Source organism: Legionella anisa, assembly GCF_001467525.1.
Classification (GTDB): domain Bacteria; phylum Pseudomonadota; class Gammaproteobacteria; order Legionellales; family Legionellaceae; genus Legionella; species Legionella anisa.
On sequence record NZ_LNXS01000054.1, the window covers coordinates 383,646 to 441,316 of the forward strand.

Here is a 57,671-nt window from a genome sequence, read left to right on the forward strand (position 1 = left end):
TATGGTCCTCATCACCCACTACAATGGATATTGCGTCCGTTGTCTTGGGGCTATTCCGCGATTGTTTCTGCCAGACGCTATTTTCTGCAACGTTTTAGTCAAATAAGTTGCCCGGTTCCTCTCATTGTTGTGGGTAATATAACAGTTGGGGGAGTGGGTAAAACCCCTTTGGTTATTGAATTGGCCAAGAGAATACAACAAAAAGGATTAAGGGTTGGCATTGTAAGTCGTGGTTATGGTGCAGCAATAAAGCAATTTCCCTATGAAGTTCGAGCCAATGATTCTGCTCTGAAAGTTGGAGATGAACCCTTACTATTAGCACAAAAAACCAAATGCCCCGTAGTGATTGCACCCAAGCGAACCCAGGCTGTACGCTATCTTTTAGAAAAGCATCAAAGCCAAATCATTATTAGCGATGATGGATTACAGCATTACCGTATGGGCCGAGCTATTGAAATTGCTGTTGTTGATGGGACCCGAGGATTAGGGAATGGTTTGTGTTTACCGGCAGGGCCACTAAGAGAGTCTGCTATGCGCCTGGAACAGGTTGATTTTATTGTGGTCAATGAAGGTAAGTGGAACAATGCATATCCTATGAAATTAAAACCTGGAAAAATTAAAAAATTAAGTACGGATGAGGAAATTGATACGCATGCATTGCCTGGAAAATGGGAAGCGATTGCCGCAATTGGTAATCCTCAACGTTTTTATTCCACTTTGTTGCAATTAGGGATAGAATTCGACAGCTGTTCTTATCCTGATCATTATCAGTTTAAGCCAGATGATTTGAATTATTCCAAATCACCAATTATTATGACGGAAAAAGATGCAGTGAAATGCCGATCATTTAGTTCGGATAGCATGCATTATTTACCTGTAGACGCTGTATTGGATGATGCATTTTGGGACGCATTGTGGTTACATCAACAGTTAAAAGGTTATTGCTGATTATGTTTGCTTGGATTCGCTGTTTTTTATTTTTAATAATATTCCACACAAGTACAGGATTGTTTGCATCTGAAGTAGAGCCCATGCCACAACCGGTACAATCCATCGAACCAACCATAGGAAGTTGGACTTTTTCCGGTATGGTGAAAAATGAGAGCGGGGATAAATACGGCTATTTTTTTGAAATGCAACGTCAAGGCTCCGATTTCCAAACTAAAGCCGCTTTAATTGATGGACAAACAAAGCAATTGGTATTTTTTTACGAAGGTAAAGAAAAAATAGAACAATCAACACCACTGGATTGGCATGTCGGTTATTCTTTTATTCGTTTCAATCCGATTAATGACAGCTGGATTTTTGGTGTTAAAGCAGCGGACAAAAAAGGATTTAATTTCAAGGTGGACATGTTGAAACAGGCAAACAAGGACAATGAAACTTTGGTTTTGCGTCCAGGAGTAAAATTTGCAGTATTACAGACAAGCCAGCTTAATGGACATTTACGTATCGATGATAAAGAGCAATTTGTTACAGGGAATAAAGCCTGGTTCGGCAAGTTGGTATTAAACAATGATCAGAAAGACGCGCATGAGATTAGCACAACTTTTTGTCGTTTAAATGATGATAATGGATTTTTCTCTGCAAATCTTAAAGAAAAGGATGCAACCAGCGCGGCTGTTGCAGGTTGGCGTGATCCTTTGGGTAATAAAGTCAAAATGTCTCAATTTGTTTCATTAAAGCCTTTAAAAGATGATCAGTGCATGCTGAGTATCGGCTTGCCTAAATTGCATTTAACATTGATTAATACTCTGAAAGTCAACGATCCGTCCTCACATACAGTTGCGGGATTCGCTAAAGACAGTCGTGGAGGGTTTTGTTATGTTACTCAGCAATCATTTTTGAAAAATACTGAATTAGCTGTAAATAATATCAAGTTAAACGCTTGATTTTATGGAAACCTATGGATTCGTAGCCTGGGTGTAGCGTAGCGTAACCCAGGTTTTATATTTCTTAATCCCGGGTTATGCTACGCTGCACCCAGGCTACGAGAATGGCGAGATGTTCATTTCATACTCAGGCAATATCCTAAGAAAGCACTATCGTTTGTTCTTGATTGCCAACAGTACCTACTTCTGGTTGAGATACTATTTCTTGATCCTTGCTCTTGCGGCTTGAAGCTTCAGCGCCGTTCATTACATTTAATTTTTTCGTTACTTCAGGAGGCAAAGCAAGCTCTGAAGGATCTGCTTTTTTACGAGGTTCTCCTCCTACATTTAATGTCCCCATCATTCTTTTATGCGAATTAGGCTGTTCCAGATGAGGGTCTAATTTTTCTTCTAACTGCCGAGCTAATTTAGGGTTAAAAACCCACATAGCATCGGCGAGAGCAGGAATACACATATTAGGCTCATCATTGACCCACCAACCTAAATCGGTCATCGCCTCACGTACCAGGTCTGCCTGCTTGTTATGTTTATCGAGTGCATAACACAATAGGGTAATAAGTGCTTTTTCTGGCACACTATAATCAATAGGAAGTTCTTTATTCCGACTCAAAAATTTAAACCAAGTGCCTTCCAATTTTTCATGATATTTTTGTTGAAATATATCACACAAATGTTTTGTGCTTTGCTCTTTTGGCGCTGATAGCTTATATTGACCCAGGGCTTCTTTACTTTTGTAAAATTCAGACATCAGCAAGGCATGCATGGTAGCAGTTGGATGAACATCATCCCAAAACATATGCTTCATGCCTGGAGATGTTCCATCAGGATTTATTTTATAATCTGGTGAGTCTTTATAAGCTTCTTTTAGTTTTGTGGCATCAAAGAACTTATTGTATTTTGATTGCTTACCATTCTTTTCAACATCAGTATAAATCCCACTAAAGACAGTATTGATATCAAAAAGATCAATGGAAAAATCAGAGTGCTCTTTTGATAAGTCATCCTTTAGGTCTTGGAGCTTGGTTTTTAATTGCTTATTATAATATTCTGCTATTTCGTGAGCTTGATTCTCTTTAGAGGTACCCTTAAACCGTGGGGTTAATGACAAATCAGGCAAATTACATAGAACAATATTTTTATAGCCTTGTTTAATTAATTTCTCAATATTCTCAAGATTACTTTTTATAGCAAGATCAGCAGCTTCTTTTGTTGGTCCTGCATTAACTGTAATTAAATCATTGGCTCCAGAAAATACGGTAATCAGGGTCTTTTCTTTTTCGTCGGAAATTTCTTGTTTCTCAACGTCCTCTAAGAATTGATTCACTTGCTTGGTCAAGTTGGATACCATTAAGCGAGTGAAAAAAAGCTTTATCGAAGTAAACGGAGAAAGAATGGAAAGAAAAAGACCACTCCAACTGTAATCGTGGGATGTTGCACCACCTTGGGCGTAATTTGCAAAGAAATTTTGTCCGTTGTATTGAGCAGTACGGCCATTATCGAGCGAATAATATTCCTCAATATCTTTTCTATAACGAGGATCTGTTATTACTTGGTCAGATATATCATCAGAAGATTCCCGTAGAGTAGGGGGTTCTGTTATTACCTGATCGGATATATCATCAGAGGATTGTCGCAGAGTAGGAGCTTTTAAAAGTCCTCTTTTTCTCTGAATAGTATCACGTTGAACATTCGTTTTATGTCGATGCGCAATTACAACATCGGCTATATCCGTATTATCTACTATGTGTCTGTGATTTATTGGATCCTCTGTTGTAAATAAATGTCCTTCTTCTCTAGCTTCTATTCGCCTTTTACGTTTTACCTCTCTTATTTCTGAGCTAATTTCATCCTCAGTATATCTATCTTTTTTTTGAGGTGGTTGATAAAGAACATCATCTCCTATATCCGCATTATTCAGGTTATATCTTCCAAAACGACGCGTAGAATCTTTTCTTATTTTATCATCATTAAGAAATTTGCTGATCAGAGTAGCTCTAAGCACATCTGCCCAGGTATAACCATTGGTGAAGCGATCTTTAGGAGACTTATCCAATCCTAATGTTTTTTGCCATAATCTGTTGATCCATGGGCCTAGAAATGAAAACTTCTCACCCATGTTGTCACCGTCGGAAAGGCTGTCGCCTAATACGACAAAGTGGGTTATTTCTTTTTTGGAAGGTTTTTTATGGATTATTTTGTCATTTGCCATATAAAATAATTGCATACTGATCAATAAATGTATATTTTATAGGTAAATTATTAAGGTTTTATTAATCAAAGTATAAGTACGGCGGGAAAGAAAAGTAAAAAAGAGAAAAGATAACTATTGGACGTACCTACATCTCTTTTTCCGGGAGAAATTGGGATAAAACGCTGGCGATTACTAATGCAGCTGGAATGATTAAAAGTGTAAGTTGATAATTTCCTAAGGTATAGCTATTTGTATTGCCTTTGGCGCAGTCAAGTAAATAACCTACAAGCGGCTGTAATAGTGGGGCAGTGGCCATAGCTAAGGTATTGGTGAAACCCGTACAGGCAGAGAGTGATTCGGGCGGCGCCAGTTCATTTGCGATAGTAAAGGCAAGCATATATGCGCCACAACACAGTCCAATTGCAAACAACATAATTCCAACAAGCAGCATGTTTTGTATTGGTAAGTAAAGAACAAGGATGAATAAAATGGCAGTTGATAAACATGAAATATGGATTAGCGGCTTGCGTCGAGGCAGTTTTATGGAGAGCCAACCATAAATGGGACAACTTAACCCAGCCCCCAACAAGATCATTGATGTAAGAATACTGGCACATTCTAGAGAGCACTCCAATTTTAACTGGAGAAAAGGTACAGCCCACATTGCAGCAAAAACAGTAATAACCGAAAACTCTAATCCGACAAATAACCCATTAAACCATACCAATTTATTCTTTAACATATGCACCAAATGCTTTTTATACTGCTGATAATCATTGATTACAGGTTTGTTACTGGGAATAAAAGCGGCACATAAAACAGCAATTAAAAGACCAACGGCTCCGGATCCTGCAAGAAAATAATGCCAGCTAATACGACTTATCTGGGATCCCATTCCAATCATGCTCACTACAGTAACAGTAAATCCTAAGGTTTCGGTGAGTCCGATCATAAAAGCATAGTGTTTTAGAGGGTAATGTTGGCGCAGTATTCGTGTCATACCCACAAACGCAAAAGCGGAACCGCCGCCGATAATCAGTCGACCAAGAAATAACACAAATAAGTTATTTCCTATAGAAAATAATAGGCAACCCAAAGCACACACGAATGCGTTTAAGGACATTAAGGTGCGTGTATTAAATCGATCAAAAAGAAGCCCTACAGGAATTTGCATTGTGGTGTAGACATAATAAAAGGCACTACTTAATAGGCCGGCAGTGAATGCAGTGAGTTGTTTCTCATGCATTATGGCGCCAATAACAATTCCGGAAGATAATTGCAAAAAAAATTGGAATAATAGAAAAAATACGCCGACTAACCATATGGTGGTTCTTGAGGATTTGCATGAATGGATTGAGGCTAATAAATTCATTAATTCTGTTTCGACAAAAAGGCGAAATATATAGCATCATGGAGAAAGTGTAAATTTATTTTAAAAAATGAGAGCACTCATTGTAGATTGTAGCCTGGGTGCAGCGCAGCGGAACCCGGGATCAAGACGTTTATACTCTCCCCAACCCCGGGTTCCGCTGCGCTGCACCCAGGCTACAAAGAAGGCTACAAATACAACCAGTCATTAATTTTATCTAATGGAAATGAATGATAGGCACACCAACGTTGAATAATACTTTGATCTAACGTTGAGGATATTCCGTGCACCCCAGGCGTCAGGTTTTCTTTCAGAAACGTTAATGCGACAAGGTTATGGATATAAAATTCAGGATCGATGTATTTCATTGGTGTGGGATCATCGAGTACAAAATTAACTGGCATTTTATGATTTAAGACTTCTTCATCACTAAAATGAGGGCCGAATTCATCATAGACCCCTAAATTCGCCAGAATTTTTCCACTAAACCAGGAGTGAGGGTAATCATTCATAATTGCTTTTTTTCCGGTTGCGGTAACAACCACGTTCGCTTCGATTAATGCACGCTCCAGTGCGCTGAAATCCTGAGGATCGATCGCTTTGATACCCAAATTTTGTGCTAAATTTCGTTGTTTTTCATTAGGATCGACAACAATAACAGGAACTTTATTTTGGTTGCAAAAATAGGCGAGTCCGCGTCCAATCTTTCCAAAACCAAATATAATCCATGATGTTTCTGTTGGATTGATTCCTGTCAATTGAGCCAGAGCCATATGACTGCTTTCAGCACATCCAAAAACTGTTTCGAGTTGTTTGGTCAATGTGCGATCCACACTAATTACAGGAAAGTTAAGCGTTTGTTGTCGATAAAATTGATCCCCAGAACCCGTTAGTTCAATTGCGCCAATTTTTGGTTTTCCCAAAAATTGATACAGCTGAGCGCCACAATCAAAATAAAGATCAAATGTTTCACCGACAAGTGAGTGTGGATCTTCTACATAACGAATTTTTGCTTCATTCAAGGAGGATACTGCGTGCGGGTGAGCATAACAAAAGTCTGTAGGATTTGTGACGGTAACTTCAGCACCTGCTTCAAGTAAGCATGCTATTTTTAATAAAGTATTTGTTACTACAGGAACATGATGGATCACGCGTAATCCAGTCAGGGGACGTGCAGCACTCCATTCGGCGAGTTGTTCATACATAAAAGGAGCTTCAGCCTGCGGGTATTTTTGAAAAAATTTTTTTAGTGCGTCCTGCATCTTGATATAACAAAGAGTAAAGAATCTCTCATGCTAGCATAATTTATTCATGCAGAATATTTCCCAAAAAAAATAAATATGAATCTGGGTAGCAACTCATTAATGCGATGCTTCCAAAATAATTTCATGTGCGGGGGAACGTAAATTGTAATGAGAGCTCATACAGTGTCCGTAGGCACCAGTATTAGCAATTAAAATGATATCTCCTTCATCTGTAGTAGGCAGTAAACGATCATATCCCAGAGTATCGCCTGATTCACAAATTGGACCTACCACATGTGAGAAACCAGATTTTTCTGAGTACAACCGACTTAAATTGACAATTTCGTGATAAGCACCATATAAAGAGGGCCTAATTAATGAATTCATCCCCGTCTCAATTCCTATAAATTTTACTTCGCCTTTTTCTTTACATTGTGTGACTTTTGCCAGGATGACACCGCTTTCGGCAACAAAAAAGCGACCAGGCTCCATCCAGAATTTTAAATGAGGGTAATGTGATTTTACTGCCAATAATCGGGCATCGAGTTTCTTGAGATCCAAGGGTTTTTGTCCTGGCTTTTCAACAATACCTAAGCCGCCGCCTAAGTTAATGAATTGTGTATTAGGGAATTGCTTAATGAGCGACGTGAGTATTAAAGCAGTTTGTTCCCAAAGTTCAGGGGTAAGAATCCCACTTCCTGAATGCGAGTGTAAACCGATGACACGGATATTATTTTCCTGGGTTAAAGTTTTAAGTTGTTCTATATTTTGTTGGTCAATGCCAAACTTTGATTCATTTCCCCCTGTCACGACGTGTTTGTGATGACCGGCACCTGCACCTGGGTCAATACGCACGATAATGTCGCGGTTTTGAAACAGCTCAGTCCAGTGTGTTAAAGGATACACATTATCTATTGTCACATAACAACCTAAATTCATTGCAAATTCATATTCTGTTTTGGGTGCAAAATTGGGGGTAAATAAAATTCTTTTTTTGTCTATATTTGGAAATAAGTCTGATATTCGTTTTAATTCCTGAAGCGAAACACATTCAAAACCAATACCTTCTTTTTCCAATGTTTTTAAAATGGAAGGATGGGAGTTGGCTTTAATTGCATAAAATAAAGTGTCGATTGATTCTAGGCTTAGTAATTGTTTTGCCTGAGCCATTTGTGTTGCAGAGTGATAGACATAACAGGGTGATTGTGTTTCTGCGATTGCAAGCAAGGCTTCTCGCTCAGTTTGCCACCAAGGGGTAGGGCGAGTTACTTTTTTTTCTGGCTTTTGGGGATGAAAAACTTTTTCCAATTGAATGATAAAATTATCCAGAATTGGATTATCTCCAAGTAGATAATCATCAGGTATGCTGCATAATTGTTCAAATGCTTCAAAAAATTGATCTGTTCTATTTTCCAAAGCATAGTGTTCATATAAGTCGGTCAATCCAGAATAAGCTATTGATTTATTTAATTTAACATCCTTATTGGACTTTTGGTAGAGGCATAAGGTGAGCGCATCAATAATTCGGCTATTTTGGGACATTATGAGCTCATGAGTTGGTTCCATCATATGAGAGTATAATTTACAAGTAGCTTAAATTCAATTCACACTGTGCTTGATTTAATATTGCTCATTATGATGTATTAAATTTATGCTTGCAATTTTATTGATGCTCACATAGTCTGATTATTCAAACTAATTATCACAAGGAATTGATATGGCTCAAGATAAAATCAATATTGATGATGCAGGTAAGACAGGTGCATTAGTGGCCCTTGGGAATACAGTTTTAGCTCCACTGTATTGGGTTGATGCTAAATTGGGTTTGACTACAGCAATTGTTGCGACCGGTGCATTTTTATATGGTGCGCATGAAATAGGTAAAAAAAGAAGAGCTGTTGGAAATGGAATAAATGGTATGAATTCTTTTTTTGGTGGTATAACTGGTGATAAAAGTACAGAAGTGCAAAATACTCTGGCAAATATCGCAGTTGGAGGTGCAGCGATATTTGACGAAATTATGCCTAGTGAAAGTAAGCGTCCATAATACGTATCTTGTTAAATAATCTATCAAGGAAGTAGTAGCATGCCTAGAGATCAAATAAATTCTGATAAAGCACTAAAGACTGGTGCATTAATCAGTTTTGGAAATTTATTTATGTCACCTTTTTATGGAAGATTAGGTCCTTTTGCCTCACTAACTCTTACTGCCGCAGCATTATTTGGATTGCATGAAGTAGGCAGAAGCAAACAATCAGGAAATGGTTTTTGGAGCTTTTTTTCAAATAAGACTAATCCTGGTACCTCCGATGTAAATACTGCAATGAACCATGTTGTGGAGGGAGGTGCAACGGTATTTGATCGGATTTTTCCTCCGAGCAAATAATAAAATGTAGCCTGGGTGCAGCGTAGCGTACCCGGGTTTTCTCATACATATTTCCCGGGTTCCGCTACGCTGCGCCCAGGCTACAACTATTTATCCCAGCTTGTAAATTTTAACCAACATGCCAATCTGAGCATTATCGAGATAATAAACTACATCATCTTTCAGGCGCTGTTTTTGTGATACAGTAAATGATGATTGTGGATTATTTGGCGGCGATACCTGTAACTCTGCATCAAAAGAATAATAATTAGTTTGCGTTACATTTAATGTACCCTGCATTTGCCAGCCATTATGCTCCACTACAGGCAGAGCGACACTGCTTTGATTATTGGCCGGTTGTCTCCAGGAATAATGACCTAAAACTTGATAATGCGATTTTCGACTCAGTAGGTAATATTCATCGCGCAGACTGGAGGCGGATGGAGATAACAAACGATAAGGTTTTCCTGATTTTTCTGTATCTGTTTTCAAAGAGATAGCATTTGCACTCATTGGAATAAGAGGTGCATCAACGGCCATTTCCGGGTTTTGATTTGGATGGGCAAATACAATTAAATCAACCTGATAAGAAGACTTGGCGAAAGTCAGGCAGGTGTATAGGATACTTATTGTTATTATTATTATTATTCGTTCCATGGCTGTATTTAATTATTTTATTTTAAGGTTCCAACCGTAATTACATTGTAGCCTGGGTTCCGCTTCGCTGCACCCAGGCTACAATGCAAAATTACGATTAAAGTATGGCTTATCTGATTATACCTGTCTTCAGAGATCACTCAACAACAATTTTTGGAAACTTGTCAGCATAATTAATGGGTTTTTTGGACAGCTCAATAGCACTCTTCATCGCTGTTTTAAGCAACGTATTTGTTAACTTATCGTGAGCTTGAGTCGCTGTAGGAGAACCCTCATCACAGTTTTGTCGTATGCGCCCATCTAATGGAAGTTGTCCGAGTAATGTGGTTTGGTGTGCAGCACAAAGTGCCTCTGCCCCACCTGCACCAAAAATTGCTTCTTGATGTCCGCATTGACTGCAAATATGAGTGGCCATATTTTCTATAATACCCAGCACATCAATTCCTGTTTTAGAAAACATGGTTAGTGCTTTTTGTGCATCAAGAGTTGCCACGTTTTGTGGGGTGGTCACTACTATAGCAGCAGTGAGAGGAATTTTTTGTACTAAAGTTAATTGAATATCCCCGGTTCCAGGCGGTAAATCGATAAACAAATAATCCAGATCATGCCAAAGGGTAATATCCAGCATTTGGATTAGTGATTTAGCAAGCATAGGACCTCGCCAGATCAGTGCTTGTTCACCATGTGTTAGATAGCCAATAGACATCGTTTGTATTCCATGCGCTTTCGCAGGAAGATAATGCTCACCGCTGATTTGTACCGGTTCCGTTTTGCCAAGCATTAAAGGTATGCTTGGCCCGTAGATGTCAGCATCTAAAATACCTACTTGTGCACCTAAGCGAGCTAGTGCAGTCGCTAAGTTAACGGTTACAGTAGATTTTCCCACTCCTCCTTTTCCTGAAGCTACAGCAATGGTGTTTTTAACGCCACGCAAACCTTTGCCAACGAGTTGTGTTCTGTGTGGTTTGATCCGTTGATTGATGTGAATTACTATGTGCTGATTTGGGAATGCTGATTGTAAGGCAGAAAGTAATAGAGGTTTATAATTTTCTTCAAGTAAGCGACAGGGAAATCCAGCAGTTAGGTTGATGAGCAACTGATTATTTGTCATTTCAAGACTGCACTGTAAATTCATTTCTTTGCCTGTAAGACCAAGAAACGGATCTTTTAGGGTACTCATCAAGTGGATTACAGTATTTTCAGTGGTCATGGATTGGCCCTTAAAACACAAAAGAGGAATGATAACGCAGAGCAGCGTCATTTCATAGAATTTGTTTGCAGCGATCAAACTGTAAGTTCAGAACGCTCATATTGCCAATTAACCCAATGATTGCTGGGAAGATAATAAATACCACAATAGACAGGAAGGGAGGTATGCTCTGAGAGATAAGAACCGTACTCATCTAATTGTTGTTGGTGTTTCATCAATGAAGCTTCATCTTCTTTTCCTGTTTTGAAATCAATAATCCAACGTTTGCCTTGATCCTCAAAAGTACGATCAATAATGCGAGTAATGGGCCTATTTTGCTGTTCCACCAATAATTCGTATTCGTTTTGTTCCTTGTCATGTTTGCTAATAATCCACAAGCCTGTTTGATCCTTAAACATTCGGGTAATGTGTTCCTGCATGCTAAATAGTGCTTCGTGTTGGGTTTTGTTATCGAAACCTAACTTGATTAATTCATAACGAGCGAGGCTCCAGGGAATTTCCGTTATAGTTCTTGGATGATTATCACAGATCCATTGCAATAATTGGTGCGTTACTATACCAATTAGTCTAGGAATACTCGTTGATAAAGGCGAAGTTGTTTTTATATTAAAATGAAGATTAGAAATTTCAGATTCTTTATTTTGGTAATAATCAAGCGGTAAGCTTAAGCGTTTAGGTATGGACGAGTTTCTTTCTTCGACAAGGAACGCGGGATCATTTTCTGTAAATTCTAAATGCTTGAGAAGCGTTTTAAATGAAGCCTTGGAGGATCTTTCTGAATGATCCATTAAATACAAACGTGATTTTGCTCGAGTCACGGCAACATACAGTAATCGTTGTACTTCGTAATGGCTTTTTACTTCATCTAATTGGCTTAAGTAATCATATAAAGCGCAATGTTCTTGATGTGCAGCTTGTACAGGCGACATCAGTAATAAATTTCCCTGTTTTTGAGTCGGTAAATTCAGCCAGCGTAACATGGGATTATCGCCACGATTAGGTTGTGTTCCTAAACCGGGTAAAAATACAGTATCAAATTCAAGTCCTTTGGACTTATGAATGGTCATCACGTGCAAGCGAGAAGGATTTGCTTGCTGTGAATAGAGTTTATTGAATTCTGAGAGAAATTCTTTCATATCTGGTAAACGACCGTCTTGTTCATAACGATCAAGCAAGGTCCAGAATTGTTCGAGATCATTGAGTTGATTGGTGTTTAGAATCGTGTCAATGTGTAATTCTTTTAAAGTTTGAATTACCCAGACTGAGAGTCTGTTTTCATATCTTTGAGTCAGTGCTTTGTGCATGATGTGCATAAAAAAATGAGCGCGAATTCTTCCTTCCTCACTTAGTCCCGGAATTTTGTTTAAATGCAATAAGGCAAAGTAAATCGACTTTTTCTTGTTAAACTGAGCAATGGCATGGATATCATTCAAAGCCAAACCACAATAAGGACTACGAAGTACAGCGAGCCAAGAGAGGCGGTTTGCTGGTGCAAGTAAGGCTTGGGTTAATGACCAAACATCACGCAGGTGGCTTAGATTGGCTAATAAAGTGATATCAGTACCCTGATAGGGAATTTGATGTTGGCGCAAGAGGCGAATGATTTCACCCAGTTGCGTTCTGGAGCGTACCAGAATAGCCATCGTTTGCTCAGGAGTGGTTTGCAATTCATATTGAATGAGTTCTATGATTTTTTTTGCTTCCTGTTCTCGATTTTTAAATTGAATGGTGTGAATGGCGCTGTATTGTTCATCCTGAATGACGTGTTTGCTGGGATGAAATGAAACCGCGCCAGACTCTATATCAACTTGCCTGGGGAATATAGTGGTGAATTGATTATTTACCCAATTTACAATCGTTTGTGTTGAACGGAAATTGCAGCACAACTGCAGCGAGCAGAGTTTAACGGGACCTATGCCTTGTTCTTTAGCGCGAAAGAATAATCCTACTTCTGCTTGTCTAAAACGGTAAATGGATTGCATTGGATCACCGACGATAAAAAGAGTTTTCCCATCACCTTCCTGCCATCCACTGACAAGCTTGGTTAACAATTCAAACTGGGTAATCGAAGTATCCTGAAATTCATCAACCAGAATGTGATGAAGCGTATGGTCTAAATATAATGCTAAATCCGTAGGATTTTCTACATCGCCTAATGCACTCAATGCTTGCTGGGATATTGCAGTGAAATCAACTTCATTTTGTTCGCTAAACAAAACGTGTAAATGACCTACAAGAAGGGGAAGTAACAAAAAGAGTGCTTGCAGGACTTCCCATTGCTCAGGATCATATTCTGGCTCAGGTAAATTACTGACTTGGATTAATGCTTCAAGGAAATCAGGATATTCATTGAGTTCGTTGAGCAATTCTTTGCTGGCATTTTTAAGTCTTTTATATTCATCCGGAGCACAGGAGGTACTGAGCAAACCCACGTGATGATCAAAACTTTTGCGAAAATTCGCATCTCCTGTAAGCAAGAGTTTACTTAAAGCGGTCGCAATCTCTTGATTGGTATGTTGAAAATCATACCAATCTTTTAACGGATAGCGTGGCGACTGAGGATTATTTTCTATGATTGCCAATTCACGAGCACATTGAGTCAACTCAAGAGCCAAATGTGTGGGTAAACTTTGCGTGAACCGCTTTAATTCATGCTGCTCTATAAGTCGCAGTGCGCGTTCAAAAGTTGATTTTTCTTGAGCGCGTGCTTGAAAGAGGGGAACTAACCATTGATCTCTTTGAGAAAGCAGTGCAGTAAATAATTCAAGTAATCGATCCTGACGATTATCGACATGCAACAAGAGTGTTTTTATCGCTTTTTGATATTCAGGGGTTGCTAGAGCAAACTGAATACAGCGTCGCCCCGCATTTAAATAATGACTGTTCGCTTTTTCGGTAATCTGTGAGTAAGCAATTTGTTTTTCCAAGAGAGGAATTGCTTGATTGATACTTTGACATAAAGAGTCAATTGTAATGATTTTTAATCGATTCGGTTGATGTAATAAATTCCATTGAAAGTGGCTATCATGCTGAAGGGCTGCACGAGCAAAATCGAGTGTCATTTGTTGATGGGGTGTATTGGCTTTTATATTATTTGCTGCGTTTTGCAATGCGAGTACAATACGTTCACGCATTTCACTTGCAGCTTTGCGGGTGAATGTTAATGCGACAATCTGTTCTGGGGCAGTTACGGTGCTTAACAATCGCAAATAACGCTGCGTAAGAATTTCAGTTTTTCCTGAGCCTGCTGGAGCTTGTACGATAAATGATGTGGAAGGATTTGTGGCTTGGCTTCGTTGATCACTGTCGTCTAGCATTGTTATTTTTATTCCTGTATGTTTTATTAAATGTTTTTGCCTCCGTCCCGCGGCTTGTCCGCGGGGCGGAGGGTAAGATTAAATTCCTTAATTTAATGACAGGCACCTTCTCTCCTCGGGAGAAGGAAACGTTCAATCGATAACAATTTCTTGTGCAGGTGGACGTAAATTGTAATGTGAACTCATGCAACGACCGTAGGCTCCAGCATTGGCAATTAATAACACATCACCTTCTTCGGTCACGGGTAATAATCGATCATAGCCTAAGGTGTCTCCTGATTCACAAATTGGACCAACTATATGAGAAAAACCAGCTTTCTCTTCATGCAATCGACTTAAGTTAACAATTTCATGGTAGGCACCATACAAGGAAGGTCGGATTAGCGAGTTCATACCTGTTTCAATGCCCACAAATTTTACCTTTCCTTTTTCTTTACATTGAGTGACTTTAGCAAGAATAACACCGCTTTCTGCTACAAAAAATCGCCCCGGCTCAAGCCAGATTTCAATTTGCGGATAACGTGATTTTACTGCCATTAACAAAGCATCCATATTTGCAAAATCTAATGGTTGTTGTCCGGGCTTTTCTACGATACCCAAGCCGCCGCCCAAATTAATGGATTTGGCATGTGGGAATTGCTCTGTTAGAGAGGCAAGCATTAAGGCAGTTTGCTGCCATAACTCCGGAGTAAGAATGCCGCTACCTGAATGTGCATGTAAACCAACAACTTGGATTTTATGCTTTTTGGTTAATGCCACAACCTGGTCAATGTCATTTTGCGTAATGCCAAATTTTGACTCATTTCCGCCGGTTGAAACATGTTTGTGATGGCCAGCACCAGTACCTGGATCAATACGAATAATGACTTCGCGATTTTTAAATAAATTAGGCCAATGCTCCAGAGGGTATAAGCTATCTATAGTGACATAACAACCAAGATTTAATGCATATTCGTATTCTGCTTTTGGTGCAAAATTAGGGGTAAACAAAATTCGTTTACGGTCTATGCTAGGAAAGAGTTCCAATACTCTGTCTAATTCTTGAATGGAAACACATTCAAAACCGATGCCTTCGTGTTCCATAGTTTTTAAAATCGATGGATGAGGATTGGCTTTAATTGCATAAAACAAAGTATCGATCGATTTTAAAGCCAACAGTTGTTTGGCTCGAGCAGCTTGAGTGGGGCTATGGTAGACATAACAAGGCGAATTAAGTGAGGCAATAGTTAATAAACGATCGCGCTCTTTTTCCCACCATGGAATATCGCGAACAGCAGGTTTGCCAAACTCTTCATGCCAGCTTTTTGAATAATAGAAAATTTGGGGATTATTTTCTATGAGTAAATGATGCAGCTTTTGGCATAATTGATTTGCCTGCGATTCATCAACAACAAAAGTTAGGTTTAAGTCATTGGATGCGAGTGACATTAAATAAACTTGTTTTGCTTCAAACACTTCTAAAGCTGGGCCAAGTTGTGGCAATACAGTTCTGATATGATGACCTACGAGGCTTACAGCGCTACAAGGCTCAATGAGCTTGGCACGGCCAAATTGATTCAATTCGTCGAGTAAGGCATTAATTGCTGGTCGGTCATGTATTTTGCTATTGATATCCAGGGACAGTGTTACGTTAAACTCAGAGGAAGAGAGTAAGTCTACCGAGAAACCATGATTTTTGAAGGCAGTAAATACATCAGATAAAAATCCAACTTGTTGCCACATGTGTAAGGTATCTATAGAAATCAATAAAATACTGTTTTTGATTTGAATGGATTTAATTAATGGTGCCGTTTCATCAATATCCTTAGTAATGAGTGTTCCCGAATGTTCTGGCATTTGCGTAAATTTGACTGACATTGGAATGTTGGCACGCCGAACAGGAGGAATACAATTGGGATGCAATACTTTCGCTCCCATTGTCGCAATTTCCTGGGCTTCATCATAATTTAATTTTTTCAATAAGCGTGCCTGTGGCAATTGATGTGGGTTCGCAGTATAAATTCCAGGGACATCAGTCCAGATTTCACAAGATGACGCTTGGAGTTTGCCAGCAAGTAAAGCTGCCGAAGTATCAGAGCCACCACGGCCTAACAAAACAGTCTCGCCTTGAGGATTTGCAGCAAAAAAACCTTGAGTAATAATGGCTTGAGCACCACTCGAGATAAATTGTTCCACTAACTTAGGATCATGTTCACTTTCACAACGGGCAGACAGATAATTTGCGGACACCCCATCAGGGAATGGCGTACTGGTTAAAAGTTCACGTGCATCATACCATTTACAACGAATTTCTTGTTTTTCGAGAAATGCATGACCTAGGCGAGTCATCATCAGTTCGCCCATACTTAAAATTTCTGCATGCGTTTTTGCAGGGGCTTGTTTTAGTAAGGCAATGCCAGTGAGCCACTGCTCTAATTGCAACAAATCTTTGGCAACTAATTCAGAGTCTACTTCCAGCTGTTCGGCAAGATGAATATGTCCATGACGAATATCAGCAAGAATGCTCTGATGTTCATTGATTAAAGCAGCTTCAATGGCTTTTTCAAGTTTGTTAGAAATTTGCGTTAGTGCGGAGCATACGATAATAGGCTGTGCCCCAGAACTCATATGTTTTTTAGTTATGGAAGCAATATTATTCCACGTGTTACGAGTTGAAACGCTGGTGCCTCCGAATTTAGTTATTATTTGTCGCATGATTCATTTCCGCACAAAATTAAAACACATTAGCATGGACGGGAGTAGGTGTACAAGTCTAAATATTTTGAATTAGGGATTTATTGAAGGATTTCCTATTAATTAACCATGATGACCTTAATTAAATCACTGTGGGCTAATATTAATTAGTTGTTGAATATAAAAAAGAAAAAAGTGTTTTTAAGGTGTTTTTAATGATTTCAAAACAGGGTACACTCGCTATTTAGTGGACGAATTTTATCAATTTTTTGAAGTATAGCGTTATCTACTAAGTTCTAGACAAAGCACAAGTAATGTGAGGTGAAAGGTGTACTCAAGTACATGACTGAGCCGAACGAGCTTGCAATGAGGTATCGAACTTAGTGGGTGGCGCTATAGATACTTGAGGAGTAAGGAGTGAAAAATATGCACAAACCTTTAAGGACACTAGTTAGCGCGGCTGTTATTAGTGTTCTGGCTACAGGTGGAGTTCATGCAGCAGGATTCTCTTTATACGGAGAGGGAGCTGGGTATACAGTTGGTAACTATGCTGCTGGTTCTGCAGCTGAAGCAGCTGACGCATCAACAGGTTGGTATAACCCTGCTGGCTTAGCCTTAATTCGTGAGCAGCAAGTAGTGTTTAGTGGTGTTGGCATATTTCCTACTATGAAATTGGATGGCACGAGTACGTTTACTACGCGTACTGGTCCTGCTTCTGTTCAATACATACAAGATTTCAACGGGGTAGATGGAAGCTACAATGGATTTGTTCCTTCATTCCATTATGCTCGTCCTTTAGGTGAACGTACTACCTTTGCTCTAAGTGTCACTTCTCCATTTGGGTTGTCTACTGATTGGGCTCCTGATTCTCCTGTACGCTATTCAGCGACATATACCGAAATTTTGACTATGAACGTTTCGCCGGAATTGGGTACTCGACTCACTGAACATTTTGCATTGGGAGCAGGCCTTGATATTCAATGGTCTCGTGCTAAATTTAATCAAATGATTGGCGCACCCACTTTGTTCCAAATTCTTGGAGATGATCCTGCGCTTGTTGACACTTTAAGTTACAATAAAGCAAAGTCTTATGGGGTTGGATTCCATGTTGGGGTGATGGGAATATTTAATGACAATCACACTCGCATAGGTCTTAATTATCAATCCAGAATAAGACATGTTTTCTACGGCCATAGCCGCTTGACTGGAATATTGGCTAATAATAATTTTAATCTGATTTTCCCAGTATTACCTCCTTCAACAACCCGTATAAATAATGAATTATTTAGTGATCCGCAAGAATTCCCAGATGTACTTACATTGAGTGCTTATCAGGATGTCAACGAGAAGTTAGCTTTATTAGGATCTGTTGTTTATACAGGTTGGGGTATTTTTAAAGTAATTCAATTAAATAATGTTGCGGTACCCAATATCGGTCCTCCATTACTTTTTAATGTGACTCAAGCCAATATTAATAGTGCTGTACCACAAAACTACCAGGATTCTTGGCGTGTTGCTCTTGGTGCAAATTATCGTGTGAATCCAAAGCTTATGCTTCGTATAGGTGGTGGTTACGATCAGACTCCAACAAATGATATAGATAGAAATGTTCGTTTACCTGATATTGATCGTTGGGCAATTGCTGTTGGTGCCCATTATCAATGGCGACCCACTATTGGTGTCGATGTAGGATATACTCACCTGTTTGCTGGAGGTAAGCCAGATGTTAATTCTGTCCAGCCTCTTTCACAAACCTCTACCTATAATGTGAGTGTTAACGACGGTCACTTTGCTGCTGATCTTGTGGGTGCTCAATTGACATGGGTTATGGATAAAGTTCCCGAAGTACCTACTAAATAATTATTTTAGAAATGAGTATAATAAAAAAGCCACTTTTAAGTGGCTTTTTTATTATAACAATTCTCTCCCATGGCAAATGAGTTCCGTTGCCGCACGCGTAGCCAGGTTTACAGTTGAATTTTCTACATATCGCTGAAAAACCAGTTCTACTCCGACTTTTCGCGCTTGTCAGTGATGTTGCAAATTGATACATGTAGCCTGGGTGCAGCGAAGCGGAACCTGGGTTACGGCTTCGCCTGCACCCAGGCTACATTACTACATAGTTATGACCATTTGCCATAGCCGTGAACGGTTATTTCTATTTTATTAATATTTAATATTTATTAACTTAGGAGTTATATGGAGGCGAATTCGCCCCCAACTAACTCTAACTGATATAAATGAAGATAATTAATTTTTGACAATGGTTGCTTCACCTAGGCCATTTACAAAAAAGGTATATCCGTTCTTTGAGAAATATTTTGGATTGATATCACCGGTATCAAGATCCATATGAACTTCTCCAACTTCTACGGGATTCGCTGTATTAGTAGCCATTTTAATTATTGCAGAACACTGTTTCCCAGTTGTATGACCGTAGCAGGCTAATTTTACGAGATTCCAATAGACCTTTTGTGTTGAATTGGCGGGAGTTGGATATGCAGAAGGGACGCCCGCAATGTATGCATTTGACTCTACAGGAGTATTGTTATGGGTGATTAAATAAACGGGACTTGCAAAAGCTGTTACAGCGCTTAAACTTAAGGCTACTGCTGAAAAACCTTTAAATATTAAATTCATTATATCTTTTTCTCCATTTAATTATAAGTGATTCGTTAGAAGTTAATATGTTCACTAAGGTAGCGAAAAAATAACTGTTCTTAACCAATCGGATTTTTTACATCTTTTAAACGCATCAAAGAGTATATCGCAAAATAACTTAGTGTCTATTACCCATTAGTTTTAAGCAATATTCTGGAGTGACAAAGCGTTTTTAGCTAAGGCGCGCTTATATGCCTATGACTTATTCTGACTCAATAAACGTGCGATATCTTTGGCAAAGTAAGAAATAATAAAATCTGCTCCAGCACGTTTTATCGCAACCAAACTCTCTATTATGGCTTGCTCTTCATTGATGAGCTTGTTTTGAGCAGCGATTTTAATCATCGAATATTCACCGCTTACCTGATAGGCACAAAGAGGTACCTCAGGGAAATGTTGTTTTAGCCTCGCTATAATATCCAGGTAAAATCCGGCAGGTTTTACCATGATCATATCGGCCCCTTCCTCAATGTCCAGAGCTGTTTCTCTTAAAGCTTCAGCACTATTTGCAGGATCCATTTGATAGGCCTTACGATCACCAAATTTTGGTGCGCCTTGAGCTGCTTCTCTAAAAGGTCCATATAGGCAGGAACAGTATTTGGCACTGTAACTTAAGATAGGGATATGCTGATATCCCTGTGCATCCAAAGCCTCACGAATGACCCGCACCATTCCATCAGTCATTCCACTCGGTGCGACCCAATCTGCACCAGCTTGTGCATGACTTACAGCTTGTTTTGCAAGAAAGGCCAAGGTCTTGTCGGTATCAATACATTCTCCTGCGAGTACACCACAATGCCCATGATCCGTGTATTCACAAAAACAAAGATCAGTAATAATTAGGATGTTCTTATTTACAGAACGAATTGCTTTTATCGCTTTTTGAATAATTCCTTCATGATTAAACGATTCACTACCATAAGCATCTTTACATTTGGGTATGCCAAACAAAAGCACTGCGGGAATACCTAAGGAGGTGAGTAATTCAATTTCATTCGGAATACAATCGAGACTTAATTGAAATTGACCGGGCATTGCACTTATTTCTTGTGGCTCATTAAGTAGCTCACTGATAAATAAAGGAGCTATGAATTGTTGCGGATGTAAGCGTGTTTCTTTAACTAAAGCACGAGACATTGCACTATTTCTTAAACGAGTTAACCTTAATGGTATGTTGTAATCGGTCATGAAATTAATCCTGTTATGTAGTTCACTTCGACATGGCCACGAGAATCGAAGATGTATTTTAACACAACTCCCATAACCTGCACTCAAATCGGACTTTTCCCCAAGAGCTTTAACTTGCGAATAAGAGTAGCGAAACCCGGGTTGCGGCTTCACCCAGGCTACAAGCATCCAAATTACCTCGAGTGTTTTCCTTTTTTAATTTTTTTATTTGAGGTATACAAAAAATCAATAGCGCTACTCGTATCACTGTTACTTACTTGAATACTAAAAAACTTGTTGAGTAAGTATCTTAGGGTCAACATATTTGTATCTGTTTGAGATAGGCCAATGTTGTAGCTCAAATAAAGACGTTTTGAAAGAGATTTTCCTACCATAAAAGAAGTATTATTACTCGTGGTATTGGTTAATTGATTGTAGTTCGTATTCGTTTGTATATTAAAATCAATACCTGCAGTTTGTTTGAGTTGTTCTAAAAGTTGGAGGCTCTTTGTGTCACTTCCTAGATTCATAGAAGATATAGCCGCGAGAAGCAATTGACCTCCTGCCTTGTCTGCTTGGTTCGCTGGGCGTCTAAGGACAAGCATGGAAAGAATATCTGCTTGAGAAAGAGTTGCAGGTTCGGAAAATAATTGAATTTTGGGACGAGTCAATCGACCGGTGACCTCTACACCTAAAATCATCGTTTCTCCGTAATTAATATTTTGTAGATTGGTACTATTAAAGTCCAAGAGCTGACTTGAGGTGGCAAAAGTTGTTGGCGAAGTTCTTATTTTTTTTGCTGCACGGATGTTAATCTCTGGATTATTCATGGGTCCACCAAAGATTAATTGCCCTTGTTGTATTGCTAAGTTCTGTCCATAGGCTTTATAAGTACCATCTCTAACTGATAAATCGCCATATGCATTGATTGAACTTTGTTGTTTGATATTCAATGTTCCATCTAAATGCCCACTTAATCCTTTTACATTGACTAAAACATCTTTCCCCATTATGAGTTCAATATCCATATTGTTAATCAAGGTAAATGAAGGAGATGTTTTCTCCTTATGCTTATAGACCACATCATCAGGTAAGGAAACGCTGTTGTTGAATGAGCGAGGTTTAATTTCAGCGTAAGGAACCAAAATAGTACCAGAAAGGGATTGTAGACTTGGTGTTAAATGTAGATTGAGTTTGGGTGAAATGTTGATCTTGTATTCACTGGTTTGAACCAATGGAAAATCATTGCCTTCAAGAGTGAAATCCCCTGTAAATTGAGCGCTTAAGCTTCCTCTTCCGGCAATTGATAAATGATGACCCGCTGATGTTGCTAGACCTGTTGCTTCCCAAGAACGTTCATTACCACGCACATTCATTTCGAGTGTATCGATATTAAGACCCAGTTTAGGTAAGGAAAGACTTGTTTTACTGAGTATTAAATGGCTTTCTATTTTTCTTTTATTCAAAGTACCATATACTTTTAATGAAGCAATCAACTGTCCTTTGAGCTTGTCAATTTCAGGGCTAATTTTTTGCAAAAAACTCAGTGAATTTAATTCCAATGATAATTCGCTGTTTATTGCTTGATCGTCCTTTAAGCCCGCATCAAGAGTAAATTTAGGCAGGTTAAATTGCAGTTTTAAATTTTTATTTTCATCAATTGCCAAAATACCTGATCCTTTAAGCTGTTTTGGTGAAAGAATGATCTTTAAAGACCCTCCTTTGAATTGAACAATTGGAAGGACGTCATTATTGGGGTCATGATAAAAGCCAGGACGTATGGTCAGCAATAAATTACCTTGATTTTTGGCGGTGATCTCGCCATAGGCAGATAAATCAGTATGCAAACGAGTATGCTGTACAGCGCTATTTTGAGGTTGGGTTAGATTGGCATTAAAAGTCCACTGCCAGGGCAAAGTTCCGCGGATTTTTGCATCCATTAGCCACTGATCTTTGGGGACAGTAGTTATTTTTGAGTGCATATTGATTTGCATATTTGGCAAAACACCGGTTGCAGTGATTGTTCCTTTTTCACTGTCTATGATTTTTTCTTTTGCTCTATTCCAGTGCAGACCTTTCCATCGAGCGGTCACTAATTGACTTTCTCGTAAAGAATGAGGCTGCCATTGTACCTCAAATTGTTCTATTTTTACGTTAAATGATTTATTTTGGTATTCAATTCCATTCAGAGTAAAGTGATTGAGTAGGCTGCCTTCAAGTTGCTGAATTTTAAGAGTGCCAGGAAGGTATAGACGACTGAATTGAATAAGAGTATGCAGTCCTGGTTTTGTATCCAATAAAAATAAGACTATTCCGGCAAGTAAAATAAGAAATAAAGAGCTTATATAAAGTGTTTTAACGAGCACTCTAATAATTTTTATCAGAATTCGTTTCATAAATCGGGTCCCATGCTGATCACCAAACGAGGGTTGTTCCCGTCACGTTGCCATCGATTATTAATTGTTTGAGCCAACCCTACTTTGATTGGGCCTATAGGTGAAACCCACATTAAACCACCACCTGCATCATAATAAGCTGTTAAAGGGGCTGGATTGTAAACAGCTCCTGCATCATAAAATCCAATCAGATACCAATTTTTCTTGGTTTCCTTTTGAATTTCAAAACCAGCATAACTAAGTATTCTGCCTGGACCTATTGAATTAAAGCCAAATGCTTTTAAATTATCCATTCCTCCCAAAAGTAATGCAAGTGATATAGGTTGCTGATTAATATTATTGATTGCAGTAAACCCTTGGATTGCATGCCCGTAAAGGCGTAAACGCAGAGGTTCTATTCGCATCGCAGCTTTTATATCCAATGAAGCCTGAGCAAAATTAATAGTAGAAAGAAGGGCTTTGCTTGCTGCAAGACCATTAACCGTAATGTTATATCCTGAAGGTGAAAAAAGCAGATCTTGGGTTTTGCTAAACGTTAAACTTGCTTTGGGATAAAGTAGAAATTGCTTCGTATTTTCTTGAAACGAATAATGAAATCCTTCATAAAGTGTATTTATAGAGAGTATACGTTGATAATTGGTTACCCGATGTTGTTGGGCCAAGGAGATAAGGTATGAATTACTGTACCCTGCAGTGTAATTTAAATTCGAAAAATTTCCTGTAAGAGTATATTGATCATTGACAGGATTTTTACCGGGAACAATATATTGAGCTTGTAATGCATTTTGAACAAAAGATCCTTGAGCCATGAGATTGAGTTTATGCCCTTGGCGATTGACTGGTACTACATGCCATGCAGCTCGGCCACGAATTCCCGTATCTGTTCCAAATCCTGCACCAAGAGTGTAAGAATATTTGGATGCAGGTTCAGTATCGATTTGCAGTGGAACGGTTGTGCTTTCAGTAATTTGTGGTTTAACCAGTACAGAACTAAAGTACCCACTACTTGATAAATCATTATTTAGCTGATGTATTTTATCCCCGGAATAGATTTGTCCTGGATGAAATGGAACAAAACGATGCAGTAACTTAGGATCAATATATGTAGGATTAAATTGTATTTGCCCAAAATAATAAAGAGGTCCAGTATCAAGAATGAGTATAATTTCTGCCGTGTAATTTTCTTCATCGATTAAAATTTGACTTTTTTTAAATCCAGCACGCATGTAGCCTTGATTTTCTGCTGTATCAAGAAGTTTTAATTTGGTTCGCTCATATTGTTCTGTGAAGAGAGGAGCGCCTTGCATTAATGGTACATTTTTTATTGCATCACGCAGGACAGGGTTGTTTGAACCTTCACCAGTAAGTTCTATTTTAAGTCGTGAAATTTTGATTTGTGGACCAGCATGGATTATGACAGTCAATTGCTGCGCATTAGGTCTTCGTACAGTAGCCTCTGCTTTAAAATAGCCAAAAGGTTGGATTGCCTGAATAACTTGCTCTTGCAACTCTTCTTGGCTGAATTGCGCAAGAGGTTTTAATTTCTGCAGTTCACTCAAACGTTTATCGACGTTTGCTTCGACTTTTCCGGAAACTCCGTAAATTGTAATGGATACTGGGTCATTATTTTGAGCAAATAATGCAAAACAGGTAATGAGAAGTATCAGATAGATTAGTTTTTTCACGATAGTCTCAGTACTTTTTTCACCAAAAATGTTCCTACCGGCATTAGAAAACATCTTGAGAATATACACTTAATCGAATAGAAGGGCTAGGGTAATCATATAAAAGGATATATAACTATCAGTATTTTCACTTTTAATTTAATGTGTATAATAAACTCGCAAGAAGTGTTCAAAAATGAGTTTGGAATTTTGAACTCTTTTATTGAAGATAATTGCAGTTCATTGGATAAAATTCGAGGGAATTAATTTATGGGTTTTCCTATTACACAAAGTGAATTTGAAAAAATCTTAGATGATATTTTACAATACAAAAAAGAGCTGCCTCCAAAATCCAAATTTCCTTTGGCTGCTTTTTTAAGAGGAAAAGGCTATCCACCCATTTTACAAAATCTCAATTTTGCAGTTCCGGGTAAAACAGTCAATATGATACAGATGCAACGGGCAGATGGTTCGTTGGTGAGCGCAACTAAGTTGCCTCGTAGAATGGATTTATTGAATAATATTGATTTCACCGGCTGTGAAATAAAAAACTGTCAGTTTGATGTGTGCGATTTATCAGGATCGATTTGGTATGACCTAAACATCCATAATTCTTCTTTTAATAATACTGTTATTAATCATGCATCATTTCATAAAGTTCGTTTTATCAATTGTCATTTTACACAGGCCACCTTCGATTACAGCAAACTCAATGATCTGCTTTTTGTAGAAAATAACTTTCTTCGTACGAGTTTTAATTATTTAAAGCAATTCCATAAGGTAATGTTTACGGATTGTTTTTTTCAGCAAGTTCCCATGCTAGGAGGTACTCATAGTGTTGAAGTGATCATTAATAACTCACCTGAAAAGAAATTATCTCAGGTAAGTGAGTTGTTAATTGATAAACAGATTGCTATGAAGCAGATTAAAAAAACAAATACTAAGCCTGCTATTTTAGTAGCTTGGAATAATGTGGCTCCTTTGATGACAGCTGTAGTGGCAGAGAAAATGATATTGGCACAAGGAATGTATCCTGTTCGCATGGATATAATGGCTGAAGTAGATGCAGCATTATTAGATGAAGAAATAAATAAGTTAAGTGGGTTAACCCAAAAAAGAGTGCAACAATTAAAAAGCGAGGCGATCGAAAAAGCCAAAAAGTTTGAGACCAAGCTTCCTCAAGAAAAAACAGATTTAAACCATGAGCATCACGCAGTGCACAGTGAAGATGTTCTTGCACACGAACACTCCGGTACAAATGAAAACATTCTCTCTGTTATTTCAACAGAAAGGAAAAAACAAAGTATTTGTTTCCCTTTATTGATGATTCAAATCATGCGTGAGGAAAACGCAAAAGACCCATCTGCATTTCCACAAATGGCGGCTCTTTATCGACATGCAAAAACAATATTTGATCAAGTGGATGGTGTCCTGTTAACTGGAGGCCAAGATATGGATCCTCGTTTTTATGGGGCAGAGCGTCATCCTAAAACGGGTTTACCAACTTATATTGATCGTCCAGAATTCAGTGATCCGCGCCGTGATATTCTTGAATTTAGTTTGGTTTATATGCAACAACGTGCTTCGGCCCCCAAACCGTTATGCGGTATTTGTCGTGGTTCACAAGTGATCGCGGCGGCATATGGAGCAACGATTTATCAGGAGCTGGATTCTCCAGAAAGACGTCAATATTTAGTTGAGGCAATAGAGCTTAAAAGTATAAAGGCGACGGCTCCTCTTTATTCAACCAGTAAAACCTTAAAGTCGGTAGCAGATAAGGAAGTACCTGATGTGATATTTATGCATCACCAAGGGTATAATTTAGAGACAGCTGATGGTATTGAGGCTACTGCTTCAAAGAAAACCTCTGGAGGTAAGGTAATTGATGTAGTTGGAGAAAACTTGTCGCAGAATATTACTTTGGTGCAGGCACATATTGAATATTACCTGGATCGGGAAAAGGAGGGGGCACATGGCTTTTCCACTCTAGTGAGTGCAAACACAGCAGAGAGTATCTTTAAGCAATTTCAAACTCGAGTTTTGGCATATTACCAGAACCAACGATTATTACGCTATTTAACTTCTGGTCTGTTTTTCACAAAAAGTGACGCTGTGTCAAGTGAACAGACGGAATGCACTGTTCCAACTCCCTCACCTAAGAGTTTCAATTGAAGCATGGTATTAATTTTTTACCATGTTTTTGAACCGATAAATTAAATCAAGTGCTTCTCGAGCAGTCAATCGATCAGGATCAAGCTGTGCCAGCTCATGTAAAATAGGTGATTGGCTGGGCACTTGAGTTTCTGAGTGTATTTGCGAAACTGAGGGCGTGGTTTGTATGTGATTTAAATGAGTATGAGCAATTTTTAAAACCTCAGCGGGGATACCCGCAAGCTCTGCTACTTCCAATCCATAACTTCGATTTGCATGTCCTGGTTCTACCCGATATAAAAAGATGATGCGACCTGAATCTAATGATGCGTGTAAATGAACATTACGAATACACGTCCATTGTTGAGGAAGCTGAGTTAATTCGAAATAGTGCGTAGAAAATAAAGTATACGCCTTAATAGTCGTTGCCAGATAAGTACAACTCGCATAGGCCAGAGCCATGCCATCATAAGTGCTGGTACCACGTCCGATTTCGTCAATCAAAACCAAACTTTCATGGGTTGCCTGCCTTAGAATTTGTGCTGTTTCGGTCATTTCTACCATAAAGGTTGAACGTCCAGAGGCCAGATCGTCACTCGCACCAATACGAGTAAAAATTCTATCAATAGGTCCTAAGGTTACCGATTTAGCGGGGACAAAGCTGCCAATATGAGCTAGAAGGACAATTAAAGCCGTTTGACGCATGTAAGTCGATTTACCGCCCATATTGGGACCCGTAATGAGTAATATATTTTGCGATGGTTTGAGCTGTAAGTCATTGGCGATAAAACGCTCCTGCAGCAAATGCTCAATTACTGGATGACGGCCTTCCTCAATGGAAATTTGTGATTCAGACACCAGATTGGGACAACACCAATTGAAACGTTGGGCTCGCTCTGCAAGAGTTGTTAACACATCCAATTTTGCTAATGCTTGTGCTAATTGGGTCAATTCATTTATATTTTGCTGAATCTCTATCAGTAAATTTTCATAAAGCCACTTTTCACGTGCCAAGGCTTTTACTTGTGCTGATAGTACTTTCTCTTCAAATTGTTTCAATTCTGGCGTGATATAACGTTCCACATTCTTTAAAGTTTGCTTTCTATGGTAATACGGAGGCGCTTTTTCTGCTTGAGTTTTAGAAAGTTCAATATAATAACCTTGTACATTATTGAAGCCGAATTTCAGAGTAGACAACCCGGTTTTTTGTTTTTCTTCTTGCTCTAAGTGCATGAGTTTATCATTGGCTCGCGTACTAAGCAGCCTTAATTCATCAAGCTCCTCATCAAAACCAGGAGCTATGACGCCACCATCACGAATCAATACGGGGGGATTTTCTATAATTGCCGATGCAAGCAACTGGTGCAAAGCAGGTAAAGGCTTCAGGTGATTTTTTAACTTCACTACGAGTTCACTTTTGTTGTGAGTCAGTAGTGCGTTCAGCTCAGGAAGTAAGGCTAACGTGTGACTTAAAGCAACTAAATCACGTGGGCGTGCTGATTTTAAAGCAATGCGCGACACAATTCGCTCTACATCACATATTTGTCTCAGTAGTTCATAGATGGATACATTGTGTTGGAGATGGATGATTTCCTTTATGGCATGTTGACGTGCTATGATCTGGTCATGTTGTTTGAGCGGTCTCCCTAACCACCGTTTAAGCAAACGACTGCCCATGGAACAGGCTGTTTTATCAAGCAGAGATAATAAGCTGTTTTCATGGTTGCCACTCATATTTTCAAATATTTCTAAGTGTTTTTGTGTTGAGGCATCCAGTTGCAAGTAGTCATGGGTATGTTCAAGAGTCATTGTGGTTAAATGAGGAAGAGCTTGTTTTTGTGTCGTCTGTAAGTAGCTCAATAAGGCACCTGCTGCAACCAGAGCAGTAGGATGATCGTGTTCACCAAAAGCAGAAAGATCGTTGACTGAAAATTGCTCACATAAGCGTTTTTTGGCATTGTCAAAACAAAATTCCCAGCCAGGTCTTAGTTTAATTGGAAAGTTCACGCAGTATTCTTCCAAAGAAGATTCTTCTTGCAAGAGTAATTCAGCAGGCTGCAGCCTCATAAGTTCCGCGCTTAACTGACTTGCTTCTGTTAATTCCAATAAATGAAAACGACCGCTGCTTAGTTCAACCCATGCAAGACCAATTTTTTGTTTTTGGCGGTGAATAGCCAGTAATAAATTATCTTTTTTTGCATCCAAAAGTGCCTCATCAGTCACTGTTCCTGGGGTAATAATACGAGTAACCTGACGCTCTACAGGTCCTTTGCTCGTTGCAGGGTCTCCTATTTGTTCACAAATGGCTACCGATTCGCCTTTTTTGATTAATCGAGCCAGATAATTTTCCACAGCATGATAAGGCACACCAGCCATGGGAATCGGTTTGTCAGCAGATTGGCCACGATGAGTCAAAGTAAGATCCAATAATTGGGCTGCATGTTTGGCATCATCAAAAAATAATTCGTAAAAATCACCCATACGATAGAGCAGAAGCATATCAGGGTATTCTGATTTAATGCGTAAATATTGTTGCATCATTGGTGTATGAGAAGAGGTCATGAATGTATTTTGCTTGAGTTGAAATTGCGGCAATTTTAGCAAAATCACATAAGGGAGAGTAGCTATTTATATTTATCAAATGAACTTGGATGCGTCGGTAAAAATTGAAGAGGGATGATCATGAAAAAACCTTAGCTTATAGACATAATCGTTATGCAATTAATTTTGAAGAATTGGTCTCTTCAACTTCCATAAATAACCCTGGATTCAAGAATAGAATCTGGATATTATCAATAGAATGAACTCATAACGAATAGGCAAAGGAAATGCTATGTTAACTCCAAAGGATGTTAAGACGGTTGAGGCAGCAAAGCAAATTATCGAAGAGCGTAATCTGACCCATATCAAGGTTGGTATATTTGATGTGGATGGAGTGATGCTTGGAAAATATATGAGCCGTAATAAATTCTTCTCGGCTTTAGAAGGTGGTTTTTCTTTTTGTGATGTGATCTTGGGATGGGACTCCAAAGATAAACTGTATGATAATGGGAAATATACAGGTTGGCATACAGGTTACCCTGATACTTTAGTGCGCGTTCTCCCAGAAACGTGCCGTGATCTTGTTTTCGAAGAAAATCAGTTGTTGTTTATGGCTGAATTTGCTGGAGAGGCCGAAGCCTTATGTCCTAGGGCATTACTTCGTCGAATTGTTCAAAAAGCCGACTCAATGGGATTTGATGTTTATGCCGCATTGGAATATGAGTTTTTTATGTTTGACGAGACTCCTGACAGTGTGCGCTCTAAAGGCTTTCGTGATTTAAAACCCATGACGCCTGATTTTTTTGGTTATTCAATGATTCGCAATACAGTTCATGCAGATTTATATCATCAGATCCTTAATATGAGTGAGATTATGGATTTTCCTATTGAAGGGTTGCATGCAGAAACTGGCCCAGGGGTGCTTGAAGCGGCAATCGCTGTAGATAAAGCTATAGAAGCGGGGGATAAGGCTGCACTATTTAAAACATTCATGAAAGTCTTAGCACAGCGCAACAACATGATGGCTACTTTTATGGCTAAATGGTCGCCGCATTTTCCTGGCCAAAGCGGACATATTCATCTTTCCTTACGTCACAAAAATGATATGAGGAGTGCTTTTTATGACCCCTCGATGCAACATAATATGAGTGAGCTTCAACGACATTTCGTGGCAGGTCAACAAAAGCTCATGCCTGAGTTTTTGGCGATGGTTTCACCTACAGTGAATAGTTTTTCCCGCTTGATTCCAGGATTCTGGGCTCCAACTCATGCGACGTGGGGGGTAGAAAATCGTACTACGGCGCTACGGGTTATACCAGGAACTGACAAATCGCAGCGCGTTGAGTATCGCTTAGGTTCTGCCGATTCAAATCCTTACTTGGCTTTGGCTGCGGCTTTAGGTTCGGGTCTTTATGGAATTGAACATGAACTGGAACCATACCCAGAAATCAAAGGCAATTCCTATGCACAACCTCATGAAGAAGAACTTGCATTGCCACGTACACTGTGGGAAGCAGCTACTCGTCTTAAGGAGTCAAATGCTGCTCGTTCTTTATTTGGTGATCCATTTGTTGAGCATTTTGCTGCTTCTCGTGAGTGGGAAGAACGAGAATTTCGTCGTCATATAACAGATTGGGAATTGGACCGTTATTTTGAAATTATTTAACTCGGATTTTCTAGATTATGAACGATACATTGAAGACTTATTCGCCTATAGATAATTCTCTTTATGTGGAGCGTGCTTTTGCCAATAACCATGAGATTCAAGCCGCATTCGATAGAGCAGTAGGTGCAAAAAAGCAGTGGGCTGCGACCACTATAACTGAGCGGGCGAATTATTGTACTGCTGCGGTAGATGCTCTGGTTGCTATTAAGGATGAGATTGCCAGCGAAATTTGCTGGCAGATGGGAAGACCAATTTGTTATGCCGCCGGAGAAATTAACGGCCTTGAAGAAAGGGCTCGTTATATGATTGCTGCCGCAAATGCTGCACTTGCTCCGATCAGATTACCTGAAAAACCAGGTTTTCTTCGGTACATCACACGTGAGCCATTAGGATTAACCTTCGTCATTGCTCCCTGGAATTATCCTTATCTTACTGCAGTCAATGCAATTATCCCATCCATTATGGCTGGCAATGTCGTGTTGCTGAAACATTCTGCACAAACACCACTTGTAGCAGAACGGTTCGCTCAGGCATTTAGGGAAGCAAATCTTCCACAAGGGGTTTTCCAGTATTTGCATCTAACGCATCCAGATACGGAACAAGTCTTACGTCATCCAGCCATAAATCATGTCGCTTTTACAGGTTCTGTTGCTGGTGGAGAGATGGTTGAGCGAGTAACGGCTGGGCGTTTTTTGAGTATAGGATTAGAACTTGGAGGAAAAGATCCTGCTTATGTTCGTTTTGATGCAGATATTGATAAAGCTGTAGATACGCTTATGGATGGAGCGTTTTTCAACTCAGGCCAATCCTGTTGCGGGATTGAGCGTATTTATGTGCATGAGAAGGTTTATGATCATTTTATTAACAAAGCAGTCGCATTGGTGAAACAATATAAGCTCGGACGTCCGGATGAACCGGAAACAACTTTAGGACCACTTGTTCGCCCATCTTCTGCGGAATTTGTTCGCGCACAGATTCAAGAAGCCCTGACCCAGGGTGCTGTAGCACATATCGACAGTCGAGATTTTGTTATGGATCAACCAGGATCTGCCTATATGGCTCCGCAGATTTTAACCGAAGTAAACCATAAAATGCGGGTGATGACAGAAGAAACGTTTGGACCAGTTGTCGGTATTATGTCCGTTGACAGCGATGACGAAGCCATTGCATTAATGAATGACAGTAACTATGGATTAACCGCGGCTGTGTTTACCCAAAATATAGACCAAGGAATCGCGATTGGTGAGCAACTTCACACGGGAACATTTTTTATTAATCGTTGTGATTATCTCGATCCTGCCTTGGCTTGGACTGGCATTAAAAACTCTGGGCGTGGATGTACACTCTCTTCTCTAGGATATGATGTACTGACCCGACCTAAATCTTTTCATGTAAAAATGATCGATTAGAAAGGAATTGATAGATGAGCACCTTATCATTAACGGCTAACTGGAACTATCCTACTTCGATAAAGGTTGGGGTAGGTCGTGTTCGTGAACTGGTTGATGCCTGTCATGCTTTGGGAATGAAATCCCCATTGTTAGTTACAGACAGTAACCTTGCAAAATTACCAATGATCGAATCCGTATTGAAGAATTGTCGTGATGCGGGTTTGCTTATTGCTTTATTCGCTGCTGTAAAAGCGAATCCTACAGGTGAAAATGTGATGGCTGGTGTAGATATTTACCGAAAAGGGCAACATGATGGGGTCATTGCCATAGGTGGCGGATCTGCTCTTGATGCAGGTAAAGCCATCGCATTGATGGTCGGACAAAATTGTTCCTTATGGGACTTTGAAGATATAGGAGATAATTGGCGACGGGTGAATGTTGCTGGTATGGCCCCTGTTATCGCGTTGCCGAGCACTGCGGGTACTGGTTCAGAGGTGGGGCGTGCTTCGGTTATTACCGACACGCAACAGCAGCGTAAAAAGATCATTTTTCACCCCAAAATGTTGCCTGCCCTAGTTATTTTAGATCCGGAATTGACAGTAGCTTTACCTCCGAGTATCACCGCAGCAACAGGTATGGATGCATTATCTCATTGCTTGGAAGCTTATTCTGCTCCTGGCTATCATCCATTAGCTGAGGGAATTGCTCTGGAGGGGATACGCCTAATAAAAGAACATTTACCACGTGTAATGCAAAATGGTAGGGATATTGACTCCAGAACACAGATGCTTGTCGCTTCTCTGATGGGAGCAACAGCTTTCCAACGTGGTTTGGGTGCTATGCATGCACTTGCTCATCCCTTAGGAGCGATTTACGATGCTCATCATGGTCGATTAAATGCCATTTTAATGCCCTATATATTGCAAGCCAATCGACCGGAGATTGAGCATAAAATCACGCGGTTGGCGGCTTATTTGGAGATTGACAATGGATTTGATGGATTTCTCAATTGGATACTGCAATTGCGTCGTGAATTAGGTATCGAGCATTGTCTGAGTGAAATTGGCATTGATGAGCAACATGCTACACGTATTGCAATAATGGCAACAGAAGATCCTTCAGCACAAAGCAACCCCATCCTTTTCGACCAGCAGCAATATAGTAATATTCTCATGGCCGCACTCCATGGGGATGATGCTTATCATTCTAAGATTGTAGGAATGAGATTGGCGGAAGCACCTTAAGGAATTCCATAGGGACACTATGAAAATCGGAATCTTGCAATGTGACCAAGTAGTGCCTGAATTAATTTCTTTACATGGCACTTATTCAGAAATGTATATCAAACTACTGCATCAAGCAGAGCCTAATTTGATATTTACAGTTTATGATGTCTGTCATGGTGAACTGCCAGCCCATATTGACGCCGAAGATGCTTATATTATTACTGGGAGTCGCTATGGTGTTAATGACGGTTTTTCATGGATTACTGCACTTGAAGAATTGGTCCGATGTCTTCATGCAGAAAGAAAAAAAGTCGTAGGGATTTGTTTTGGACATCAGCTTATTGCGAAAGCATTAGGAGGTAAGGTGATTCAATCTCCCAAGGGTTGGGGGATAGGAATGTCGGTAAATAAAATCACACAGCATAAATCTTGGATGGTTCCATCTCTTGGCGCGCTCAACCTACTCGTTAGTCACCAGGATCAAGTTGTAGTTCTACCGCCAGAAGCAGAAATTCTCGCTGCAAGTGATTTCTGTCCGTTTTACATGCTGCAAATTCGCGACAATCTATTTACTGTACAAGGTCATCCTGAATATAGTAAAAATTATATCCAGGCACTGATTGAAATCCGCAAGCACAAGCTGAGTAAAGAATTGGTCGATCAGTGCTTAAAATCATTACAGCAACATTGTGATGATAGAGCATTTTCTAGCTGGATTGTTAAATTTTTGAGTTTTTAAAATAAGAAAATAGCGTATGCCTCAACTTTTTTATTGAAATATCAATAGGTCATGGTTGAATTTAAATTTATTTGCTAGAATCTAAAGGGATTTAAAAAAAATATTAAACTTATAGGGAGAATAAAATGAAACGTTTCGCTTTAGTTGCAGCAACTGGTTTATTAGCGTTAACGCTAGCTGCATGTGGTGAGCAAAGTAACAAGCAACCTACTACAGGAACAACTGACACGACTACAACACCACAACCAGCACCAGCTCAACAACCTGCTGGCGGAAATCAAACCCAAACTCCAAATCAATAAAATCTTTTAACCTGGGTGAAGGCTTAAGCCGTAACCCAGGATAATCTCCACCTATTCATATATTCATGAACTCTTTTGATAAACTAATCAAAGAAATTTCCGCAATTCTTAAAAAAAAGAATTGGCAACTCGTCACGGCTGAATCATGTACCGGAGGACTCATTGCAGGTTATCTCACTGAAATTTCTGGAAGTTCAGTCTGGTTTGAACGGGGATTTGTGACGTACAGTAATCTCGCCAAAGAAGAGCTGCTGTCAGTGCCTAAACAATTAATTGAGGAATATGGTGCAGTCAGTGAACCTGTTGCACAGGCTATGGCGATTGGTGCGTTACAACATAGTGCAGGACATGTAGCTGTCTCAGTTACTGGTATTGCGGGTCCGGATGGAGGTAGCCTTGAGAAGCCAGTGGGGACTGTGTGTTTTGGTTGGGCTGCTCGAGACATGAATCCCAGGATATTAAGAAAACAGTTCACTGGAAACCGACACGACATACGCTTGGCTGCATGCCAAGAAGCTTTATCAGGCATTCTTTCTTACATCAAGTAGCATCACTTCCCTGTCCTCACATGATTTTGGTGATTTGATATGCTAACTGATAACTCATTTGTTTTAGAGAAAATTTCGAATGTATTTGAAATTTATGTTTTTGACAGGAGCACCACGTCTGAGTATGTAATCTATCTACTTTTGTAGCGTTATGCTGGTTAAATCATTAGCCACTGACAGCCCTTTCCGTTTCAATTCAATTTGAGCACGATCTGTAAAACTTATTCTTGATTCCTCGGGGGTAGGAAAAAAGAGATGCTTAGCGGCATTAGAAATATCAATTACTACTCGTTCTGCATATAATGAAGTAGCTATGACGTCAGAAATTGGTGATGGTTTTTCATTTTTACTTTGCATAAAATTCACTATATTAAAGAAAATGTATTAAAATTTTACCATATAGTTAAAAATATTATCAACACCTGGTTGTGAAAGAACAGTATTAGCGTTTTCGCTTTATTCCCCAACATGGATTTTTGACCCCATCATTCACTTTTCTTTTCTGAGTCATTAATTCTGTTTTTGCATTTACTTAGGCTTGAGCAAAAAAACTCTTTTAATCCGGTGAATCAATTTGCTGCTTGTTTCTATCTGTGTGATAATTTTACCCTTGCATAACTCTAACTACCTGGAAAATATTATGGAAGAAAATAAACAAAAAGCATTATCAGCTGCCCTCTCGCAAATTGAACGTCAATTTGGTAAAGGATCAGTGATGCGTATGGGAGACAGCAACGTATCCCGAGATATAGAAGCCATTTCAACAGGATCTTTAGGATTAGATATCGCATTGGGAATTGGTGGTTTGCCCAAAGGACGTGTTGTTGAAATTTATGGTCCCGAATCTTCTGGTAAAACCACCTTGACCTTACAAGTAATTGCAGAATGTCAAAAAATGGGAGGCACTGCCGCATTTATTGATGCAGAACATGCTTTAGACCCTAGCTATGCACAAAAACTGGGTGTTAATGTGGATGAGTTATTGGTTTCTCAGCCCGATACAGGGGAACAAGCTTTGGAGATTACCGATATGCTGGTGCGTTCAGCCGCGGTAGATGTAATTATTGTCGACTCTGTTGCGGCATTGACTCCTAAAGCAGAAATTGAAGGAGAAATGGGGGATTCACATGTTGGTTTACAAGCTCGACTCATGTCACAAGCTTTGCGTAAATTGACCGCTAATATTAAACGATCCAATACGTTAGTTATTTTCATTAACCAAATTCGTATGAAAATTGGTGTGATGTTTGGTAGCCCTGAAACAACCACTGGTGGTAATGCACTGAAGTTCTATGCTTCTGTCCGCTTGGATATTCGTCGGATTGGGTCAATTAAAAAAGGCGAAGAAGTTTTAGGTAGTGAAACTCGCGTTAAAGTAGTTAAGAATAAAGTTGCTCCACCATTCAAGATGACTGAATTTGATATTCTTTATAATGAAGGTATTTCTCGTGAAAGTGAAATTATCAACTTGGGTGTCCAACTCAATCTGATTGAGAAATCGGGTGCTTGGTACAGTTATAAAGGAGAGAAAATAGGCCAGGGTAAGGATAATGTTCGCTTGTACCTTAAGGAGAACTCTCAAGTTGCAGCAACTCTTGAACAGCAAATTCGTACTGAACTCCTAGAGAAAAAACTACCTATGCTTGCATCCGCTAGTGCCGATGAATTTGAGACAATTGATGACTAAAGCATTTGATAGTGCTGTGCGCCTGTTATCCAGGCGCGAGCACAGTAGGGTAGAACTTTATGATAAATTGAAACAAAAAGGATATAATCCAGTAGAAATAAAAAATGCGCTGGAGGAATGCGAACGCATGGATTTACAAAATGATTATCGTTTTGTAGAAATATACAGTCGGTCACGCATTCGTCAGGGTTATGGACCTTTAAAAATTAGTCAGGAATTAGGTAGTAAAGGAATTAATAAGGAATTAATTCATCAATTCTTACAGCAGGAGGATGATAATTGGTTGGCTTATGCTTTAGATGTCTGGCGAAAAAAAAGTAAAGGTCAATATGATTTATCTTTTGAGGAGCTCCAAAAACAGCAGCGGTTTTTGCTTTATCGTGGATTTGGTATGGATATCATTGCTCAAGTAAAAAAAGAATTGGAAAAATAAAGATGAAATCGTAGCCTTGAGAAGGGAACGTAATTCAGAATCGTAGCCTGGGTGCAGCGCAGCGGAACCCAGGTTTTCTGACTTGAATAAAACTTCTCAACCTGGTTCCGCTGCGCTGCGCCCAGGCTACGATTAAAAGATTAAAATTAACTCAAATTGGTGTTGATTATAAATGAAAAGTTCTGAAATTAGACAAGCATTCTTTGATTATTTCACACAACGCGGTCATCAATTGGTGGAATCCAGCTCTTTAGTTCCTGCGAATGATCCTACTTTATTATTTACTAATGCAGGGATGGTGCAATTTAAGGATTTATTTTTAGGACTTGAAACACGTTCTTATCAACGGGCAGTTACTGCACAACGTTGTGTACGCGCAGGCGGTAAACACAATGACTTGGAGAATGTGGGATATACAGCACGACACCATACATTTTTTGAAATGTTGGGTAACTTTAGTTTCGGAGATTATTTTAAGCGTGAAGCAATAAAATTTGCTTGGGAATTTTTAACTCAAGTTCTGCGTTTACCTGAAGAGCGCTTGTGGGTGACTGTTTATAAAGAAGATCAGGAAGCAGAAGATATCTGGCTCAAAGAAATGAAAGTTTCAGCCACACGATTCTCGCGTTGTGGGGAAAAGGATAATTTTTGGTCCATGGGTGATACTGGCCCTTGTGGTCCTTGCACTGAAATCTTTTATGATCATGGTCCTGAAATTCCAGGTGGTCCTCCTGGAAGCCCGGATGAAGATGGGGACCGATATATAGAAATTTGGAACCTGGTTTTCATGCAATTTAACCGGGATAAGGATGGGAATTTGCATCCTTTACCTAAACCTTCTGTAGATACAGGTATGGGACTTGAGCGACTCGCTGCGGTAGTTCAAGGCGTGCACAGCAACTATGAAATAGACAGTTTCCAGTATTTAATTCAATCCACGGCAAAACTTGGAAACATTACCAATTTAAACCATACCTCTTTAAAAGTAATTGCTGATCATATTCGCTCTTGTGCCTTTTTAATTGCTGATGGAGTGATTCCAGGCAATGAAGGGCGTGGATATGTATTAAGAAGAATTATAAGAAGAGCAGTACGACATGGTAATAAGTTGGGCTTGCCAACTCCATTTTTTTCGCGATTAGTAGAGCCCTTAATACAGGTAATGGGGGATGCATATCCTGAATTGATACAATTTAAAGCGCATATAGAAAAAATCCTTAATCAAGAAGAAAATCAATTTGCCCGTACGCTTGATCAGGGTTTACGTCTCTTGCAAGAACAAATGCATTCTCTTGGAGGCCACGAAATATCTGGAGAAATCGCATTTAAGTTGTATGACACTTATGGCTTTCCTGTTGATTTGACTGCTGATATTGCGAGAGAACAAGGGCTTTATGTGGAAATGGATGGTTTTAATCAATTGATGCAACAGCAAAAAGCGCAATCTCAGGCTGCTAGCCAGTTCAGCGCGGATTATAGTGCCAGTGCCCAATTGGACCACCAATCTGATTTTCATGGCTATGAGAAAGAGGAAACAGAAGCAAAAATTATTGCTTTGCTGTTCGAAGGAAGTGAAGTGGAAACCTTAAGTCAAGGTATGAAAGGCGCTTTAGTTTTGGATCACACGCCTTTTTACGCAGAAAGTGGGGGCCAAGTCGGGGATAAGGGAGTACTCACAAGCACAGGCTTTCGTTTCCGTGTTGATGACACGCAAAAAAATGGTCAAGCCATAGTGCATTATGGTGAAGTGGTGGAAGGTACTGCAACTCTAGATCAATTCGTTAAGGCACAAATAGACAATGAGCGTCGAGAAGCAATTCGTTTAAATCATACAGCCACTCATTTATTGCATGCTGCTTTAAAAACAGTGGTAGGACCACAAGTCCAGCAAAAAGGTTCATTGGTTGATGCAGAGCGTGCGCGTTTTGACTTTTCTCATTTTGAACCATTAACCGCAGAACAAATTAAAGAAATTGAATCGTTGGTTAATGATCAAATTCGTGCCAATCATGAAGTGGTCACTCGAATTATGGATATTGATTCTGCTAAAAAAAGTGGTGCAGTAGCTCTTTTTGGAGAGAAATATACTGATAAAGTGCGCGTATTATCCATGGGTGAATTCTCTAAAGAACTTTGTGGTGGAACGCATGCGCAACGGACAGGTGATATTGGTCTATTTAAAATTGTTGCTGAATACGGAATTGCCAGTGGCGTGAGGCGTATCGAGATGGTCACGGGACGTTATGCTTTAGCATGGGTTAGTGAACAACAGTTTATGCTGAACGAATTAGCTTCTTTGTTAAAAACCACAACAAATAGTTTACCGGATAAAGTAGGACAGCTACTTACTGAAAATAAAGGTTTAGAAAAAGAAATCGCCAAATTACAAAGTGAGAAAGCACAAAAATCAGGTGCTGATCTGGCAAATGAAGTGGAAAAAATTAATGGAATCAGTTTGCTTGTAAAACGATTGGAAGGTGTAGACAGCCAAACTATCCGTACTACTTTGGATCAACTAAAATCCAGACTCGATTCAGCGGTAATTGTTTTATTTACCATAGACCAAAACAAAATGAATGTGATTGCAGGAGTGAGTAAAAATATTTTAGGTAAAGCACCCACTGCAGCTGCTTTAGTAAGGCATCTATGTGGAAAAGGCGGTGGTCGTGATGATATGGCCCAGGGCGGAGGAGAAGTCCCAGCTGATTTAGAGAAAAAGATAGAGGAAATTAGAGAAATGGTGCGCCATTCGTGAAAAATGATGCCAAGTAGCCTGTTTTGTTTCTAGGCTACTTATCTGAAAACAACCATACATAAGGACATGACATGCGTTTTCTGCAAGAGTTTAAGCAGTTTGCCATCAAAGGAAATGTGATGGATCTTGCGGTTGCTGTGGTTATAGGCGCCGCATTTGGCAAAATTATTAGCTCTCTTGTCAGTGGTATTATCATGCCTTTAATTGGTTTGTTACTCGGTGGAATCAATGTCGCAAATAGGACGTTTACCGTAGGTGATGCGGTTGTAAAATGGGGAGAGTTTCTCCAGGCAGTGATCGATTTTACTATCATTTCGTTTTCAATTTTTTTAGCAATTAAAGCGATTTCCTTATTAAGAAAGGAAGAGGAACAGAAAGAAACCCCAACAAAGGAAGAAACTTTATTAACTGAAATTCGTGATTTGTTGAAGGAAAAAAAAGATAAATCCTAAGTATTTGCAAACCTGCTATAATTTTAAACAGGAACCCTCAATAATCATTAATAAGGATAATTAATTATGGCTGGGCTACTGAATTTAATCGCTGTAATTGTTATTTTCGGGGTGGTGTTGTGGTTAATCGATACTTTTATTCCTATGCCACCATCAATTAAAAGTCTGTTAAATGTGCTGGTACTTATCATTCTAGTGATCTATATTTTACAATTTTTTGGCTTGATAAAAACAATCTTGCCCATGATTAAGATCATAAAATAAATCAATCGAATACTGTAGGTTGGGTCATTTTGACCCAACAATTAAACTGCTCACAATGTCTAATATTACATGCAGTGAATTGGTGTAGAATAACGTCAATTTTGTCGGGCCAATGTGCGCGACTTACGTTTGTTAATTTTATACTCGAAATAACAAAGACTTAAAATCCTAAGCCCTCATAATCGTTCATATAAAAATAATTTGTTAATAAATTCTTAAGCAACAGTATTCCATAATGATAAATGTCAAAAGGGCCTTATATTGTCACTTGGTTAAGTAAATGATTATATTGTTATATAAAAATACAACAATAATGTATAATTAGCACGACATTTAATTAACAATGTTTATTCCATATTTACTGAAACAAGTAAATGGATGAGGTTTTAGGGCGCTATTCCGAGCAAAGAGGAGAAGATAAATGGCACAAGCTAAAAATGAACAAGCATTACGTTCTGTAAATGAACAGATTCAATCAGCAAAATCTGCTCTTGGCGAAATGAAATTTCCAAAGTCAAACGGTGTAGCTTTACGATTCTTAGAATTAGCTCAAGAATCACCCATGCAGGTTATAAGTAAAACTCTTCAATCTAAAAATGATTGGGGTAAAATGATTAAGGAATATGGGAGACTTCAAGAACAGTTCAACGCTATCCAGTCAAGATTTACGGATGCTGTGGAAAACGTAGTTGAAGATAAAAAGGAATTTGAAGAAGCAACGAAACAGTATTATGCAGCTTTACTCGTTATGACTGATTGTCAAGTGTATATGGCAAACGCATTGGGGAAACGACTGAAAAAAGACGATACCGAAGAGCGAATTAATCTTCTAAAAAATGAGAGCCAAACACTTTCTAAAAATATTGAAGCATTTAAAATGAATGTTAATAGAGCTGTCCAGAATATGGGGGAGCACCAGTTAACGAGTATCAAGAAAGGAGAGGATGTACGACTTAACGAGATCATTCCAAACATAAAATCAGCTTACGATCGTGCATATGATCAGCATAATCCGTTTTGGAAGTGGGTTAAACAGCTATTTCAAAAGAGTGATAGAGCGAAGGAAATTAATTTTTTAAATGCATTATCTGAGCATAAGGAGTGTTCTGAATTCGTTCGATTCCAAGCAATACGCTTAGTTCATGGAAAAATTCAAACGGAATGGTTTGGTGAAGGTAGTAAGCTGGGTAAAATGTTAGGAGGGCTTCTAGATAATGGAAAGTTTTTCGTTGATAAAAATAGTGACGAAACTTTAGTTAATTTTCTTGAGCAGCATGAAGAACTAAAAGAATTAATGCCTGATAGTTTAAAAGATTATCTAGCGGAACAAGATAAGGAATATAAGGACGTAGCTCGAAATGTATTTTCTAACAGAATACAATGATAGTTAACCAAATTAAGTTGTAGCTCTTTCAACATACAATAAGAGATGCATTAACAAAAAGTTATTAAAGAGTTCCACTTAAGTGGAACTCTTTTGCATCAAATTTTGCCCATTCTTTTATAAAGAAAAAAGGGCAATCGGGTAATTATCGCCATAATAATTTTCCAGAAATAAGGATAATAGAACATTCTTTTTCTACGCTTCAATGCGTTCCAACACGCTTTCGCACAAGCGTCTGGTGGGGCCGCATAAAAAATACCAGGTAAACCATAGGTTTGCTTGGTATCAATAAAACCCAAGCGGGCAACGGTAATGTGTTGATTTGGACTTGCAGCCTGTTGTAGACCCTGGAGGTAAATTTCAATGCTTGCTTTACTGGCTCCATAAAGACTGTTTTTGGAGCGTCCTCGACATGCAGCAACCGAACTTAGGAACAGCAAATTATATTCTTTTTGTTGACGATTTAAGTAAGTATGGATCAATAAAGTAGTAGTCAAAACATTCAGTTTGATAAGATGAGCGATTGTTTCACTATTTAAATGATCGTTATCAGTGAAGTCACTGTGTGCAATAAACAAATCAAGTTCGCCATCTTTTGCTTTAAGTGTTGAAACTAGAGCATCAATTTGTTCAATGAGATCCAAAATAAGTACATCACAACTGATCTGATACCTAAGTTTGATATCATTTGCGATTAGATTGAGTTGTGTTTGTTGGCGTCCTACTAAAAGTAATTGATGTCCTGACTGGGCAACAATATGCGCAAATTTTTCTGCAATGATGGAGGTTGCGCCGATTATGACCCATATTCTCTGTGTCATTTTTTTAGCCCTAAACGTTGTGCCAGATCAGAGTGCATGCTACATCCATAGTGCTCAAGGGTTTGAGAAAATTGTTCATGTTTCCCATACATCTGGTGAAATTGTTCTTCATTCAAAAGTAAATCCTTCGCCAAATAAACTCGACCCTTATGTTCAGTGATTAATTGATTCATGGCTGAGATTGCCTGCTTCGCTTGTAAATTATGAATAAAATCAATTGCTAAGGTAAATCCTGGTTTACAAAATGAGAGCAAACCTTCGCCTGATTGAGTGAATAACTTGAGTACAGCAAGAGTAGGTGTTGCTTTATGATCTCTAATCAACTGTACTAACTGTTCCAAGGTGTCAGAAGCATGGTTTTCACTGAATACCGCTTGGAATTGAATTAATCCTTTAGGGCCATAAAGCCTATTCCAATGCATGAGTTTATCAAGGGGATTATTGAATTGTTCAAGAGTGAGTTTTTCGTGTCCTTTTTTACTATTAAAGAAATACTGATTAAATAATTTGATATTCCATGATTTGATTAAAGAAAAGGGAAGACTAGGTATTGTATGGATTTTTATTCTTTTAGTGTCGAAAGGCTCACAGTGGTCCGCCACTGAAAGAACAGCACGCAAAGCAGGATTGAGTAGATCAAGCCAAGCTACTTGATAATCATGGTGAATACCCGTGGTTTTCATATATTCAGTGAGTATTTGAAACGATTCGAATTGCTGATGTTTTGCCTGCACAAAACGAGGCGCTTTTTTAAGACGGATCGCTGCACGAGTGATAATACCCGTAAGGCCTAAACCCGCAATTGTGGCATGAAATAGATCGCTGTTTTCATTAGGACTGCAATGAAACTTTTTACTTCCTATCAATAAATCAAATTCAATGAGATGGTGGCCAAAACTACCTGCTTGATGATTGTTTTTTCCATGCACATCGTGAGCAATTCCACCAGCAACTGTAATGTGGATCGTGCCTGGAATAACAGGAGGAATGAAATCAGGATGCACTAAAAATAAATCTTTAAGTGATACTCCTCCTTGACATTGTACAATACCGGTTTCGTGATCAAAATTGATAAAATGATTCAGACGTTCACTGTCGATAACAAAACCATCAGTATTAAAGCAACTGTCGTTGTAGCACAATCCTGAACCTCGCACGAGCATGTTTTGCTGAGGATTGTGCGCAAGATAATCCGTAAGTTGCTCTTCATTCTCTGGGCGTAGGCAGAAAGACTGGCTGGAGCGTGCACGGCTAAAATTAGTGAGCGTTCTTATTTTGCTGCGCATTTTGGCATCATTTAATTATTTTTGAATATTAAGACTATAATTCATTTAAGAGCATAATTAAAAGGAATTATGATGAAAACCTTTTTAATCTTTTGGGGCTTTCTTTTTTCATTTGTAGTGTTTGCAGCAGATATTCCTTCGGATGACTTGGGTGCCCAAAAATATGATAGAACGCAGTGTCTTTATAATACTACTCAAGATTGTATTAATTCACAATGCCTGACCTCAGAGGAAACTGATTGCCAGGATAATTGTCGAAAAATGGCACAAGCAAAATGTCAGCAAGAAATTAACGAATAAAATTGAGTAGATTTTTTTCATTAATTTGGATGCATTGTCAAATGATTGGCATATGTTTTTTGACTGTCAAACCAGCACGTCTTTTTTTCCAATTCATAATCAGAGGTGTATTGGAAATTAGGTAATGAGCGACGCTTTTTTATAAATGGCATATAGTTTGCATAAGCCTATTCAATAGAAAAATCATAATGCTTATTTGAATGTAATGAGTGAATTCAAGTTTAAAAATTAGTATGGATTGCTTATATGGCTGATAAAAACGTTTTATCACAAGAAGAAATAGATGCGCTGCTGAAAACGGTTGGTGAGTCTCAGGAAGAAGACCACCCAGCAGCAGAGGCTCAAACAGCTACCATAGAAAAATCGGACCATAAAAAAGCAAAAAGCGGTAAAAAGGAAGTATCTAATGCTGTATTTGAACCTGTTGAACTACAGCAAGAGGGTGATGTAAAAACACTTAACTTTACTGCTCAGGAACGTATTGTCAAAGGCAAGTTACCTGTACTAGACAGAATTTATGACCGCGCGGTGCGTTTATTTGCTTCAGATATTTATAATGTAACTGCCAAGGATTTTGAGATCAAACAAGATCCGTTGCTTATTATAAAGCATCGTGACTTTATGGAGGGCTTACCTAATCCAAGTTTAATGAGTATCTTTAAATTCAAACCATTACGAGGCAAAGGCATTATTCTTTTTGATAGTACTTTTGTCTATGATCTTGTTGACTATTATTTTGGTGGCAGCTCTCAATTCTTTGCTCAAAAAGATAGAACCGATTTTACTGCGACTGAGCTGCGTGTTATGGATGTGATCACGAAAAAACTTATTGCCAATCTTACTCAAGCGTGGAAGCCAATTACTCAGCTTGATATCAGCAAATTTAATGATGAAACGAACCCACAATTAGTCAACATAGCAGAACCTGGAGAAATGCTACTCGTTGCACGCTTTTCAATGGATTTTGGTAAAGAAATTGGTACTTTCTATTTTATCTTGCCTTACTCCATGGTTGAACCTATCAAAGAGCAACTGGAACTTGGCGCCTCTCGTCCAGATGATGAAATTGATCCGAACTGGGTTAAATCATTAAAAGAAGAGTTAATGGAAGTTGAATTAACTGTAAGTTCTGTAATGGCTGAAGCAAAAAGTACTTTGGGAGCTGTAATGTCGTGGCAAGTAGGTGATTTTATACCTATGGAAATGAAAGAAATAGTGACATTAGATGTTGAAGGAACGCCAGGTTTTACAGCAACTCAAGGGACCGCAAATGACAAGCGTGCTGTAAAAATAATTAAAAATATTAGTTACTAGGAGATGAGGAATGTCTCAAGAAGCAGTCGAACAACCTAAACCATCAAATACTCTTCCTCAGGAAGCAGACAGTGAAAAAATGGATTTGATTTTGGATATCCCTGTTTCGGTGACTGTAGAAATTGGCCGCACCAAAATGACCATCCGTAATTTACTCCAATTAAACCAAGGTGGAATTGTTGCCCTTGATTGTTTAGCAGGCGATCCGCTTGATGTTTTAGTCAATGGGACTTTAGTTGCACATGGGGAAGTCGTAGTAGTTAATGATAAGTTTGGTGTGCGATTGACGGATATTGTCAGCAAAGCAGAACGAATTAAGCGATTAAGATAATGCAAAGTGTACTCAATCATGGCGAGCTCTTGCGTATTGTCATGGGCTTATTGCTGGTTTTATTGCTCATCATTGCATTGTCTTGGGTAGTGAAACGATTACATGGAATACAAATGGGTTCAGCAAAAGGATTTCAATCCATAGCGAGTATGATTTTAGGACCTAAGGAAAAAATTACCTTGTTAAAAGTGGGAACGCGTTATTTATTAGTCGGCTCCGGTTCTGGACAGGTTACGCTGCTCTATGATTTTGGTGAGCAATTGCCGACTGGCTTTGACTCTATAAATAAAACTTCGTTTGCAGATCTGCTTAAATCAGTTGCGAAATCATAAGATGAAGATAATGAATTTATATGTACGAAAATGGTTATCATTTGTATGGGAGGTGTCATCCCTACGCCGGAGAGGATCTAACTCTAATCAAATATCGATGCAGATTCAGAAATGGATTTCCGCCTTCGCGGGAATGACAAAGTTAATGGCAGCGGGAGCGGGAAGTTCTAAATCCTGGGTTACGCTTCGCTTCACTTCAGCTACTGTGTTCATCATTGTCTTATGTTTCTTCCCCCTGGTTTTACAGGCGGCACCTTTATCCTTACCTGCATTAACAGTACAACCTGGTGCGAATGGAGAGCAAACTTATAGTGTTAATCTGCAAATTTTGATTTTTATGACCTTGTTAACTGTTTTGCCAGGAATGTTGATGGCAATGACAGCGTTTACGCGAATAATTATTGTGCTTTCCATATTACGTCAAGCCATAGGTATGGCGCAGACTCCTACGAATCAAATCTTGATTGGTATTGCTTTGTTTATGACTTATTTTGTGATGTCTCCCGTCTTTAACAAAATTAATGAAACTGCAGTACAGCCTTATCTTGCAGAGACTATAAAATTTCCTCAAGCTTTGACGAATGCACAAGTTCCTTTACGTCAATTTATGTTAAACCAAACGCGTAAAAATGATTTATCCTTGTTTGAAAAATTTGCTCAAACAAATCCAGCGACTCTTAATGACGTGCCAATGAGTGTAGTAATTCCTGCATTTATTACCAGTGAATTAAAAACAGCTTTCCAGATAGGTTTTATTTTGTTTTTACCTTTTTTAATTATTGATATGGTGGTATCGAGCGTTCTGATGGCTATGGGTATGATGATGTTATCACCTTTGATTATTTCATTACCCTTTAAGATCATGCTCTTTGTGATGGTTGACGGCTGGACACTTATTTTGGGATCACTTGCATCAAGTTTTGCTATGAGCTAAATGGCGCTGCATCCAGGCCACGAATTATAAGGACATAGACTTCTTTCAAAACTCACTACAGCGATTTTCGAAGGAAGGCTAATAAAATTATAGGGAAATAATATATGACCCCAGAGTCGGTAGTTTCTATATTTAGTGAAGGAGTATATTTGATGCTGTTACTTATCAGCGTACTCATTCTTCCTGGTTTAATTGTTGGTGTGATTGTTTCCATGTTTCAAGCGGCAACCCAAATTAATGAAACGAGCCTAAGTTTTATACCCAAATTATTTATTACTTTTTTGATGCTCGTATTTGCAGGTCCCTGGTTACTCAAGATTATTGTGAATTACACAGATTCTTTAATTACCAATATTCCTTATTTAATAGGTTAGCGCAAGATGAAACTGGATTATCCAACAATAATACGGATGATTAGCCAGGTTATTTGGCCAATGGGACGCATTGGCGGGTTATTGCTTACACTACCTGTTTTTTCTTCTATTTTATTACCCCCTCGTATTAAAATTATTTTGCTTTTTGTTTTAAGTTGCGTTTGTGCCTTTATGGTTCCTAAGGAGCTTTCATTTCTGAATTTCAACGGGCTTTTTTTGGCATATATCATACAAGAATTACTTTTTGGTTTATTAATGGGTTTTGTCTTGCAGCTGGTTTTTCAGATTTTTGTTTTGGGAGGACAAATTATTGCGATGCAAGCTGGTCTTGGCTTTGCAGTGATGATGGACCCTGCAAGCCGCGCCAGTGTTCCATTGGTCAGTCAATTCTATTCAATGATGATGACTCTAATATTTTTGGCGCTTAATGGGCATTTAACTGTTTTTGAAACGTTATTGGATAGTTTCAGAATAATGCCCGTAGGACAGCTTTCTGTTACTCAATCCATGGTATGGAGTGTCATTTTATTTTCGGGATGGATGTTCAAACAAGCGATATTGATTTCAATCCCAGCTTTATTGTCTTTGCTGATCGTGAGTCTTGCATTCGGAATTATGTCTCGAGCAGCGCCACAATTAAATATTTTTTCTTTGGGATTCCCCATTACGTTAATTATGGGAATGGTTGTAATTAAGGTGAGTTTACCCAGTGTTGCGATACAAATGGCAGAGCTTATCAAAGAGGGAATGCGTTTTATGACAGGAATGTTGCACTAATGGCTGAGCAAGAACACTCACAAGAAAAAACAGAACAGCCTTCGGCCAAACGACTTAGAGAGGCTCGTAAAAAAGGCCAGGTTGCGCGCTCAAGGGATTTCAATACCACAGTAACGCTACTTTTTACTGCATTGGGATTTCTTATTTTTGGCAAGCAATTAGCTAACCAGCTAACAGCTATGATGCATCATGCATTTGAGTTTGATACTCGCGTTATCATTAATCCTAAAGTAAGTGTTGAGCGTTTATTTTTTTTAGTGAAAATGGGGTTTTGGTCCTTAATGCCCTTATTAGTGGTTATTTTTCTCATTACTTTGGCAGCTCCTTTACTCATGGGTGGGTGGGTTTTTAGTAGTCAAATCTTACAGCCTAAATTTTCGCGACTCAATTTGGTTCAAGGATTTAAAAGAATGATTTCGTTGAAAGGTTTTGTCGAAATGCTCAAATCTTTTTTTAAATTTCTTATCGTAGCAGTTGTCGCTATAGTGGTACTTAAATCACAAATTCCTGTATTACTCAGTTTAGCCCATGCTCCTATTGAAACAGCAATTAGCAGCGGCAGTTTGGTTGTGGTGAAATCATTTGTGTTGATTTCTGCCAGTTTGATTTTGATTGCTGTTTTTGATGTTCCTTTTCAATTGTATGAGCATCAAAAAAGTATGAAAATGACGATGCAAGAATTAAGGGATGAATACAAGGAAATAGAAGGTAAACCCGAAGTAAAAAGCGCTATTCGTCGTGCCCAGCAGGAGATTTCAAGACGGCGTATGATGAATGAAATATCTAAAGCAAACGTGGTTTTAACCAATCCGACTCATTATGCTGTAGCAATCAGTTATAAAGAGAAGAGTCACAAAGCGCCCATAGTAGTTGCAAAGGGTAAGGATTTGATTGCTTTTCAAATTAGTAAAGTTGCAACATCACATCAAATTCCCATTATTTCTGTACCACCTTTGGCGCGTGCCCTTTATTTTTCTACCAAATTAAATGCAGAAATACCTAGAGGCCTTTATATCGCTGTAGCCCAGGTATTAGCTTACGTGTTTCAACTGCGCGATAAAGAGCGTTATGACTACAAACCCGCTGTATTACAGAATGTCCCTATTCCAGAAGAGTTAGTACGCGAAGCAGAGGAGGATGCTAATGAATAAAGCATTGTATTATGTACAATATTGGATGCGTCAAGGTTTAGGAACACCTCTGGTGCTGATCATCATGCTCGGTATGATGATGTTGCCTCTGCCCCCATTTTTATTGGATATTTTTTTTACTTTTAATATTGCTTTATCACTCGTCGTTTTGTTAGCAGTGATTTACAGCGAAAGGCCTTTGGATTTTGCGGTATTCCCAACAGTGATATTACTTGCAACTTTATTACGTTTAACATTAAACGTTGCCTCAACTCGTGTTGTTTTACTCAATGGCTATAAAGGTACTGATGCTGCTGGACATGTGATCCAAGCATTTGGCGAAGTAGTAATTGGTGGTAATTATGCAGTGGGTTTGGTTGTTTTTATTATTTTAGTCGTCATAAATTTTGTTGTAGTCACGAAGGGGGCTGGACGTGTATCTGAAGTAAGCGCGCGCTTCACCTTGGATTCTTTACCTGGAAAGCAAATGGCGATCGATGCCGATCTGAATGCTGGTTTAATTAATCAGGAGCAAGCGATAACACGTCGATTAGAAGTGGCACAGGAAGCAGATTTTTATGGTTCCATGGATGGTGCGAGTAAATTTGTTCGAGGTGATGCAGTGGCTGGGATTTTAATTTTGGCCGTTAACATTATTGGTGGGTTGATTATTGGGGTTTTCCAACATGGAATGAGTGTTTCTGATGCGCTACATAACTATATTTTGTTAACTATCGGTGATGGCTTGGTAGCGCAAGTGCCTTCTTTAGTTTTATCAACTGCTGCTGCGATTATTGTTACTCGAGTTTCCAGCGCACAAAATATGGGGCATGCAGTTATTTCCCAATTGTTTGCCAATCCACGCTCATTAATTATTGCATCAGCTATTATGGGATTGATTGGTATTATTCCTGGAATGCCTCATATTGCGTTTATTTTACTTTCTGCAGGCTTGGGAGGAATTGCTTATTTGTTTCTTCAACAAGATAAAGAAAAACTCAAGGAACAACTCAATCAAGAAAATGAATCTCTTGCTGTTCAAAATCCCAATATTTCTAGCGAATTGTCATGGGATGATGTGAATCCAGTTGATGTGATTAGCCTTGAGGTAGGATATCGTCTGATTCCTTTAGTGGATCAGGCACAAGGGGGTGTTTTACTTTCTCGCATTAAAGGGGTACGAAAGAAAATATCACAAGAGCTTGGCTTTTTAATTCCCTCAGTACACGTGCGTGATAATTTGGATTTAAAACCTAACCATTATCGTATCAGTTTGGCAGGAGTAGTGATGGGGGAGGCTGCAATACATCTTGATCGCTGCCTGGCGATAAATCCGGGACAGATTTTTGGTGAAATTGAAGGAGTAAAAACACTTGATCCGGCTTTTGGTATGGAAGCAGTCTGGATTAATGAAAGTCAAAGAGAGCAAGCGCATACTTTGGGGTATACCGTAGTCGATGCCTCTACTGTTGTTGCAACGCATTTAAGCCAAATATTAGAACACAACAGCCAGCAATTGCTAGGTTATGAAGAAACCCAACAGCTTCTAGACAAACTTGCATTAAGTTCACCCAAATTAGTGAAAGAACTAGTGCCTGACGGTCTTTCATTAGGAATGGTTAGCAAAGTGCTGCAAGGCTTATTGGCGGAGCATATTCCTTTAACGGATATTCGCACTATAGTCGAAACTTTGGCGGAGCTGGCGCCAAAATCTAAGGATACAGAATATTTAATCAGTCAGGTTCGCATCGCCTTATCTCGATTAATTACTCAAAAAATCAGTGGTGTTCATGAGGAACTGCCAATTATTACGCTAAAACCGGAGTTGGAACAATTATTGCAAAACATTATTCAGAGCAGTGGATCAGGAGGCGTAAATTTTGAGCCAGGAATGGCAGATAAAATACAACACTCTCTGACACAATTAGCAATGCAACAGCAGGCGAAACAAGAGAGTTCTGTATTGGTAGTACAGCCGGGAATACGCGCAGTGTTGGCACGATTTGTGCGTAATATATCGCATGACTTTCATGTTTTGTCTTATCAGGAGATTCCTGATAATAAGCAAATAAGAATAGTAGGTACAGTGGGATAGGAGTAACTGAGGGTGTATCACATTGGAATTAGTAGCCTAGGTGTTTGAATGTATCGCGTCATCTACTAAGTTTTAGATAAGGCGCAAGTAAAGTGAGGTGAACGAGTGTACTCAGGTACATGGCTGAGCGGAACGAGCTTGCAACGACGTATAGATCTTAGTGGGTGGCGCTATAGAACCTAGAGTTAAACTTCTCAGTTTTCCCGCAAGCAAGCTACAATTTCTATAAGAGGCATTGCGTGAATAGTGACAAATTTCTTCATAAGCAGGAGGCTTTATGAAATTAAAACGTTTTGTTGCGACCGATACACGCAGCGCTATGAAACAAATTAAAGAGACACTTGGTGCCGATGCCGTTATTTTGTCCAGTCATCATATAGATGGTGGAGTGGAAGTCGTTGCTGCGATTGATTTTGATGAAACAATTCTGTCAACTTCAGCAGCAGTAGCTTGCGCTGAACCAACGAGTCAAGCGAATAAACTCCAAATGCAAACACCTCTTGATGACATGCGTCAGGAGATTCAAACATTAAGAAGTATGCTTGAAGCACAGTTACGGGGAAATGTTGGTGTCCATGAGCCGTTGCATACTGTTTTACTGCAAAAACTTCTCTATCTGGGGATAAGTCATACTACGGCAGCGACTTGGGCATGCTCTGTGCGATCTGATTTAAACCAACAAAAAGGCTGGGAAGCTGTATTGAACCATATTGCAGATCAATTAACTATTTGTGATACACGCAGAATAGAAGAAGGCGGCATTTATGCTTTTGTTGGTCCAACTGGCGTCGGAAAAACGACAACATTGGCCAAAATTGCAGCCCGGTTTACCTTGAGATTTGGAGCCGATAAATTAGGCCTGGTTACTATGGATACCTATAGAATCGCAGCGCAAGAACAACTCATGATGTATGGAAAAATTTTAGGGGTTAAGGTGTGTGTTGCTCAGGATGAAGTTTCTTTGGCGCGAGTATTGCGGCAATTAAATGACAAAAAATTAATTTTGATTGATACCGCCGGAATGAATCCTGCGGATGAGCGAGTTGTAAAACAAATGCATGTTTTGGGTACTTACTTATTGTCGATTTCCAATGTTTTGGTTTTACCTGCAACAAGCCATTATCAAGTGTTAATTGATGCAATAAAACGTTATGGAGTAAATCAAATTGATCAGTGTATTTTGACCAAGCTGGATGAATCATTGGCTGTAGGCGGCGCGTTAAGTGCACTTATTGAGTCGGGTTTAGGTGTGAGCTATCTAACACACGGACAACGTGTACCTGAAGACATTAAAATGGCCACGCGTCATCAGCTAATTGAGTTGTTTTCTGAGCAGGAAGCACAACTGTTTCAGGCGGACAATGTTAGGAAAGCACAGCAAAGTGCTTGGAGAGAATATCATGTCTAAAGTGAATCAAGATATAAGCGATCAAGCTTCTGGTTTGAGAAATCTTTCACGTGCAAAACCGATTAAAGTAATCGCAGTTTCTGCTGGAAAGGGTGGTGTAGGCAAGAGCAATGTTTCTGTCAATTTGGCGGTTGGTTTGGCCCAGCTTAATAAACGAGTCATGCTGCTTGATGCCGACTTAGGATTGGCAAATATTGATATTATGCTGGGATTGCACACTAGATATAATTTATCTCACGTAATGCAGGGAATCTGTCATTTAAGTGACATTATTATGTCAGGGCCTCATGGTGTCCTTGTTATTCCTGCGGCTTCTGGTACAGAGTTTATGACGCAACTCTCTCCTCCAGAGCTTGCTGGAATCATCGATTCATTTAATGAGCTTACCGATGATTTAGACTACATGATTATTGATACTGCTGCTGGTATTTCTGACACAGTTTTAAGTTTTACTCGTTCGTCGCAAGAATTAATTGTTGTTGTGTGTGATGAACCCACCTCATTAACCGATGCATATGCTTTAATTAAAGTAATGAGTAAGCGTTATGAATGGACACGTTTTCATATTTTGGCAAATATGGTGCGGAATGAAAGAGAGGGACGGGAATTATTTAATAAATTATTCAAAGTTTCCGAGCAATTTCTCGAGGTTCAGCTAGACTATTTAGGAGCAGTACCATTTGATGAACACATACACAAGGCAGTGAAAATGCAAAAACCGGTATTAATTGCTTATCCTGATTCTGCTGCTGCTTTAGCACTTAGACAGTTAGCAGATGAAGTATCTGAGTGGCCTCCCAGCGCTTTATTGGGTGGTAATACCAGTTTCTTTTTAGAGCGTTTAGTAGCAGGTGAATTTTAAGGAGATCATTGTGGATGCTTTGGCTGCCTATAGCAAAGTTAACCAGCAAATTCAGGAAACGCTGGTAAAAACTCATGCCTTATTGGTTAAACGCATAGCACATCATTTATTGGGTCGTTTGCCGCAAAGCGTACAACTGGATGATTTAATACAAGCAGGAATGCTCGGATTACTGGAAGCAACACGACATTATGATTCTTCTAAAGGTGCTTCATTTGAAACCTATGCAGGAATTCGCATTAGAGGGTACATGCTTGATGAAGTAAGACGTAATGATTGGGTGCCCCGCTCAGTACATCGCAATGCAAGAATGATTTCGGAAGCGGTTAAAAATGTCGAACATCGGTTAGGAAGAGAAGCTAAGGATTCTGAAATCGCAGCGGAACTTGAAATATCAATTGCTGAATACCATGAAATGTTGCAAGACTCTGTGGGTAGTCATTTGTATGGTTTTGAAGATTTGGGCGTCACTGATGATGCCTTGCATGTTGCAGATGGATACGCTTCTACTGAACCTCATATCAATGTATTGCATAGTGATTTGATGCATCGTTTATCCGAGGTAATTCGTGGACTGCCTCAGAAGGAACGAATGGTACTTTCTTTATATTACGAACAGGATTTAAATCTAAAAGAAATCGGGGAGGTTATTAGCGTTAGCGAATCACGCGTTTCACAGATTCTGAGTCAGGCAATACATCGAATTAAATCACGTTTACCGGAATAAAAAAGAATGGATGCTTTAACTTTAGCAGGGATACTCATTAGTTTTTTAGCTATTACGCTTGGCCAGTTTTTTGAAGGTGGAAGTCTACAGGCTTTAATGAATCTGTCTGCATTAATGATCGTGCTCGGAGGAACAATCGGAGCAGTTATGGTGCAAACACCACTAAATACCTTTAAAAGAGCATTTAAAATTTTGCCTTGGGTTATTACTCCACCCAAACTTGAATTTGAACTTTGCCGTAACAAAATGTTTGATTTGGCACGAAAAGCGCGTCAATTAGGGTTACTTTCTCTAGAAGAACATTTAGAGGTTGAAAAAAATCCGCTTATCAATAAGGGCTTGGAATTGTTAGTTATTGGTGTAGATAAATTCACTATAAGAAAAGTTCTCGAGGACGAAATCGAACGAGTTGAGACTCATGATATCCATGCAGCACAAGTATTTGAAAGTATGGGGGGATACAGCCCAACCATAGGAATTTTGGGGGCAGTGTTGGGTTTGATTCAAGTGATGCGTCATTTATCTGAACCAAATGAATTGGGATTAGGTATTGCAGTAGCTTTCGTAGCTACTATTTACGGGGTTGGAATGGCTAATCTTATTTTTTTGCCTGTAGCAAATAAATTAAAAAGTTGTATTGCTCGTCAGGTGCATTATGACGAAATGATCGTAGAAGGTATAGTTACTATTGCTTCTGGAGAAAGTCCGGGAGTTTTGATGTTAAAACTCAATAATTTTGGCCAGCAGAAGAAGAATGAAAAAAAGAAAAAAAAGAAATGAGCAGCATAATGATCATCATCGCTGGGTTGTCTCATATGCAGATTTCATTACCTTATTATTTGCATTTTTTGTCGTAATGTATGCTATTTCTTCTGTCAATACCTCAAAGTACAAATCACTTTCAGATGGAATGAAATCGGCGTTTAATAAAAAAGATGAGGCTCGAGCCCTTAAATCAACAAAAAATATAAAAGACGGAGTACAAACCACACCATTTCAAGGGCCTTTTCATGATGGGCTTGATGAATTAAATCAAGCGCTCATCGAGTTGCAAGATGGAAATTATAAGATCAACCGGCAGAAAGGTTGGGTGGAGTTGGATATTAAATCAGGAGCTTTATTTGATTCAGGTGATGCAGATTTAAAACCAGAAGCTTTTGTTAAATTAATGCAATTAGCCGCTAAACTTAAAAAATCATCTTCTATTGTTGCAATAGAGGGATATACAGATAATGTTCCTATAGAAACGCCACAATTTCCATCAAACTGGGAACTTTCTGCGATGCGTGCAGCAGTTGTTGGACGTACTTTGAATTCATTTGGGATAGCAACAGATCGTATTTTAGTAACGGGTTATGGTGAGCAATATCCAGTTGCAGATAATGTTACAGAACTAGGGAGATCTGCAAATCGTAGGGTAACTATTATCATCGCATTGAATCGAAACGTACTTCGACTTTTAAACCCTGCGCTAAGCGAACAAGCTCATGGCGTAGTCATTGGGGGTAAAAATATAAAATGATAACTTTTCTTTTAAGCGCAAATGTGGTTGTTTTTTTATTCATAGTGAATTATTTATTGAATCAGCGTAAAAAACTAATTGGTTTCCGAGAGGAGTTGAAAACACAGCAAAAGTTAATTGATCAAATCATAAAAGATCACCCTGTGTTGATTCATGCTGATTTATTATTCTCCAAGCAGTTAAAAGAAATTAATACTCAATTGGTTAGTATGGATAATCAAATTCAGGATTTGGAAAATAAACGAGATAACGATGGCGGATATCGTCATGCTTTGCGTATTTTAGAAATGGGCGGTAATCGCGATGAAATTGTAGAAAGTTGCCATTTATCGCTTGCAGAAGCGGATCTATTAATGAATTTGCAGGCCTATCGGACCGCAATGAAGACTTCATAGCTGTTTTTTTGCCTACTTTCACGGTAAAATCCCAAGTTAATTTTTTATAAAGTTATGCTGGAGCATAATATAGCTGTGCTCACTGCCATTAAGTTAAGGAACTTTGTCATTCCCGCGTAGGCGGGAATCCATCTCTGGATTGGCTTAGGTGTTTGATTAGAGTTGGATCCCCGCCTACGCGGGGATGACGACTTTGCATACGCCTGGACTTAATTTTTAATAGCTGTGAGCCACGGATTAGTGCAGTAGAACCTGGAGTTGTGAAACCAATATTCCCGGATTCCGCTTTCGCTGCATCCAGGCTACATTATAAGAGCATAGACACGATTACTATTTTTTAAGAGACACTTATGTTAGAAGTAAACCAAATTAATCTTAATCTGGTGGAGCTTGATAAGCGAGTAGAAGCGCTTAGGGGGTATCTTTGACTTTGACGCTAAGCGTGAGCGTTTAGAAGAGGTTGTTCGAGAACTGGAATCAGCGACAGTTTGGAATAATCCTGAGATTGCTCAGGCATTAGGACGTGAAAGAACACAGCTAGAATCAGTTGTTTCAACGTTAACTCAATTAGATCAATCCATTACTGATTTGAGTGAATTGTTTGAGATTGCGCGTGAGGAAGGTGACGAGCAAACGATTAATGAGATTGGCGAAGAATTACACTCCATTGAGCAAAAGGTGGGTGATTTAGAGTTTCGCCGTATGTTTTCCGGAACAA

At 39.0% G+C, this 57,671-nt stretch carries 49 protein-coding genes and 1 pseudogene (2 of these 50 cut by a window edge); 34 read left to right on the top strand and 16 right to left on the bottom strand.

Annotation, left to right across the window (positions count from 1 at the left end):
- Positions 1 to 948: the 3' portion of a tetraacyldisaccharide 4'-kinase gene (gene lpxK / locus Lani_RS18125; protein ID WP_019233244.1), read on the top strand. 27 nt of this gene lie to the left of the window's left edge; the window shows 948 of its 975 coding nt (coding positions 28–975); its start codon lies off the left edge, out of view; its stop codon occupies positions 946 to 948.
- Positions 949 to 950: 2 nt separating this feature from the next.
- Positions 951 to 1,892: a hypothetical protein gene (locus Lani_RS18130; RefSeq protein ID WP_019233243.1), complete on the top strand. Its 942-nt coding sequence runs from the start codon at positions 951 to 953 to the stop codon at positions 1,890 to 1,892.
- 139 nt (positions 1,893 to 2,031) lie between these two features.
- Here Lani_RS18130 and Lani_RS18135 read toward each other — a convergent pair whose 3' ends face one another.
- The 4 genes and pseudogenes from Lani_RS18135 to lysA form a co-directional block, all read right to left on the bottom strand.
- Complete coding sequence (locus tag Lani_RS18135) at positions 2,032 to 4,116, bottom strand: SGNH/GDSL hydrolase family protein (protein ID WP_019233242.1); 2,085 nt, start codon at positions 4,114 to 4,116, stop codon at positions 2,032 to 2,034.
- A gap of 112 nt (positions 4,117 to 4,228) precedes the next feature.
- Positions 4,229 to 5,455 carry an MFS transporter gene (locus tag Lani_RS18140; RefSeq protein WP_019233241.1) on the bottom strand — a complete coding sequence of 409 codons (1,227 nt, stop codon included), beginning with the start codon at positions 5,453 to 5,455 and terminating at the stop codon, positions 4,229 to 4,231.
- 185 nt (positions 5,456 to 5,640) lie between these two features.
- Positions 5,641 to 6,714: an NAD-binding protein gene (locus Lani_RS18145; protein WP_019233240.1), complete on the bottom strand. Its 1,074-nt coding sequence runs from the start codon at positions 6,712 to 6,714 to the stop codon at positions 5,641 to 5,643.
- Positions 6,715 to 6,813: 99 nt separating this feature from the next.
- A pseudogene (gene lysA / locus Lani_RS18150) lies at positions 6,814 to 7,959 on the bottom strand (diaminopimelate decarboxylase); the annotation flags it as partial.
- Positions 7,960 to 8,413: 454 nt separating this feature from the next.
- Between lysA and Lani_RS18155 the strand changes: the two are divergent.
- Together Lani_RS18155 and Lani_RS18160 are read left to right on the top strand one after the other, a co-directional pair.
- Entirely contained in the window at positions 8,414 to 8,743 is a 330-nt protein-coding gene (locus Lani_RS18155) for a hypothetical protein (protein ID WP_019233238.1), read from the top strand.
- 39 nt (positions 8,744 to 8,782) lie between these two features.
- Entirely contained in the window at positions 8,783 to 9,082 is a 300-nt protein-coding gene (locus Lani_RS18160) for a hypothetical protein (RefSeq protein WP_019233237.1), read from the top strand.
- Positions 9,083 to 9,172: 90 nt separating this feature from the next.
- On the opposite strand, the gene Lani_RS18165 is transcribed toward Lani_RS18160, so the two are convergent.
- The 4 genes from Lani_RS18165 to Lani_RS18180 form a co-directional block, all read right to left on the bottom strand.
- The gene (locus Lani_RS18165) at positions 9,173 to 9,718 is read right to left on the bottom strand and encodes a CsiV family protein (protein WP_019233236.1); all 546 of its coding nucleotides are present in this window, start codon (positions 9,716 to 9,718) and stop codon (positions 9,173 to 9,175) included.
- Positions 9,719 to 9,854: 136 nt separating this feature from the next.
- Positions 9,855 to 10,928 carry an iron-sulfur cluster carrier protein ApbC gene (apbC, locus tag Lani_RS18170; RefSeq protein ID WP_019233235.1) on the bottom strand — a complete coding sequence of 358 codons (1,074 nt, stop codon included), beginning with the start codon at positions 10,926 to 10,928 and terminating at the stop codon, positions 9,855 to 9,857.
- A 74-nt stretch (positions 10,929 to 11,002) separates the two neighbouring features.
- A complete protein-coding gene (locus tag Lani_RS18175) occupies positions 11,003 to 14,245 on the bottom strand; it encodes a UvrD-helicase domain-containing protein (protein WP_019233234.1) in 3,243 nt (1,080 codons plus the stop codon).
- Between the two features lie 132 nt (positions 14,246 to 14,377).
- Entirely contained in the window at positions 14,378 to 16,939 is a 2,562-nt protein-coding gene (locus Lani_RS18180; RefSeq protein ID WP_019233233.1) for a bifunctional aspartate kinase/diaminopimelate decarboxylase, read from the bottom strand.
- Between the two features lie 396 nt (positions 16,940 to 17,335).
- Here Lani_RS18180 and Lani_RS18185 point away from each other — a divergent pair, with 396 nt between their 5' ends.
- Complete coding sequence (locus Lani_RS18185) at positions 17,336 to 18,778, top strand: OmpP1/FadL family transporter (protein WP_040522344.1); 1,443 nt, start codon at positions 17,336 to 17,338, stop codon at positions 18,776 to 18,778.
- Between the two features lie 390 nt (positions 18,779 to 19,168).
- Here the strand turns inward: Lani_RS18185 and Lani_RS18190 are convergent, their stop codons facing one another.
- From Lani_RS18190 to Lani_RS18205, 4 genes are all read right to left on the bottom strand, one after another.
- A complete protein-coding gene (locus tag Lani_RS18190; RefSeq protein WP_019233231.1) occupies positions 19,169 to 19,558 on the bottom strand; it encodes a hypothetical protein in 390 nt (129 codons plus the stop codon).
- 216 nt (positions 19,559 to 19,774) lie between these two features.
- Positions 19,775 to 20,767, bottom strand: coding sequence for a porphobilinogen synthase (gene hemB, locus Lani_RS18195; protein WP_019233230.1), 993 nt, complete (start codon positions 20,765 to 20,767; stop codon positions 19,775 to 19,777).
- A gap of 173 nt (positions 20,768 to 20,940) precedes the next feature.
- Entirely contained in the window at positions 20,941 to 23,142 is a 2,202-nt protein-coding gene (locus Lani_RS18200; protein ID WP_019233229.1) for a translocation/assembly module TamB domain-containing protein, read from the bottom strand.
- Complete coding sequence (locus Lani_RS18205) at positions 23,139 to 24,827, bottom strand: autotransporter assembly complex protein TamA (RefSeq protein ID WP_040522332.1); 1,689 nt, start codon at positions 24,825 to 24,827, stop codon at positions 23,139 to 23,141. The genes Lani_RS18200 and Lani_RS18205 overlap by 4 nt, the downstream gene beginning before the upstream one ends.
- Before the next feature lie 249 nt (positions 24,828 to 25,076).
- Between Lani_RS18205 and Lani_RS18210 the strand changes: the two genes are divergently transcribed.
- Positions 25,077 to 26,978 carry a gamma-glutamyl-gamma-aminobutyrate hydrolase family protein gene (locus tag Lani_RS18210; protein ID WP_019233227.1) on the top strand — a complete coding sequence of 634 codons (1,902 nt, stop codon included), beginning with the start codon at positions 25,077 to 25,079 and terminating at the stop codon, positions 26,976 to 26,978.
- 9 nt (positions 26,979 to 26,987) lie between these two features.
- On the opposite strand, the gene mutS is transcribed toward Lani_RS18210, so the two are convergent.
- Positions 26,988 to 29,519, bottom strand: coding sequence for a DNA mismatch repair protein MutS (gene mutS, locus Lani_RS18215; protein WP_019233226.1), 2,532 nt, complete (start codon positions 29,517 to 29,519; stop codon positions 26,988 to 26,990).
- 271 nt (positions 29,520 to 29,790) lie between these two features.
- Here mutS and Lani_RS18220 point away from each other — a divergent pair, with 271 nt between their 5' ends.
- From Lani_RS18220 to Lani_RS18240, 6 genes are all read left to right on the top strand, one after another.
- Entirely contained in the window at positions 29,791 to 31,164 is a 1,374-nt protein-coding gene (locus Lani_RS18220) for a glutamine synthetase family protein (protein ID WP_019233225.1), read from the top strand.
- A 17-nt stretch (positions 31,165 to 31,181) separates the two neighbouring features.
- Positions 31,182 to 32,573, top strand: coding sequence for an aldehyde dehydrogenase family protein (locus Lani_RS18225; RefSeq protein WP_019233224.1), 1,392 nt, complete (start codon positions 31,182 to 31,184; stop codon positions 32,571 to 32,573).
- Positions 32,574 to 32,587: 14 nt separating this feature from the next.
- Positions 32,588 to 33,799, top strand: coding sequence for an iron-containing alcohol dehydrogenase (locus tag Lani_RS18230; protein ID WP_019233223.1), 1,212 nt, complete (start codon positions 32,588 to 32,590; stop codon positions 33,797 to 33,799).
- 19 nt (positions 33,800 to 33,818) lie between these two features.
- Positions 33,819 to 34,520, top strand: a complete 702-nt coding sequence (locus tag Lani_RS18235) for a GMP synthase (protein ID WP_019233222.1) — start codon at positions 33,819 to 33,821, stop codon at positions 34,518 to 34,520.
- Positions 34,521 to 34,645: 125 nt separating this feature from the next.
- Positions 34,646 to 34,822 (top strand): hypothetical protein, encoded by a 177-nt coding sequence (locus Lani_RS20580; protein ID WP_019233221.1) that lies wholly within the window; start codon positions 34,646 to 34,648, stop codon positions 34,820 to 34,822.
- 65 nt (positions 34,823 to 34,887) lie between these two features.
- A complete protein-coding gene (locus tag Lani_RS18240; RefSeq protein ID WP_019233220.1) occupies positions 34,888 to 35,370 on the top strand; it encodes a CinA family protein in 483 nt (160 codons plus the stop codon).
- 135 nt (positions 35,371 to 35,505) lie between these two features.
- Here Lani_RS18240 and Lani_RS18245 read toward each other — a convergent pair whose 3' ends face one another.
- Positions 35,506 to 35,727, bottom strand: a complete 222-nt coding sequence (locus tag Lani_RS18245) for a hypothetical protein (RefSeq protein WP_019233219.1) — start codon at positions 35,725 to 35,727, stop codon at positions 35,506 to 35,508.
- Between the two features lie 283 nt (positions 35,728 to 36,010).
- Here Lani_RS18245 and recA point away from each other — a divergent pair, with 283 nt between their 5' ends.
- The 6 genes from recA to Lani_RS18275 all read left to right on the top strand — a co-directional run bounded on the left by recA (position 36,011) and on the right by Lani_RS18275 (position 42,345).
- Positions 36,011 to 37,057, top strand: a complete 1,047-nt coding sequence (gene recA, locus Lani_RS18250) for a recombinase RecA (RefSeq protein WP_019233218.1) — start codon at positions 36,011 to 36,013, stop codon at positions 37,055 to 37,057.
- Positions 37,050 to 37,490, top strand: a complete 441-nt coding sequence (gene recX / locus Lani_RS18255) for a recombination regulator RecX (protein WP_019233217.1) — start codon at positions 37,050 to 37,052, stop codon at positions 37,488 to 37,490. Before recA ends, recX begins: the two co-directional genes overlap by 8 nt.
- Before the next feature lie 172 nt (positions 37,491 to 37,662).
- Entirely contained in the window at positions 37,663 to 40,245 is a 2,583-nt protein-coding gene (alaS, locus tag Lani_RS18260) for an alanine--tRNA ligase (RefSeq protein WP_019233216.1), read from the top strand.
- A 71-nt stretch (positions 40,246 to 40,316) separates the two neighbouring features.
- The gene (gene mscL / locus Lani_RS18265; protein ID WP_019233215.1) at positions 40,317 to 40,697 is read left to right on the top strand and encodes a large-conductance mechanosensitive channel protein MscL; all 381 of its coding nucleotides are present in this window, start codon (positions 40,317 to 40,319) and stop codon (positions 40,695 to 40,697) included.
- Positions 40,698 to 40,763: 66 nt separating this feature from the next.
- The gene (locus Lani_RS18270; RefSeq protein ID WP_019233214.1) at positions 40,764 to 40,961 is read left to right on the top strand and encodes a Thivi_2564 family membrane protein; all 198 of its coding nucleotides are present in this window, start codon (positions 40,764 to 40,766) and stop codon (positions 40,959 to 40,961) included.
- A gap of 421 nt (positions 40,962 to 41,382) precedes the next feature.
- Positions 41,383 to 42,345: a hypothetical protein gene (locus tag Lani_RS18275; RefSeq protein ID WP_019233213.1), complete on the top strand. Its 963-nt coding sequence runs from the start codon at positions 41,383 to 41,385 to the stop codon at positions 42,343 to 42,345.
- Between the two features lie 98 nt (positions 42,346 to 42,443).
- Here Lani_RS18275 and Lani_RS18280 read toward each other — a convergent pair whose 3' ends face one another.
- Both Lani_RS18280 and Lani_RS18285 read right to left on the bottom strand, forming a co-directional pair.
- A complete protein-coding gene (locus Lani_RS18280) occupies positions 42,444 to 43,166 on the bottom strand; it encodes an SDR family NAD(P)-dependent oxidoreductase (RefSeq protein ID WP_019233212.1) in 723 nt (240 codons plus the stop codon).
- On the bottom strand, positions 43,163 to 44,452 hold the full coding sequence (locus Lani_RS18285; RefSeq protein WP_019233211.1) for an FAD-binding oxidoreductase: 1,290 nt from the start codon (positions 44,450 to 44,452) through the stop codon (positions 43,163 to 43,165). Before Lani_RS18285 ends, Lani_RS18280 begins: the two co-directional genes overlap by 4 nt.
- Positions 44,453 to 44,521: 69 nt before the next feature.
- On the opposite strand from Lani_RS18285, the gene Lani_RS18290 reads away from it, so the two are divergent.
- The 16 genes from Lani_RS18290 to prfB all read left to right on the top strand — a co-directional run.
- Positions 44,522 to 44,752 carry a hypothetical protein gene (locus Lani_RS18290; RefSeq protein WP_223499431.1) on the top strand — a complete coding sequence of 77 codons (231 nt, stop codon included), beginning with the start codon at positions 44,522 to 44,524 and terminating at the stop codon, positions 44,750 to 44,752.
- A 246-nt stretch (positions 44,753 to 44,998) separates the two neighbouring features.
- On the top strand, positions 44,999 to 46,066 hold the full coding sequence (gene fliM, locus Lani_RS18295; protein ID WP_019233209.1) for a flagellar motor switch protein FliM: 1,068 nt from the start codon (positions 44,999 to 45,001) through the stop codon (positions 46,064 to 46,066).
- A 10-nt stretch (positions 46,067 to 46,076) separates the two neighbouring features.
- Positions 46,077 to 46,397 carry a flagellar motor switch protein FliN gene (gene fliN / locus Lani_RS18300; protein ID WP_019233208.1) on the top strand — a complete coding sequence of 107 codons (321 nt, stop codon included), beginning with the start codon at positions 46,077 to 46,079 and terminating at the stop codon, positions 46,395 to 46,397.
- Positions 46,397 to 46,729, top strand: coding sequence for a flagellar biosynthetic protein FliO (gene fliO, locus Lani_RS18305; protein ID WP_019233207.1), 333 nt, complete (start codon positions 46,397 to 46,399; stop codon positions 46,727 to 46,729). The genes fliN and fliO overlap by 1 nt, the downstream gene beginning before the upstream one ends.
- A gap of 97 nt (positions 46,730 to 46,826) precedes the next feature.
- Positions 46,827 to 47,663, top strand: coding sequence for a flagellar type III secretion system pore protein FliP (gene fliP, locus Lani_RS18310; protein WP_019233206.1), 837 nt, complete (start codon positions 46,827 to 46,829; stop codon positions 47,661 to 47,663).
- A 104-nt stretch (positions 47,664 to 47,767) separates the two neighbouring features.
- Entirely contained in the window at positions 47,768 to 48,037 is a 270-nt protein-coding gene (fliQ, locus tag Lani_RS18315; protein WP_040522301.1) for a flagellar biosynthesis protein FliQ, read from the top strand.
- 6 nt (positions 48,038 to 48,043) lie between these two features.
- The gene (fliR, locus tag Lani_RS18320) at positions 48,044 to 48,814 is read left to right on the top strand and encodes a flagellar biosynthetic protein FliR (protein ID WP_019233204.1); all 771 of its coding nucleotides are present in this window, start codon (positions 48,044 to 48,046) and stop codon (positions 48,812 to 48,814) included.
- On the top strand, positions 48,814 to 49,965 hold the full coding sequence (flhB, locus tag Lani_RS18325; protein ID WP_019233203.1) for a flagellar biosynthesis protein FlhB: 1,152 nt from the start codon (positions 48,814 to 48,816) through the stop codon (positions 49,963 to 49,965). The genes fliR and flhB overlap by 1 nt, the downstream gene beginning before the upstream one ends.
- A complete protein-coding gene (gene flhA, locus Lani_RS18330; RefSeq protein WP_019233202.1) occupies positions 49,958 to 52,039 on the top strand; it encodes a flagellar biosynthesis protein FlhA in 2,082 nt (693 codons plus the stop codon). The genes flhB and flhA overlap by 8 nt, the downstream gene beginning before the upstream one ends.
- 277 nt (positions 52,040 to 52,316) lie before the next feature.
- Positions 52,317 to 53,447 carry a flagellar biosynthesis GTPase FlhF gene (flhF, locus tag Lani_RS18335; protein WP_019233201.1) on the top strand — a complete coding sequence of 377 codons (1,131 nt, stop codon included), beginning with the start codon at positions 52,317 to 52,319 and terminating at the stop codon, positions 53,445 to 53,447.
- Positions 53,440 to 54,309 (top strand): MinD/ParA family protein, encoded by an 870-nt coding sequence (locus Lani_RS18340; protein WP_019233200.1) that lies wholly within the window; start codon positions 53,440 to 53,442, stop codon positions 54,307 to 54,309. Before flhF ends, Lani_RS18340 begins: the two co-directional genes overlap by 8 nt.
- A 10-nt stretch (positions 54,310 to 54,319) precedes the next feature.
- Positions 54,320 to 55,036, top strand: coding sequence for an RNA polymerase sigma factor FliA (locus Lani_RS18345; RefSeq protein WP_019233199.1), 717 nt, complete (start codon positions 54,320 to 54,322; stop codon positions 55,034 to 55,036).
- Between the two features lie 6 nt (positions 55,037 to 55,042).
- Positions 55,043 to 55,816, top strand: coding sequence for a flagellar motor protein (locus tag Lani_RS18350; RefSeq protein WP_058388743.1), 774 nt, complete (start codon positions 55,043 to 55,045; stop codon positions 55,814 to 55,816).
- Positions 55,791 to 56,558: a flagellar motor protein MotB gene (locus Lani_RS18355; protein ID WP_058388744.1), complete on the top strand. Its 768-nt coding sequence runs from the start codon at positions 55,791 to 55,793 to the stop codon at positions 56,556 to 56,558. Before Lani_RS18350 ends, Lani_RS18355 begins: the two co-directional genes overlap by 26 nt.
- Entirely contained in the window at positions 56,555 to 56,953 is a 399-nt protein-coding gene (locus Lani_RS18360) for a DUF2802 domain-containing protein (RefSeq protein WP_019233197.1), read from the top strand. The genes Lani_RS18355 and Lani_RS18360 overlap by 4 nt, the downstream gene beginning before the upstream one ends.
- Before the next feature lie 350 nt (positions 56,954 to 57,303).
- Positions 57,304 to 57,671, top strand: a protein-coding gene (gene prfB, locus Lani_RS18365) for a peptide chain release factor 2 (protein ID WP_103030574.1) whose coding sequence is annotated in 2 segments (ribosomal slippage) — positions 57,304 to 57,378 and positions 57,380 to 57,671 — 1,110 coding nt in all (it continues 743 nt past the right edge of the window). Because the reading frame shifts where the segments join, the coding sequence is not laid out codon by codon here.

Bases quoted from the DNA above. Each gene is read 5' to 3' on its own strand.
- Lani_RS18130 (WP_019233243.1), top strand. From the start codon at position 951: ATGTTTGCTTGGATTCGCTGTTTTTTATTTTTAATAATATTCCACACA.
- Lani_RS18135 (WP_019233242.1), bottom strand. From the start codon at position 4,116: ATGCAATTATTTTATATGGCAAATGACAAAATAATCCATAAAAAACCT.
- Lani_RS18140 (WP_019233241.1), bottom strand. From the start codon at position 5,455: ATGAATTTATTAGCCTCAATCCATTCATGCAAATCCTCAAGAACCACC.
- Lani_RS18145 (WP_019233240.1), bottom strand. From the start codon at position 6,714: ATGCAGGACGCACTAAAAAAATTTTTTCAAAAATACCCGCAGGCTGAA.
- Lani_RS18155 (WP_019233238.1), top strand. From the start codon at position 8,414: ATGGCTCAAGATAAAATCAATATTGATGATGCAGGTAAGACAGGTGCA.
- Lani_RS18160 (WP_019233237.1), top strand. From the start codon at position 8,783: ATGCCTAGAGATCAAATAAATTCTGATAAAGCACTAAAGACTGGTGCA.
- Lani_RS18165 (WP_019233236.1), bottom strand. From the start codon at position 9,718: ATGGAACGAATAATAATAATAATAACAATAAGTATCCTATACACCTGC.
- apbC (WP_019233235.1), bottom strand. From the start codon at position 10,928: ATGACCACTGAAAATACTGTAATCCACTTGATGAGTACCCTAAAAGAT.
- Lani_RS18175 (WP_019233234.1), bottom strand. From the start codon at position 14,245: ATGCTAGACGACAGTGATCAACGAAGCCAAGCCACAAATCCTTCCACA.
- Lani_RS18180 (WP_019233233.1), bottom strand. From the start codon at position 16,939: ATGCGACAAATAATAACTAAATTCGGAGGCACCAGCGTTTCAACTCGT.
- Lani_RS18190 (WP_019233231.1), bottom strand. From the start codon at position 19,558: ATGAATTTAATATTTAAAGGTTTTTCAGCAGTAGCCTTAAGTTTAAGC.
- hemB (WP_019233230.1), bottom strand. From the start codon at position 20,767: ATGACCGATTACAACATACCATTAAGGTTAACTCGTTTAAGAAATAGT.
- Lani_RS18200 (WP_019233229.1), bottom strand. From the start codon at position 23,142: ATGAAACGAATTCTGATAAAAATTATTAGAGTGCTCGTTAAAACACTT.
- Lani_RS18210 (WP_019233227.1), top strand. From the start codon at position 25,077: ATGGGTTTTCCTATTACACAAAGTGAATTTGAAAAAATCTTAGATGAT.
- mutS (WP_019233226.1), bottom strand. From the start codon at position 29,519: ATGACCTCTTCTCATACACCAATGATGCAACAATATTTACGCATTAAA.
- Lani_RS18220 (WP_019233225.1), top strand. From the start codon at position 29,791: ATGTTAACTCCAAAGGATGTTAAGACGGTTGAGGCAGCAAAGCAAATT.
- Lani_RS18225 (WP_019233224.1), top strand. From the start codon at position 31,182: ATGAACGATACATTGAAGACTTATTCGCCTATAGATAATTCTCTTTAT.
- Lani_RS18230 (WP_019233223.1), top strand. From the start codon at position 32,588: ATGAGCACCTTATCATTAACGGCTAACTGGAACTATCCTACTTCGATA.
- Lani_RS18235 (WP_019233222.1), top strand. From the start codon at position 33,819: ATGAAAATCGGAATCTTGCAATGTGACCAAGTAGTGCCTGAATTAATT.
- Lani_RS20580 (WP_019233221.1), top strand. From the start codon at position 34,646: ATGAAACGTTTCGCTTTAGTTGCAGCAACTGGTTTATTAGCGTTAACG.
- Lani_RS18240 (WP_019233220.1), top strand. From the start codon at position 34,888: ATGAACTCTTTTGATAAACTAATCAAAGAAATTTCCGCAATTCTTAAA.
- Lani_RS18245 (WP_019233219.1), bottom strand. From the start codon at position 35,727: ATGCAAAGTAAAAATGAAAAACCATCACCAATTTCTGACGTCATAGCT.
- recA (WP_019233218.1), top strand. From the start codon at position 36,011: ATGGAAGAAAATAAACAAAAAGCATTATCAGCTGCCCTCTCGCAAATT.
- recX (WP_019233217.1), top strand. From the start codon at position 37,050: ATGACTAAAGCATTTGATAGTGCTGTGCGCCTGTTATCCAGGCGCGAG.
- alaS (WP_019233216.1), top strand. From the start codon at position 37,663: ATGAAAAGTTCTGAAATTAGACAAGCATTCTTTGATTATTTCACACAA.
- mscL (WP_019233215.1), top strand. From the start codon at position 40,317: ATGCGTTTTCTGCAAGAGTTTAAGCAGTTTGCCATCAAAGGAAATGTG.
- Lani_RS18270 (WP_019233214.1), top strand. From the start codon at position 40,764: ATGGCTGGGCTACTGAATTTAATCGCTGTAATTGTTATTTTCGGGGTG.
- Lani_RS18275 (WP_019233213.1), top strand. From the start codon at position 41,383: ATGGCACAAGCTAAAAATGAACAAGCATTACGTTCTGTAAATGAACAG.
- Lani_RS18280 (WP_019233212.1), bottom strand. From the start codon at position 43,166: ATGACACAGAGAATATGGGTCATAATCGGCGCAACCTCCATCATTGCA.
- Lani_RS18285 (WP_019233211.1), bottom strand. From the start codon at position 44,452: ATGCGCAGCAAAATAAGAACGCTCACTAATTTTAGCCGTGCACGCTCC.
- Lani_RS18290 (WP_223499431.1), top strand. From the start codon at position 44,522: ATGATGAAAACCTTTTTAATCTTTTGGGGCTTTCTTTTTTCATTTGTA.
- fliM (WP_019233209.1), top strand. From the start codon at position 44,999: ATGGCTGATAAAAACGTTTTATCACAAGAAGAAATAGATGCGCTGCTG.
- fliN (WP_019233208.1), top strand. From the start codon at position 46,077: ATGTCTCAAGAAGCAGTCGAACAACCTAAACCATCAAATACTCTTCCT.
- fliO (WP_019233207.1), top strand. From the start codon at position 46,397: ATGCAAAGTGTACTCAATCATGGCGAGCTCTTGCGTATTGTCATGGGC.
- fliP (WP_019233206.1), top strand. From the start codon at position 46,827: ATGCAGATTCAGAAATGGATTTCCGCCTTCGCGGGAATGACAAAGTTA.
- fliQ (WP_040522301.1), top strand. From the start codon at position 47,768: ATGACCCCAGAGTCGGTAGTTTCTATATTTAGTGAAGGAGTATATTTG.
- fliR (WP_019233204.1), top strand. From the start codon at position 48,044: ATGAAACTGGATTATCCAACAATAATACGGATGATTAGCCAGGTTATT.
- flhB (WP_019233203.1), top strand. From the start codon at position 48,814: ATGGCTGAGCAAGAACACTCACAAGAAAAAACAGAACAGCCTTCGGCC.
- flhA (WP_019233202.1), top strand. From the start codon at position 49,958: ATGAATAAAGCATTGTATTATGTACAATATTGGATGCGTCAAGGTTTA.
- flhF (WP_019233201.1), top strand. From the start codon at position 52,317: ATGAAATTAAAACGTTTTGTTGCGACCGATACACGCAGCGCTATGAAA.
- Lani_RS18340 (WP_019233200.1), top strand. From the start codon at position 53,440: ATGTCTAAAGTGAATCAAGATATAAGCGATCAAGCTTCTGGTTTGAGA.
- Lani_RS18350 (WP_058388743.1), top strand. From the start codon at position 55,043: ATGGATGCTTTAACTTTAGCAGGGATACTCATTAGTTTTTTAGCTATT.
- Lani_RS18355 (WP_058388744.1), top strand. From the start codon at position 55,791: ATGAAAAAAAGAAAAAAAAGAAATGAGCAGCATAATGATCATCATCGC.
- Lani_RS18360 (WP_019233197.1), top strand. From the start codon at position 56,555: ATGATAACTTTTCTTTTAAGCGCAAATGTGGTTGTTTTTTTATTCATA.